Source organism: Leptospira yanagawae serovar Saopaulo str. Sao Paulo = ATCC 700523 (genome assembly GCF_000332475.2).
In the GTDB taxonomy this organism is placed as follows: domain Bacteria; phylum Spirochaetota; class Leptospiria; order Leptospirales; family Leptospiraceae; genus Leptospira_A; species Leptospira_A yanagawae.
The window spans coordinates 400,784-457,879 of record NZ_AOGX02000024.1; the positions used below are offsets into that span (position 1 = coordinate 400,784).

A 57,096-nucleotide genomic window follows, 5' to 3' on the forward strand; every position below is an offset into this window, starting at 1 on the left:
TATATGGTTTTCCCTCCACAAACATCACACCACTTGCCACAGGTGAACTGCCTTGGAAATGTGAGATATCATAACATTCGATGGTTCGAGGTAATGTGGGTAGGTTTAACTTCTCTTGCAATTCTTTCATGGCGACTGTTTGGTCGCGGAGTTTGGTTGCAAGGATTCGTTCTGTCAAACTGAGGTCTGCATTTTTTTCTGCTAAGCGGAGTAAGGATTTTTTCGGACCCATCTCAGGGAATTTGAGTTTGATGGAAGTTCCAAATTTTTCTAAGATGGCTTCTAAAAAAACATCATAATTTCCTTTGGCTGAAGTTGGTAAATACACCACACTTGGCAAAATGCTTACATTTAAATAATAATCGCGTAAAAAGGATGTAAACGCTTCTTCATCGTCGGAAAACGAAAGTCCAGAAAGAGGAAATGATTTTTTTCCTTCAAGCCTTCCCCCTCTTACCTCAAGGATCACAATTTGACCTTCGTCCTCCCGTTTACTAATTCCGAGAATGTCTTCATCTCCACCATCTAAACTAACGACAGTTTGTTTCTCTCGAATTTGGTTTATCTTTTCAATTCTTTGTTTGAGAAAACCTGCCCGTTCGTATTCCATTTTGGCCGACGCAGCAATCATTGCCGATTTTAAATCAGCAACTAAACGTTCCTTTTTTCCTTCCAAAAATCGTAAAATCTCATCCACTAACTCTGCATAGGTTTCTTTTGAAACATTGCCCTGGCAGGGACCCAAACATCGTCCCATATGGAAATTGAGGCAAGGCCTTTGTGGTTTTGCCAAAGGAAGTTTTAACTTGGTTTTACGAATGGGAAAGATCCTGTGTATCAGTTCTAAAGTATCCCTTGCGGCTTTCACATCAGTAAAGGGACCAAAAAATTTATCACCATTGTCTTTCACTTTGCGTGTTAAAAAAACCATTGGGTAGTCTTCACTAGTAGAAACACATAAAAAAGGATATTTTTTATCGTCTTTTAACCTAACATTGAACTTAGGATTGTATTTTTTGATGAGAGTGGCTTCAAGAAGTAATGCTTCCTTTTCAGTCCTTGTCGCGATCCAATCTAAATCATATAACTCAACAAAAAGTGCCCGAGTTTTTCTGTCCTTTTGGTTTGGATTGAGATAAGACCTAACTCGTGATTGGAGTTTGAGTGCTTTTCCTACATAGATCACTTGCCCCATTTGGTTTTTCCAAAGATAACACCCAGGTAAACTACCTAAATTTTTAATTTTTTCTTGGATGGTTTTGAGAACGAGTGTGTCTTTCATAAAGGGGTGGTTTTGGAATTTTACGTTTACAATTCTTAGACAATCTGTATCCCTACGGTATGGACATACGGAAAATGATCAAATTTATAATTTTTGGTATTGAAGGATTTAACTATCTCATTGGATTCCCATTATTACTATCTTACATCTATTTTTTCACACAATGGACACAAGAAGAATTTGAAATCATTCTAATTTCCACTGCCCTTATCGTCATTTTCCTACTTGTTTTTTGTGTCTCATTTTATTACGTCCGTTTTGCCCCTATCCTTCGCATTTACAATGGAACGGCAACCAGTAAGGTCAACCATAAGGCCTATTTCTGGTTGGACCACTTGGAAAAAGTTTCGATGATTGATGTTGTCACAAGGTATAGTATCGGGTATGTTTTTGTTTTGATCGCCTTACTTGTATTCCAAAAAACAAGAAACTTTGTCCTCTTAAGTGAACTTGCGATTGGCCTTGGTATGACTTTGGCTTTTACGATTTTATTCCAATCCATTTTCATTGGGTATGTCGAAACAAAGTTTAATACAAAAGGGATTTTGTTATCCATACGCATGGACAAAAACTCGAGGATCAATACAAGAAGGTTATCTCGCAATTTGGGATTCCAAACTGTATTATCCTTTCTCGCAGCCATATTACTTCTGTTTATCATCAATTACCGAATGAACTTCAAACAAGAGTTAGATCTTGTGAATACCTCGATGAAACAATCGGTTATGGATTCAGAATCATTGATGAGGCTCACTCTTGTTGATTTTAGGGATCGTTTGACCATATCCATATTCGCAGATAAGAAACTCAAAGACCAAATTGTGAAAAAAAATCTGAATGGAGTTCGTGCTGTTTTAAATGAAATTCAGTTACGAAGTACAAACCATGCTGTAGAAGCTTTGTTTTATTACAAACCAGAAGATGGGATATTTATCTCCACAAACGAATATGATAAATCCAAAACAGGTGGGATATTTTATATAGAAGACGGTGATTTGACTAGACAAGGGCCACTCCGCCATACAAGCATTCGTTCTCGAATTTCTGGCGATATAGTTTCCCCATACACCCTTCCCGTGTATGAAAATGACCAGTTCCAAGGGTATGTGGGAGGTTTCTTAAACATTGGAAAACTATCTAGTTTTATTTTAGGAAACTTAAAAATTGGGACCTCTGGCAAAGTTGGATTTTTTGATGGGGATGGCTCCATCGTGTATTATTCTGACAAAAAGGAAATTGGAAATAATGCCAAAGCCAAATTGGTATTTGATACCCCCTTCCAAACAAACGAAGCTTTAGGATTTTTAGATTCCGCAGAAGATGGCACACAAAAACGGATTTTCTTTGTCAAAAACCCTGAGTTCAATTACATCATCTTTTGTATTTTTGAAAATGCAGAACTCTATGAAAAAACATTGATGAGCCTTTTATTGACACTGGGAATTTCCATTTTTATTGTCATCGTGATTGGTGTTGTTACCGTACTTGTCATCGAATCCAAACTAAAACCATTAGAACGAATCAAAGTCCGTATCAGTGAGATGGTCAAAGGCAATCTTAAATCTGACTTTTATGACCCAAGCCGAGACGAAATTGGAAGTATGGCCAATGCAATGTTTGATTTCCAAACTAAATTACGCCAAATTGTCAACCAAACCCAAACGGTATCAAACGAACTTAAGAATACTAGTTCCGACATTTACGAATCAATGTTAACGCTTTCCGATGCGGCCCAAAACCAAGCGGCGAGCAGTGAAGAAATTTCAGCCTCTATTGAAGAAATTACAGCAGGGATTGAAAGTGTGGCCCAAAGGACAGAAACCCAATCTTTCACCTTAGCCTCACTCATGAAAAAAATGACGGAACTCAACCAAGCCGTTACAGAAATTGATAAAAAGTTTCAAGTAGCCGATACTCGTGTGGGAGAGATCACAAAAGATGCAAAAAAAGGGGAAATTTCTTTAGGGGAAATGAAACTCTCGATGGATAAAATTTACCAGTCTTCCTCAGAAATGACGAATGTGGTGGAAATCATCCATAATATTTCCGAACAGATCAACTTACTTGCGTTAAATGCTGCGATCGAGGCGGCAAGGGCTGGTGCGAGTGGAAGAGGATTTGCTGTGGTTGCCGATGAAATTTCAAAACTTGCTGACAAAACAGCAAAATCCATCGAAGATATCGAAGAACTCATCAAACAAAACGAAGGGGAAATTAGCCAAGGCCAAGAAAAAATTGACCAATCGATTTCCATCTTAAGTGAAACCATAACAGGTGTAAATTCGATCAACCAAATGACAAAAGAGATTCGGTCAGTAGTACAAAAACAAATTGAAACAAACGAAGAAGTAAACGAAGGTGTCACTCAAATCCGAGAACTTTCAGAGATGATCAGAGAAGCCACCGACGAACAAAAAACCGCGATGATGGAAATCTCACGTTCGATTGCAGAGATCAATCAGCATGCCCAAACCACAGCGATATCGAGTGATGGAACCAAGTCCAATTCACAAAACATGAACCAACTCACTGAAAGTTTACGTAAAGAGATCAATTATTTCCATGTCTAAACAAAAAAACAAAGTCCCTCTCAAAACAAAACTCATTGCCATCCTTTTGCCTATGGGCATCGGGTTGGTTTTTGCCCTCTTTGTGAAATACAAAATTTTGTTACCTGTCTCCATTTCCAATGGTTATATGGAACCTACCCTCAAACAAGGAGAGACAAAGTATTTTACGAAGTGGTTTCGAAAAGACAATTTAGGAATTGGAGATGTCGTGATAGCCGTTTCTCCAACAGATCCCAAATCTTATTTGATTGCAAGGATCATTGGCAAACCGGGGGACTCCATCTCAATCCAAAAACGGTTTGTCTTTCGAAATGGCACCATCCTTGACCCGGCACTTTTTCCAGAACCAAGTTCCCAAACCATTCCACTCATCCCTTCTGGAAAAACAGAACACGATGATATGAACCCTGTAACTGTCCCTGACAAAACATTTTTTTTACTTGCTGAAAACAGGGAAAATGGAGTGGATTCAAGAACTTTGGGACCGATCCAAGAATCACAAATTTTTGCGGTTTTATGGTAACATAACAAACATTAGTTGTTGATTTTAACTGGTAATCCAATTGTAAAAATGGTTTTGCCAGGTTTCGACGTAAATTGAATGGAACCTAAGTGCCGTTCTACGATCTTACGCGAGATATCCAAACCTAGTCCACTCCCTTCTCCCAACGGTTTCGTGGTAAAAAAAGGTTCAAAAATACGATTTTGAATTTCCAAAGGAATTCCTGGTCCTGAGTCCTCAACCGACACAAACACTGTATCCCCTTCTAATTTTGTTTGGATGGTAAGATTCCCTTGAAAGGACATGGCTTGTAATGCATTGTAAATCAAATTGGTCCAAAGGTGTAATAATTCTTCAGGATACCCTTCGATAAAAGGAACATCCCCAAACTCCTTTATCAGTTTTACATTTTTTTTGAATTGGTTTTGGTAAAGGGTTAAAACCGTTTCGATATTTTCTTTTAAATTCACTTGGATGGGATTTTTCGAAATCTCAAAACGTGCAAAGTTTTTTAAGGCAAAGGTCATTTTACTCGCTCTTTCCACGGCAAGTAACATGATATGAAGGGATTGGTACACGGTGATCTCTTCAACGAGCAATCGGAGAATCCGTTCCAATCGATCTCCACAAAGTAAGTCTTGGAACAATTCGAGAACATCCAAATCAAATCCTGCATCAATCAAGTGGAAAGCAAAGGTATCGGAGATTCCATTTGTTTGTAACCACACTTCTAATCGTTTTCTACGGTTCGTTCGATCCCGTCCGGAAATGATTTCGATCCTTGTTCTTAATATTTGGATGAGTTCTAAAAATCGTTTTTGTTTAGCGGTATCTGGTAATAATTCATTTAATTCTTTTTGGAAAATAGAAAGTTCGGATTCAAATAAAAACTCTTTTAGGTTTTCTGCAGAAGATTGGATGGCAGCAATTGGATTATTGATCTCATGAGCGATCCCTGCAACTAGTTGGCCAAGGCTTGCTAGTTTTTCGGATAACACCAATTGGTTTTGGGCTTTCTTTAAACTTGCGATTGTCATCTCCAATTCGTCATTTGATGTTTTTAATTTTTTTGTACGTTCTTCTACCAATCGTTCCAATGATTCATTGAGTTCTTTTAGTTCATTTTCTCTAGCGATCAGTTCATCATTGATTTTGTTTTTGCGTTGGTTACTGATGGTAAGAGAGATTTGGTCACCTAACTGGCTACAAAATATAATTTCATCTTCTAACCATTCAAGTTTTTTTCTTACATGTTCAAAACACAATGTACCAATGAGTTCTTCTCCCATTCGGATCACACCATCTAACATAGCTGTGATGCCATTGGGAATTAGGTAGGAATCGATAAATCCTTTGGTTCGCGGATCGGTATAAGGATCATTTGCATCCACAAACTTTTCATTTACGAGGTAATGGAATTCTTCTCGGAATTCATTTTCCTTGAGAATGGCGCCAGAACTGTGAATCCCCAAACTCCTTATATAGGTATCCACATTAACAAGTTCATTTTTGGAATCGTTAAAAAGCCATACTCCCACTCGTTCGATTTCCAAGCCTTCCGCAACAGACTTCGTGATGAGCCTTGCTATGGTTTGGATATCTCCCGACCGAGCACTTGGGTGAGAAGAGACTTGGGCCAAGATATTTTGTTGGATTCTGGCACGAGTGAGCTCTAATTTTAAGGAATCCATGGAAATCTTAGACATCCCAAACGCGAGAATTCATACATTCCAGACAAAGGGAATCTACGCTAATTTTTGCGAATTTCTCCGTAAGTGGATGCTCCTTCTCCCTTTAAAATGAGTGACATAGACCCCGAACTCGAAATTCTGTTATTAAAAAATCGTTTTATCTCTAGATACGAGCCTTTTAGGAGAAACTCATGGTAAAAATCGCAATTAATGGTTTTGGTCGCATCGGACGACTTGTGCTTCGTTCCGGAATCAAAGATCCCAATTTAGAATTTGTAGCAATTAACGACCTCGTCACCCCAGACAACCTTTCTTATCTTTTCAAATACGACTCAACCCATGGTCGATTCGACGGGGAAGTTTCTCACACAGACAACGAAATCATCATCGATGGCAAAAAAGTAAAAACCTTCTCAGAAAGAGACCCAGAAAAACTCCCATGGAAAGAACTGGGAGTGGACTTTGTGATCGAATCCACAGGGCTTTTCACGGACCGAGTGGGTGCGGAAAAACACATCAAAGCGGGTGCCAAAAAAGTGGTCATCTCAGCTCCTGCCAAAGACAAAGACATCCCTACCTTTGTGATGGGTGTGAACCATGAGAAATATGATGCTGGAAAAGACAATGTGGTCTCCAACGCATCCTGTACAACAAATTGTTTGGCTCCGATCACAAAAGTGGTCCTCGACAATTTTGGAATCGTGGAAGGTCTTATGACAACCATCCATGCAATGACAGCAACCCAACCAACCGTTGACGGTCCTTCTAAAAAAGACTTCCGTGGTGGTCGTGGGGCAGCTCAAAACATCATCCCTGCCTCCACTGGTGCTGCCAAAGCGGTAGGACTTTGTATCCCTGAAGTGAATGGAAAACTCACTGGTATGAGTTTCCGAGTTCCCACTCCAGATGTGTCGGTTGTGGATTTAACTGTTCGCACAGAAAAACCAACAAGCCTTGCCGAAATCAAAAAGAAAATGAAAGAAGCAAGTGAGGGTTCTATGAAAGGAATCCTTGGTTACACAGAAGATATGGTGGTTTCGAACGACTTCTTAGGTGACATTCGTTCTTCTATTTTTGATGCGGATGCTTGTATTGAACTAAGCCCTACTTTTTTCAAACTTGTATCTTGGTATGACAACGAAATGGGATACTCCAACCGAGTCCTCGACCTAGTACGTTACATGGCAAAAAAAGGCTAAGATGAAATTACCTCTTCTAGAAGAACAAAACCTAAAAGGAAAACGAGTTTTTGTTCGAGTGGACTTCAATGTCCCTGTGGAAAACGGAATTGCCACGGACAAAACTCGGATTGAAAAAACCCTCCCCACTTTGGAACTCCTCATCTCTAAAGGAGCCAAAATCATTTTGGGAAGCCATTTAGGCAGACCAAAAGGTGGACCGGAACCAAAGTTTTCCATGAAACCAGTGTTTGATGTCCTTGCCACACTTGTGAAAACCAAAGTCAGTTTTTCTGAATCCGTCATTGGTGCAGGTGTTGTGAAGTTATCCAATGAATTGGGTGAAGGTGAAATCCTACTTTTAGAAAACCTTCGTTTCCATAAGGAAGAAGAGGCGAATGATCCCAGTTTCTGTAAGGAACTGGCAAAACTCGCAGATGTCTATGTGAATGATGCGTTCGGGACGGCACACCGTGCACACGCTTCGACAGAAGGTGTGGCACACCTCCTCCCTGCATTTGCAGGACTTCTGATGCGAAAAGAAATTGAAGTACTCAGTGGACTCTTAGCACGGCCAGAGCGCCCTTTTGTGGCGATTGTGGGTGGGTCCAAAGTGAGTTCCAAATTTGCCATTTTAAAAAACCTACTCGAAAAGGTAGACCACCTCCTCATCGGGGGCGGTATGGCGTATACGTTCTTAAAATCAAGAGCGGTGCCAGTTGGAAAATCACTTGTGGAACCAGAATTTGAATCCCAAGCCTTCCAACTCATTGACCGAGCTGGGGTACAGGGAGTTGACCTACAAATTCCGATCGACCATATCATCGCTGACAATTTCGATCCCAATGCAAAAACGAAGTCTGTGGACAAAATGGGGATTATAGATGGTTGGATGGGAATGGACATTGGTCCGAAGACCATCGACAACTATGTGAAGGCCATAAAAGAAGCAAAAACCATTTTATGGAATGGCCCTATGGGTGTGTTTGAAATGGATAAGTTCTCTAAGGGAACCATTGAAATTGCCAAAGCCATCAGTAAATCCAAAGCCAAAACGGTTGTGGGTGGTGGGGATTCCATCGCCGCTGTGAATAAAGCAGGAGTGGCGGACAAAATCACACATATTTCTACAGGTGGAGGTGCTTCCTTAGAATTTTTGGAAGGACGCACTCTCCCTGGTGTACAATGTTTACTCCCAAAGGAAGAAAAATAACATGAGAAAGAAGATCATCGCAGGCAATTGGAAAATGAACCTCAGTTTGGCAGAAGCTAAATCAATCGCAAAAGGATTGTTAAGTGCCAGTGACTCATCTTCTTTCGAAGTTATGGTCTTTCCAAGTGCTCTCCATTTGGAAGCGGTTTCTTCCATTGCAAGTGGTTCCAAACTCATCGTTGGGGCCCAAAATGCCTACCAATCCGGGCTTACAGCAATGACTGGTGAAATTTCTCCTGTGCAACTTGCAGAACTTGGAATCAAAACCGTCCTTGTAGGACACTCCGAAAGGCGCCAATTCCTTGGTGAAACTTCCGAGTTTGACAATGCGAAAATCTCCTACTTTTTAAAAGCAGGACTTCGTGTTGTGTATTGTGTGGGAGAAACTTGGGCAGAACGTGAAAAAGGCCAAACTTTTTCCGTGTTAGAAGACCAAATTGGCAAAGGTTTGAAAGACATCACAAGTGACCTTTTTAAAAATCTTGTGATCGCTTATGAACCGGTTTGGGCCATTGGGACTGGAAAAGTAGCAACACCAGTGGAAGCAGAAGAAGCACATGCTTTCATTCGGAAAACAATTGGTTCTCTTTTTGTTGGTGCGGACACTGTGGCTGAAAACATACAAATTTTGTATGGTGGCTCAGTGAAACCTGACAATATCAAAGAACTTCTCGCCAAACCGAACATTGACGGTGGCCTTGTTGGTGGAGCCAGTCAAAAATTAGATTCATTTTTAGGACTTTTAAAATAAGGAAACTTTATGGGATTTTTTGCAGGAACCATTCTCACTCTATTTGTTCTACTCTCTCTTTTTCTCATCCTTCTTGTGATGATCCAAACGGGGAAAGGTGGTAGTGCAGGTATGCTCGGCGGATCTACCGCTAGCCAATCCGTGTTTGGTGCATCAACAGCAGATGTAATGACAAAAACAACTCGAGTCGCAGCGATACTATTCATTGTTTTATCACTTGCTCTCTCTTTTGTTTTTGCTAAGAAAGATGAAGTATTAGTTCCAGATTTGGAACCAAGTTTGGAAGCTCCGGTAGAAACTGATGGAACCACTCCCGAAGTACCGGCACCTAGCGCTCCTTAGTCTTCTTTTATTCAGTGTTAGTCTCTATTCAGAGACTGACATTACCGAAAAAGAAAATCGATTAGACAAGGAAATCCTTAGCCTTTACCGAGAGATCGCGAAGGCCAGGGAACTTTTGTCATATGAACAGGTTTCTTCTTTACCCGCGAATACAACGGTCCAATTCATTGGCACTTATCCTAACCGTACGGGGATACGAATTCGAAAATTCAAAGTAGATCCAGACCCACAAAACAAAAATCGAATCAAACACTCAGAAGAAAAATCAATTTTATTAGAATTCAACGGATCAGTTTTGTCCAAAGTGGAAATTTTAATCACAACCGAAGACACTGAGATTGAACAAAAAACAAAAACGAAAATTACAGACACAACTCCACTTGATGATTCCGTTAATGATATGATGATTTATTTTTCGGGGATTGATGGGACAGATAGTTTTCCCCTCTCTTCCCTCCGGAATGATTCTGTAAAACAAGAAAGGAACGATTTCAAAAAAGATTTTTATATCAAATTTTTATTGGACTTTCATAGCCAACTGACATCTATCACTGCCCTTCAAAAATCAAATGGTAACCAAAACCAAAAGAAAATGTTCAAACAACTGAACCAATCATTAGGGTATTAATTTGTCAGATTTGATGAACCAAGGTGATTCCCATTCGATTGACAATATCGAAAAAGTTGCAGAAAAAGCAAGGGAACTCGAAGCCATTTATGATGTTGTCCAAGATCCACTTGTTCTCATTGATTCCGATTTTAATATCCAAAGGGCAAATTTAGCAACCATCCTATTTGCCAAAAACAATAAATACGACGAACTTCTCGATAGGAAATGTTATGAGGTTTTATACCAACGAACAGACATTTGTCCTTATTGCCCCAAAATCAATGTAAAGTCAAAAGAAAAAAACCAAACAAATTCTACTCCAATTACTCGGGAAATTTTTTTCCGTTCTGAAGATAAAAAACAAACCCTACTCTTGGAATTTTACCCATACCCAAAACAAGAAGATTTGTTTTGGATGGTGGAAAAAATCTCTGACGTTACAAAACAAAGAGAAAAAGAAGAAGAATCCTTTAGAATGCGTAACCTTGCATCTCTTGGTATCTTAATTTCTGGTATTGCCCATGAATTGAATAACCCATTAACGGGGATTAGCTTAACGTTACAAAACTTAAAAGCCAACTGGCAAAACCAACCTCCTGAACAAATTGAAAAACGTTTGGATATGATACGAAATGATATTTCACGAGCAGCAATCATCGTTTCCGATATCATTTCGTTTGCCAAAACTGATAAAGTAAAAGTCACACTTGGTGACATCGTTGAAACCATCAATCGTGCAAAGGATACTGTGATTCGATTGTATCCTCACTTAAGTAAAAATATCAATTGGCGGATCACTTGTGACCACGAATACCAATTTCCTTTCCATCCCGGGAAAATGGAACGTCTCTTTATGAATTTATTTCGAAATTCGTTACAAGCCTTTGACTACAGACCCGGTGAAATCAATATTGAAATTCGTAAAACAAAAAATTGGCTTCATATCATCATTGAAGACAATGCTGGTGGAATCCCGGATGCCATCATCCAAAAGATATTTGATCCCTTTTTTACAAGCAACAAATCTGGAACAGGAACAGGTCTTGGTTTGTCCATTTGCCATTCCATTGTTAAAGAACACGATGGTAATATTTCAGTTAAATCAGTAGAACAAAAAACTAGATTCACTATTTCTTTTCCGCTCACTAATGATATCACGGAGCCAAACACATGAAACAATCCATTCTGATTGTCGAAGACATCCATTCCATTCGCGAAGCCATCATGGATTTGTTGAGTTCCAAATATAATGTTTTTGGAGCAGAACATTTTGAAGAAGCCGTTTGGTATCTCTCAAATGAAAAAATTGATTTAACCATCACAGACATACGATTGCCAGGCAAATCAGGAATAGATTTAGTAAAGCTCATTCAAAAAGAATTCCCTCATGTACTGTATGCTCTAATGACTGCATACAATATCAACGAATACATAAAGTTTGCAAAAGACCTTCAAATTTGGAACATCATTCCTAAATATAGTTTTTTAGACATTCACCTCATCGAGGTGATGGTAGAAAAATTATTATCAAATGATATCTTTGGAATTGAAAAATATTTCACAAAAGAATTCCAAGTATTTGATAAAAATATCAATAGCGAGTTCGAGGAAGCTCCTAGTAACGGAATTGTTTATAAACAAATCAAATCTGATCAAGATAGATCTATTTTATGTGGTAAAATATCAAAAAACTTAATCCAATTGGGTGCACCGAAAGCCATCCAACAAGTATTAGAGGAACTCACTTCCAATGCCATGATCCGTGCTCCGCGAACAAACGAAGGGGAATATAAATACCAATTTGAAATTCCTAGTCATGATATAGTAGTTCCATTAGATAATATCCAACTTATGCCAGAAGATTATTTTCTCATTGGATATGGTTCTACGGAAAGTACAATCTTTATCGTTGTACGAGACCAGTTTGGCTCACTTAGGAAAGAAGAAATTTTGCATCGATTGGATCGCCACATTAGCATTGATGAAACAACAGGATTTCCGAAAGGGTTAGAAGATAGCCATGGCCGAGGGCTTTACATATGCAGAGAAATCTCTGACCAATTGATCTTCAATATCAAACCAGGGGTATGCACTGAAACCATAGCCATGATCAACAGGGAAGGAAGGACTGGATTTAAATCCTTATCCATCTATGAAGTTGATGCCAAAGCTAATTTGATTTAAGAAACCTTTTTATAAATCCCAGGATTCTATTTAAGGATTCCCTTTGGTGATCTTTGGAATCGAGTTAACTTCACTCTGTTTTTTAAGATCAATGGAATTCCAAAAATTCCAAACCATATTCACAATTTTTGAAATTGGACCAGATCTGTTTTTGTTTCCATATAAAACACAGACTCTAACTTACCTGGGAAAAAACGAATGGGGAATTCTGTAGGAGAGATACGTTTCTTTCGAATGAGTTCTCCCCTTTCATTTAAAAAAAGAAGTTCCGAATCCACAAGGGCAACAAAAAAGGAATCAGCTGCGTAAATAGATTGGTACACTCCACCTTGTTTTGATTTATTTTTTTCCCAAACAAGTTTTCCTTCTTCATAAAATTCCAACGAATTTGGTGTTTGTATCAAAATTTGTCCTGCATTACCCGTTGCTATGTACAATTGGTGAGGAAAAAATTTGGGCAAAGAAAATTCCTCTTTTGGTTCACCCACTTCATCCAATAAGAGGATCCAGTCTTTATTTTCGATGGAAAAATGAACTGTAGTCAATTTCCCATCGGGAGAAAGGGAAACCGATTTAAAAAATGAGTTAGGTTTGTCTTTTGATAAATCAAAACCAAAGGACAAATTGCCCTTTTCATCCAAACGGTAAATTTCTCCACCGGAAAATAGTACGACAACACCTTTGTTTTTGGAATCAAATTGGTAGTCTGTTAAAAATCTTCCATTTAACTCTTGTTTACCAACTTGATTTCCACTTTCATCGAGTAAAAATACTGTATTATTGTCACCAGATAAATACAATACTGGTGAAGCAAAATATCCACTCCTTGGATAGGAATTGATTGGTTTTTTCCAATACAACTCACTGCTATCGGAATAAAAATTTACTTCGTCCCCAATTTTTTCATACAAAAGATAACCGTTACCAAGAAGAGGGAAATCTACCAAATACTTTGAATCAATTTCTGGTGAAGAATTTGTTTTAAATGAATAAAATTGTTTATTGAATTTGTAACCATTTATTGTTTTTAAAGGATCTTCTCCCACTTTAGGAGAAGTTGTTCCAAATCTTCCTTCTAAATTCCAAATCCAAGTTTCTCGGATGTTTGGAACAAAATTCAATTCCACATCCCAACTCAAAAAAAATAAAAGAAAAAAACCAATTGAATACAGAATGTTTTGAAACATAGTTTATACAGTCCTAAACTTTAATGATTGGTATACTAAAAATAATGCAGTGTTACTTGCATTCTCTCGAATTGCTTCCCGATTCCCTGGAAAAACGTATCGATGTACGGATATTTTTCCATTTGGTTCTTTTAATCCAAAACAAACAGTCCCAACAGGTTTATTGTCACTGCCACCATCTGGTCCTGCAATCCCAGTAATGGAAACACCAAAGTCGGTCCTTGTTTTCTGGTAAAGACCTTCCACCATGGCCTTTGCAACTTCGTCACTCACAGCACCATATGTTTCAATGGTATCCATAGGAACTTCAAGTAAATTTGTTTTGAACTCGTTTGCGTATGTGAGAAATCCACCTAGAAAATAAGCACTAGACCCAGGTTGTTCCGTAAGTTTTTTTCCAAGAAGGCCTCCCGTACAACTTTCGGCAACCGAAATCGTAAGTCCCTCTTTTAATAGCTGTTCGTGGACATATTGAAACACATCGTCGGAAATAATTTTTGGATATTGTGCCTCTAAGTGTTGTATGATCGTTTCCAGTAAAGGCTCATTTGTGGATTGGAAGATACATTTAATGTAACCTCTATTCGCTGTCACTCCCCACTCTGCTTCTTTGAAAAACTGATCCCGATTCGGTTCGATAAAATCATTTTGGAATAAAGACTCACCCATATTCCACAACCATTTGGTTTTTTGGACTAAGTTTTCACGAGGGTAAAGTTTTTTTAACTCAGGGACCAAACGGCGTTTGAACATCTCTGTCATCTCCGAGGGAACGCCAGGCATACAAACCAAATAGGAATGCTCACCTAATGATTCAACAAATCCTACGGCAATGCCAACAGAATTATCTAAAGTTTTGCATCCTTCCGGAACATGTGTTTGGCGAAAGACACTAGGAAGGATGTCTTTGTATTCTTTCCCTCGTGACTCATAAATTTTTGTTAAACGAAGTTTTGCTTTTTCGACAGAATAAGATTTTTTTCCTGTTAATTGCAAAACCGTTTGAAGTGTATAATCATCTTCTGTTGGTCCAAGCCCACCTGTCATTATGACTAACACTGGTTTTTCTTTGGCTAAAGATTGTAAGGTTTGTAATTCTGAAAGAATGAGAATTGGGTCATCGGGCAAAGTAATGAATTTTTTAACTTTCCAACCGAGTTCAAATAACTGGTTGGCAATCCAACCAGAGTTGGTGTCCACACTCCTTCCTGCTGTGAGCTCCGAACCTGTTGACAAAATGACAATATAAGGAGTCATTTTGGATCACTCTTCTTCTTTTGACATCTTCTTTGGAGCAGAGATACCCAAAAGTTCCAAACCCGATGCAATCGAACATTTTGTTAAGTATATGAGAAGTAACAAGTGATCCCTTTCATCACCTTGTTTTTCCTTAATGCGATTGTCTTTCTGAGAATAAAACTTTGTAAACGCTTTACTAAGTGATTGTAAATAATTGGTTAGGCGGTGCGGCTCTAAGTTCGAAGCCGTATCATAGACTTCTTCTTGGAAACGAGAAATCCAAAATAACAAACGAAGGCGTTCTTCAGATTGGAAATGGTTGGCATTTAGATCCTTTGGCCCCGCCCATCCTTCTAACGAAATCTGTAATTCTCGAAAGATGGAACAAACCCTTGCATGGGCATATTGGATATAAAATACTGGATTTTTATCTGATTCATCTTTTGCCAGATCCAAATCAAAATCAAGAGGTGCATCAGAACTTCTCATAAGGAAAAAATAACGCCCAACATCTTTTCCGTTTTTACCAAGGTAGGTTAACAGATCACGCATGGTTTGAAAAATACCCAAACGTTTACTCATCTTCACTTTTTCTTTGTTTTCTATGAGATTCACTTGTTGGGCTATGAGAACTAAAAAACTATCTCTTGGTTTTCCAAAGGATTCCACAGCTCCTTTCAAACGAGCAATGTAACCGTAATGATCGGGTCCCCATATATCGATAAGTTTGTTAAAACCACGTTTGTATTTATCATAATGGTAGGCAATGTCTGCCATTAGGTAAGTTGGCCTTCCATCTTCCCTACGAATCACTCGGTCTTTGTCATCGCCATACTGAGTGGATAAAAAATGAAGTTTACCATCAATGGTTGTCACATCTTGCGATTTTAGAATGGAAGGAACTTTTTCCACTTCACCTGCTTCGTGTAAGCTCCTTTCACTATAAAACAAGTCAAACTGAACACCAAAAAGTTTTAAGTCTTCTTTTTGTCGGCTTAAATTGTAATCCACTGCATACTTCGATAAAAACGGAACCAAATCTTCCCAATTTTTCTTTTGAATCCAATCATCCACTTGTTTTGATTTGGAAATGTCCAAAAGTAATTCTTTGGCGATATCTTTAATGTATTCCCCGCGGTAACTTTCTTTTGGCAAGATTCGTTTTTCTATTAGTGAAATTACAGAATCCTCAGTTTCCTCTTCTTGGAAAGAGATCGTTTCACCTTTTTCTTCAAAGATACGGATTAGAACCGCAACTCCAAGTAAATACACTTGGTTTCCATAATCATTTACATAAAACTCTCGTTTTACGGTATGACCAAGGCTGGACAGTAAATTTCCAAGAGCATCTCCATAAGCTGCCGAACGAGCCGAAACAATATTCATAGGTCCAGTTGGATTCGCAGAAACAAACTCAAGTAAAATGTTTTCAATATGATCCGAATGTGCAAAACTAACACTAGGGAACATGACCGAATTTGTATATTGGATTAGAAAGGAAGCGCGAATTCGAAAATTGATAAATCCTGGTGGAGAAAAAGTGACAAATTCGAAGAGGGAATCATTTTTGATTTCCGCAAGTAAACCTTCAGCGATATCTTTTGGATTTAATTTTAAAAGATTTTTGTTTTCCAAAGCAAAAGGCGAAGAATAATCTCCAAACTTTTCATCCCTTGAGTATTCAATTCGGATTTTAAAATCAGAAACTGGTAAGTCGATATTTTGTTTTAATAGATAGGATTTGACTGCTGTTTCAAGTTCAGTGAGGACAAGATTCTTTAATAATTGATTGGCTTTCATTTTTCTATTTTAAGTTCCATTTTTAATTGGTCTGCATTTTCCCATAGTTCAAAACTTTTGATTTTGAAACGTGTGACAAAATTAGGAATCGATTCCTTCGGCTCACGTAATATGGCTGGGAACATTTCTTTTTGGAGTTTGGAGATTTTGGGAAAGGATGTTGGTTTAAGGTTTTCCGATTTTAGCAATAATTGGAAAAGTGCAAGGAAAACGGAAAAGGTCATCACTAACAAAATGGTTTTTGTGATAAAATTCATAAATCCCCGATGGTTTTGTAAAATTCAAAATATGACTTTAACTCCCTTCCCAACAGGGAACGCAAAAACTGATTGAGAATCAGATCCCCTTCGGTATACTCCGTAACTTTTGGGAAGATGGCTAAGACATTTGAAAATTTCTTAGATAACATTGTATGAAAGAGTTTTAAAACAGGCAAATGATCTTTGGAGATAGGATGGCAATCAGAACATAAAAATTCACGTGAGTCCACAGAGAAATATGCCTTTTGTTTTGTTAAAACCTCTTCCCCGCAGGTATGGCAATAAAACTCACTGGGAAAATGCCCCATATGTGTGAGGGCTCGGAGTTTGAAAAAGGGAAGGATTTCCTTTCGAAACCCGTTGGCATTCGATGTTTCCAGACTGCCAGATAACAACTGGTATAAAAATGGGTGGCTTTCTCCATCAGGGTACAAATAGGAAGTGAGCTCAGTGATGTACAAAACAAAAAGAGTTCCTACATAGTCTGATTTCAGTTCGTCGTATCGTTTGATTAGGTGGATTTCCTTTGTCGACTTCCAATCCTTCTCGGCTTGGTCATAAAAATCCACTTCTACCATACAACCAAGTTCCGTTGAAATGATCGCCCTCCGTTTGGATTTCCGAATTCCTTTGCTAATAAAATTCATTCTTACATGGGACTCACCGGCTAAACTGATGAGTCTATCACTATCACCAATGTCCTTACTCTGGATAATGATCCCGGTTTCTTTTCGAATGGCCATTTATCTTAAAAAAACCAAATCCAAACATTCATCTTCCATCCTTCGCATAAGAAGGGCATCTTCCTCATTTGTTTCATGATCGAATCCAAAGAGATGGAGAATTCCGTGAACCAACAACCGATAAAATTCATCAATAAGACTATGTCCAATCTCAATCGCTTGTTTCCTACATGTATCCATCGAAATCACAACCTCTCCCAAAATCTGGACTGGGATCTGCGGAAATTCGGAATACAATGGAAAAGACAAAACATCAGTAGTTTTATCTTTCCCTCGCCTCTCCCCATTGATTGTTTTCATTTGCATATCATCGACTAGTAAAATAGAAAGATCTAATGCTTTTAAAAAACTTGGGCTTATGTATTGTAAAATTTTTTCACTATTCTTTAAAACCAAATCTGGAATGATTTCGGTTTGGTTTGTTTCATCATTCCAATGCGTGGAAACCAAAAGGGACGGATTCATCGTTTTGACTTTTTTGAATTCGCTGACTCTAGTGCCTTGGTATCTTCTGGTTTTGGGTACTTGGGCCTTTGGTGTAGGCTTGAAAGTAAAACTTCTTTGAAACTTGCTTTTATGATTTCTAAATCACCGATGGTTAAACCACTTTCATCCAATTGGTTTTCAGCAAGTTTAGAATTGATGATTTTACGGATCAAATCATCCAAACTTTCCGGGGATACTTCATCTAACGAACGCGAGGCAGCTTCCAATGAATCGGCAATCATCACGATGGCTGTTTCCTTACTTTGTGGTTTCGGACCTGGGTATTGGAAATCCTTTTTGTTGATATTTTTACGTGCACTACTCGATATCTCTTGTAAGGCTTTGTGGTAAAAGAATGCCATGGTGGAAGTTCCGTGATGTTCCGGAATAAAACTAATGATTTCTCTAGGTAACCTTGCTTTTTTGGCCATCTCAATTCCATCTAACACATGATCAATGACAGTTTTTGCAGCAAGGGCAGGGTTATTTTTATCTATATGTTCTGGTTTTGGAATCAAATGTTGGTTTTCCACAAAAAAACCGGCATTTGGAATTTTGCCTATGTCATGGAAATAAACACCCACTCGCACAAGCAGTCGATCCAAGTTTAGGTTCTGTGCTGCCCGCTCAGAAAGAGCTGCGACCATAAATGTGTGTGTGTAAGTAGAAGGTGCCTTCGTTAGAAGTTGTTGTAACAATGGATGCCCTGTATCAGCAAGTTCAATCAACTTAAACCGTGTGGGGATATTGAATATGTATTCGTAAAGAGGAAGCAATAACTGTACGGCCGTGGCACTTGCAAACCCATTCACAAAACACATCACTGTAATTCGAAATAAATTGGAATTGGTTAAATCTTTAAAAAAACCAGCACCACTAGATACATAAAATTCCCGTCCATCAAACAAATAGCCAGCGGTTGTTACAAGAATTTGCACAAAGGTAAGTAAAAAACCAGCTTTTAGGAAATCGATTCGTTTGAGTAACCTTCTCCCATATATGGAGCTCATCACTGCTACAGTAAAGGCTAACATAAAAGATGTGGGATTGTATCTGGAAGCAAAAAATACAGCGAAGGCTAAAAAGAAACCTATGGCGATCGAAAGTTGTTCGTCGTATACAAAACCAAGTAACAAACAGAGCATACCTACAGGGACAAACATTCCGAAATAGTATACTCCCGACAAATCACTGTCAGTTGCATAGAATACCTTCGACAATAAATAAATCGAAGCGATCACAATCCATAATGTAAAAAAGATAATGAGGTTACTGGAAAGGTCATTCAAACGGTTTGGCCGGTATCGGATCAAATAAAAACCGACAATGACAATAAGCACACATTGTGTGAGAAATATGGAAACGATAGAAGCAAGATTTGCTCTTGTCGCATACAAATTCATCATATCCAGTTTCAACTTCACTTCTGGAGTGATGACATCCCCCGCTCTTACAATGATTTCATTGGCTTGGATCCTGCTTTTTTGTACAGAAACGGCATTCGCTGCTTTTATTCTAGAATTTTCTGTTTCTTCAGGATTGTAATTGCATGCAGGATAAGAATACACGTAATAAAGACCAATCCTTGAAACGGCTTTTAGGAGTGATTCAGATACATTCGGTAATTTTTCAGAAGCTAACTTAGATAATACGGCAGTAACCGGTCCATCTTTGTAAATTTGAGAACGTGGGATGACTAAATTTCCATCGATGATCGTGGTATGGTCTTGGGTACCGATATTACGAATTTTCGCACCCGCTTTGTCCAATTCTTTGGCAAAAGATAAATCTTCTTTTACGATGCAGTATTTAGAAAAGATAAGATTCGTGTACTGTTGGATGAAATTTTTTAATTTTTCTTTTTTTGGATAATCTAATATTGCTTGGATTTCATCATTTGTGCGATTGCGCCACCTAGGAATTCGGTCCTTTACCGTTGTGGGATTTGATTTTCCTTCTTGGACCAAAATGCGTAAGATTTCTAAATCTTCCGATAAATTGGTATCAATTCCAGAAGCGAGCACACCAAAGTCTTTGTCAAAAGCATAGGGAACATTTGATTTCGCTTTTTGTTTTTCTAAATTGGTTTTATCACTATCTTCGTAGGAAAATTCTTTTACCGATTGGATGGTTTCAGGTGCAATTTTACCTTCAGAAAATAGTCCTTCTGGGTCTGTATCGACCTTGGATTGTCCAAAAAATGGAATCGAAAGTACGTACGTAACAAAAAGCAAAGTGAGGAATACCAAAATGATTTGGATGTTCCGAACGACAGAGACTGGCCTAACTTTCGTTAAAAAGTCAGTCACACTTGTCATAGAAGAATCAAAGATTGCTTTCATGGTTTTTTGTTAAATAAACTTTCGTTTTCTTCGAAACGTCGGACAATTGATTCTACAATCGGGTGACGAGTAATGTCTTCTCTTCCGAAAAAAATTGTCTCTATTCCATTCAAATTCTTAAGTGTGTAAACTGTTTTTTCAAGGCCTGAACGACCAAGGGCTAAATCAATCTGAGTTGCATCTCCTGAAATCGCCATTTTGGAATTTTTCCCAAAACGTGTGAGAAACATTTTTAATTGTGGCAGTGTACAGTTTTGTGCTTCATCCAAGATGATAAAGGAATGGGAAAGGGTTCTACCTCGCATAAAGGCAATGGGAGCAATTTCAATTTTTCCCACCTGTAAGTATTCACTCGTTTTTTCAAATCCGATACACTCGTGTAACGCATCATAGATGGGACGAAGGTAAGGGTTTACTTTTTGTGTTAAGTCACCAGGTAAAAAACCTAAGTTCTCCCCCGCTTCCACGGCTGGTCTTGTGAGGATGAGCCTGTCCACTTCTCCCGTTTGCATCATGCGACAAGCCGTTGCAATGGATAAAAACGTTTTCCCAGTACCAGCAGGTCCCATGGCAATGGTGATATAGTTTTTATGAAGGCTATCAACAAAACTTTCTTGGTTTTTTGTACGCGGGAAAATGGGTTTTCCTTTGAAGGTAACAAAAATTTTGTCTCTCGGAGTCCAAGTTTCTCCTTCCTTTTGGAAATCAGGAGATCCAGGTGTTGGCCAACCACCACTTGAATCCTTTACTTTGTTCACTAAGTAATCGATATCAAAAAAGGAATACTCGGATTTGTCTGGTCTACGTTTGAAATTTTCTTCTACCTTTTGGAAGGTATCAAGTGCCACTTGGACGTGGTCACTGCTCCCTTGGATGATCAGAGATTTTCCACGGGGAATGAGTTTTACATTCAGTCTGCTTTCCCATAACGGGAGTTTGCTGTCACCAATCCCACATACCGTTTGGTAGAGAGACTCTTCCTGGAATGTAAAACTTTCATCCATACTAAATTGTGACTACCCTGAGTTTGAGCTCTTCCAATTGTTTGCCTTCCACAGGACCCGGTGCTTCACTCATCATACAAGTTCCTTTTTGTGTTTTTGGGAAAGCAATGACATCACGGATGGAAGTTCCTCCTGTGAGTAACATCATAATCCGATCCACACCAAAGGCAATCCCCCCATGTGGAGGTGCTCCAAAGGAAAGTGCATCCAGTAAAAATCCAAATTTGGATTTGGCATCTTCTTCCCCAATCCCAATGGCTTCCAAAACAAGGCTTTGGATTTCTGGGTTGTGGATACGAATCGAACCACCACCAATTTCTGTTCCATTGAGAACCAAGTCATAAGCTTTAGCACCAATTGAGGATAGGTCAACTTCTTTCCCTGCTTTCCAATCTCTTAATTTTTGAAAGTCTTCTTCTTTCGGTGAAGTAAATGGATGGTGGAGGAAGGTCCATGATTTGGTTGTTTCATCCAATTCAAACATAGGAAAGTCAACCACCCAATGGAAACTATAAGGGACCTTAGGTGGATCATACTTTTCTGATAATTTCAAACGTAAGGCACCAAGAGAAGCATTTACAATTTTAGACGTATCTGCTCCGAAGAATACCATATCTCCTTCTTTGGATCCAACTGCTTTTGCGATGGCCTCGAGTGCTTCTGGTGAGAAACGTTTCGTAATGGTGGATTCAAGCCCATTTGCTCCATGTTTCATGTAAGCAAGGCCTTTGGCACGGAAGTCACGGGAAAGCCACGCGGTAAGGTCTTCGATTTCTTTTCTGGAAATTACGGAACCACCAGGAACACAAATGGCTTTTACAACTCCACCACTGGCAATCGCACCGGTAAAGACTTGAAAATCACAAGACTTAACATGTTCTGAAACGTTCACAAGTTTCATTCCAAAACGAATGTCTGGTTTGTCGGAACCATATTCTTCCATCGCCACATGGTATGGCATGGTCATGAAGGGTGCATTCACTTCTAATTGGAACACCTTCTTTAAGGCAAAGGCCCACATGGATTCAATTTCACGACGGATGTCTTCTTCCGTGACAAACGAAAACTCCATATCGAGTTGTGTGAATTCAGGTTGGCGGTCTGCACGTAAGTCCTCATCCCGAAAGCATTTTACGATTTGGAAGTATCGTTCCATCCCACCAATCATCAGGATTTGTTTAAAAAGTTGAGGGGATTGTGGGAGAGCATAAAACTCACCAGCATTCAAACGAGATGGTACTAAAAAGTCCCTTGCCCCTTCTGGAGTGGATTTATTTAAAATGGGAGTTTCAATTTCTAAAAAGGATTTGCTATCCAAATACTCTCGTAAAGCAAATGTTAGCTTGTGTCGTAATACCAATCGATCCCTAAGTTCTTCCCTACGCATATCAAGATAACGGTACTTCAATCGGATTTCTTCCCCAGATGGGTCAAATTCATCTAAAGTGAATGGAGGGGTTTTGGATGTGTTTAAAATTTCAACTGATTCCGCGATTAACTCGTATTTGCCGGTTTCCATTTTCGGATTTACAGAATCTGCATCTCTAAGTGACAGTTTTCCTTTCACTGCAATCACAAATTCAGAACGAATTTTTTCGACTTTGGAGAAATCATCGCCAAGGATTTCTTTTCTTGCAACGATTTGTAAAATTCCAGAGCGATCCCGAAGGTCGATGAAAATCACTCCTCCTTGGTCACGGTAACGGAATGCCCAACCGGAAAGGAATAAAGTTTTCCCGACAGATGCATCTGAGACATTTGTGGCGCTAATTCTATTTTTGTATTCTGATGTTACCCAGTGATTCAATTGAAAACCCCTTATAATGGAACGTTATCGAAACGACTGATTTTCGGATTGAACATCAATGGAAAATCGGCCGTTGCTCCCGCTCTGTTTTTGGCGATGATGATCTCAGCCATTCCCCTTTTGTTTGGGTCAAGCTCTTCGGGAGGTTTCACCATTTCTTCCCGATAAATAAAACATACAATGTCCGCATCCTGCTCAATGGCACCTGACTCCCGTAAGTCGGAAAGTTGTGGCCTTTGGTCTTTGGAGCGGTTTTCAATGGAACGGTTCATCTGCGATAATGCGATGATGGGGCAACCCACTTCCCGTGCCATTTGTTTGAGTCCTCTGGAAATATTGGCAACCTCTTGTTGCCTTCCACCCATGGCTGCTTTTGGGTCACTCATCAGCTGTAAATAGTCCACTATCACAAGTCCGATTTCTTCTGTGGTTCGAAGTTGCCTGAGTCTAGCTGAAAACTCTTGGATGGTCAGATAACCAGAATCATCTATGTACAAACTGGCAGAAGTGATATTTCCAATACTGTCCTTAAGTTGTGTCATTTGTGCAGATGTAAGAGTTCCCGCTTTTAATGCATAGGAATCAATCCTTGCATCGGCACTGATGAGTTTCAGAAGGAGTTCAATCCGACTCATCTCGAGCGAAAAGATAACAACCGTTTTACGTTCTTTCAAAGCAGCGTTGGCAGCAATGTTGAGGGCAAAGGTTGTTTTTCCGTTACCAGGACGCGCCGCAAGGATCATTAACTCGTGTGATTTAAGACCTGTTGTTGCCATATCAAGACCCGTAAAATGGGTTTTGAGTCCATTGATCCCACCTGTACCATTTTGGCTTGCTGCCACAACATTTTTGATGTAATCGATGAGGGCATTGGCATCATCTTTGACCTTCCGTAACCCTTTGGATCTCTCTTGGCGCGAGATATCCATAAGTGACTGTTCCACAAGACTGAAAACAGAATCGTTTTCACCGGGTTCAATTTTAACTTTATCAATGGCTTGGGTCAGCGCTTCGACATACTTACGTCTGTCTGAAACACGTTTCACACGACGAACGTAATAGTCTAACGGTTGAAAGGGGACAGTATCTTTGTAGAGAGATGTGATGTATTCCAAGTCACGGGATTCATCTTTAAAAAGACGTTTTTCCCGCATTTGGTTTGTGACCGTAACTAGGTCAATGTTTGTCCCTTCGTTGATAAGGTCTGTGACAGCTTCAAAGACCCTTCTATGGGTATCCATATAAAAGTCATCTGGGCTTAGACCTAAGTCTTCCTGCCCGGCTACCCCTCTCATGAGTAGGTAACCGATTAAGTTCTTCTCAGACTCTATCTCCTGAAGGGGGTTAGAATTCATCGAAAAAGCGTTAGTGTAAGACTATGCTTGGCCGACGACTTTAACTACGATTTGAGGTACAACACCTTCAGCCAAACGAACTTTGATTTTAAATTCACCAACTGATTTAATTGGCTCACCTAACTCAAGTTTACGTTTGTCGAGTTCTACTCCAGTGTTTTTAATTGCGAGAGCAATATCATTCGCTGTTACAGAACCAAAAAGTTTGTCGTTCTCACCCACTTTTACTTTCACTTCGTATGTTTTACCATCAATCGAAGAAGAAAGATCTTTCATCACTTTTACACGTTTTTCACGTTTGAGATCAGCAAGTCTTTTTTGGTGGATTGCAGCTTTGGTGTTACCATCGTTTGCACGTACAGCAAGTCTTCTTGGAATGAGGAAGTTACGTGCATAACCATCAGCAACTTCTTTTACATCCCCAGCATCACCAAGATTTAATACGTCTTTTTGTAATACAACTTTCATCCGTAACTCCTACAGAACTTTAAACGGCAATAAGCCGATGGATCTGGATTTTCTGATTTCACGTGCAAGGGCTCTTTGGTGTTTGCCACAAGTGCCAGTGATCCTTCTTGGAATGATTTTACCTCTGTTGGTTACAAATCTTTCTAAGATATCAACACGTTTGTAATCAAGACCTGCAAGTAAGGCTTTATCAGCACAGAACTTACACACTTTCTTTTTGTATTTTGCGTTTTTACGACCGAACTTACCTTCTCCGTCTTTACCACGGAAACCACCTTTTTCGTCGTCATCCATCCCGTCCATACTGTCACGGGAATCTATTCTTGTATCATCAATATTTGTCGTTTCACTCATTGTCATCACCTATCAAAAAGGAATGTCGTCATCACCGGCTGGATAATCATCATAACCACTACTTACGCCGGAATCATAAGAATTGGAACTGTCAGAACGGTCACCCGATCCACCACCTTGTCCTTGACCACCTAACAGTTGTGCGGTCTCGACATATACGCGGATTTTGGAGGCTTTTTTGCCTTCCGGGGTTTCCCATGACTGTTGTTGGAGTCTACCTTCGATTGCTACTTGTTTACCCTTGCCTGCATATTGTTTTAAAATGTCAGCAAGTCGGCCCCATGCAACGCAGTCGAAATAATGAGTTTCCTCTTTTTTTTCGCCGTTCGTCACATAAACTCTGTTATTCGCAATTGAAAAATTGACAACAGAACTTCCGTTCACCGATTTAAATTCCGGATCACGAGTCATACGACCGATGAGTAGTACTTTGTTTAGATCGTTAGCCATTTGCCCTAATTACGAGGGTTTTTAGGATGTTTGCATTGAGTTTGAACTCATGTTCAATCTTTGCAACTTCGGAAGGAGATCCAGAACACTTAATCAGTGTAAAATGGCCTTGTTCGTCTTGTCCAACGGGATGCCAGAGTCTTTTAGAACCCCAATCCTCTTCGCCTTGGATCGTGAAGTTGTATTTGGAGAGAAGTTCCTTAACGGCAGACTTCGTCTCTTCTACATTCCCTTCACGAAGAATATTCGTGATTTCGTAGTTTCTCATATTTCTCCTATGGGTATACCTACATAGAAACACTTGTAGGTAGAAGAATTTGTTAGTTTCCACTAGGGTTTTGCCATTGGGGCCTAGGGTCAATGGAATTTCTTCTTGGAGCCCTGAAACCTATCTAATTCTATGGAATTTCTAACATTTTTATGGGTGAAAAATCAAATTTTCCAGAAGTTTGGGGCCTGGGTCTTGGTCTATTTTTAGCGCTGTATGCTGGTTTTTTAAACCATATCACTCCCAAAGAACCCGCTCTCGACAACCACTCTGGGTTTGAATCCACCCTGCTCGGCCTTGAGATGGCAGAAACTCCAAAACATGTGCAAGACCTGATTGGAATTCCCGATACCATCGATTTTTTCCACCTCTCCACTGAATACCGTCGGGTACATTACTTTGATTTCGGATTTATCTTTTGTTATCTCGCGTTTTTGACATACACTGGCCATTATGCAGGCCGAAAGGTTCGGCCGATTTTTCTAAAAATCTTTATGGGAATGATCCTACTCCTTGTGATCGCTGGATTTGCCGATTTAATCGAAAACATTCTCATCCTCAATATCCTCGATGCCAAAACGGCCGAAGAAATGACACCTTCTTTGGAATATCTAAAGCCCACTTCACAACTCAAATGGTTTTGTTTGTTTTCGTATGTAGCCATTGTTTCCGTCTACTTTTGGTTATACGAAAAAGGTTGGATCCTAAGAACGGCAGCGATTCTTTTTTTCACTGGATTTTTTTTACAGATGTTTTCGATCATCCGCACCAATTTACTCGAACTCAGTTTCCCATTTTTTTTTGTGGGACTTGTCTGCAGTTGGTTCCACTATGGTTTTAGTTTGGCTTTCAGTTCCTTATCAAAAAAAACGTAACCCCTTCCCCCAGAGATCACAAGTTCAGTCCCAAGTTGTTTGCAAAGGATTGCATATTCTTTTAAAAAACTTTCCGCTTCTTTCGGTCCAAGTGGGAAAAAATAATGGTCTCCTGGTAGGCTTTGGTGTTTTCCAAATACGGGAATCACTTCCACAAAGAGAAGTTTGTCGCCATCAAAATGTGTGACGACTGAAATATTGTGTTTTAAGTATTGGTTTTTAGATCCAAAGAAAAAATTCCCGAGGGAATAGACAACGATCCCTTTAGGAAACACTTCAATCCCTTGTGGAACATGTGGGTGGTGTCCAATGATAACCTTATAACCTGCGTTAATTAAATATTTTGCCGCATTTCGTTCCGTATCCATTGGTGTAGGGTTGTATTCCACTCCCCAATGTACGGAAAGTACATTCACTTGGTTTGGTTTTGTTTTTTTGATGAGCTTTTCTGCAGTGGCAACCCGGAAATAAGCTGCTCCAGGAGAATTTGGTCCCGAAAAAAGCCGAGTTTCGCCCGTATCTGAAAACGAAAACAATCGAAATTCCGTATTTCCTTTTTTTACCAATATAGGATGCAAAGCAAGGTCTGTGTTTTTTCCAGCACCTGTATGGGAAATCTGGAACTCATCTAACAGACTTAAGGTTTCAAAAAGTCCATGATCACCAAAGTCCATGGTGTGATTATTACCAAGGAAAACTCCGTTTATTCCTAGGGCTTTCAAAACGGTTAAATCCCTTCGTTCTCCATAAAATACATAGGATTTCCTTTGGTCGGCAGTTGGGGTTTTATGTAAAACGGGAGTTTCTAAATTGATAAATCGAAAGTCAAACTGGTTTAGGAAGTGGAAAAAACTACGAAAGGGAAAAAAAACATCCTCTGTACGCATCGCATCCCGAACCCCCCAATTGAACATCACATCCCCACCAAACCAGAGTTTAGTGGTACTTGGATATTGAATGGGATCTCCCGTCTCTGTATGAAACTGGTACAAAAACGGTTTTGGTAATTCAAGAGGATCTTCTGGAGATTCTGGTAGATCCAAAGCAAATACGAGGATCGGAATTAGAAATACCAAAAAGAAAAAACGAAGTTTCATCTTTTAGAATCGAAATACTTGTGGAGATACTTCTGTAATTTGTGATTTTTTCAGTTTGATTTGGATGAGGACATTCTCCTTTTCTGTATCTAAGCTAACCACTTTCGTTGTGATTTCTTTCGGCGGGTGGACTTGGAATCCTAAAGTTTTCACAATGGCTATGGCTTTTAATCCTCGTTTCCCACTGGTCAATTCCAATCGGTCCAGATTACCTTCTTTGAAAAAATATTCATACTCGCCATCGGGTTTGGTAACATACACACGCGAATCATTTGTGTTAAACCTGGCTTTTTGGTTTTGGATTTCGTTTATATAATTTCCTGTTAAGTAAGAATAAATCACAGGAAAAGGAATTGTGTATTTTTTGCCTGAGTTTGGATCTTGGATGAGAATATCACCCATTGGTAAGGTTTGGATTTCTTTTGTACTTGTGGGTTTGATTTGGATTTGTTCTTCACCTGCAACAAGTTCAGTAAAAATCATACCGAAGAATTGGTCCATCAACTGGATTTTAACTTGTTTTGTATCTTTGGAAACATATACCTTTCCATCTAAGTACACATTGTCTTTTTTGGGCACAAAGGTTTGGATTTGCATGGAAAAATCAGATTTGAAACTAGGAAAGTTCGGATTTTTATCCAATACTTCTTTTAAAAATGTTTTTGCTGCAGTATCCTTTGCTGGTAAATACTTCCCGTCTGCCTTTCCTATAAAATTTGGATCTTCTACTTCTGTAGATTGGCATGCAACAAATTGTAAAATCAAAATAAAAACGAATAACCGAATCATCATTGTGAAATTTCCTTTTCCACTCGTTTGATTTTGGACACCAAATCTTTGTTAGTAGATTGTTTGTCCCGAGCAAGTGAAAGTTTATAAAATTGTATGGCATTTACAGGATCCTTTTTTGCCAAATACACATCCCCTAAATGTTCATAAATTACAGGGTCTTCAAACCCTCTTTCTAAAGCGAGAGAGGCTGCAAAATTAAGGTGTAATAAAGCCAAATTGAATTCTTTTTTTCGGTAATACACCCATCCCAAACTATCTTGGTAGGCCGGGTTGTCAGGTTCTAGAGATATTGCTCTGTTTAAAAGAGAATTTGCTTCTTCTGGATGTTTGTCTTTTTCAGCATACAAATATCCCAAATAATTCATGGCATTGGATGCATTGGGGTTAAGAGAGATGGTTTTTTTTAAATCCGATTCTGTTTCTTCAAATTGTTTTAATTTGTCGTACGCACTCGCTCGGTAAAAATAAAAATTGGGATTGTTTGGATCCATTTGGATTGCTTGCGAATAATCTTTCACACTTTCTTGGTATTTGCCGAGTTGAAAATATGACAATCCTCGTAGATAAAAATGAGTAGGATTTGGATTTTCTTGTAAAGTGTTCGACAAAATACCAACAGAGGTTTCTTCTTTTTTTAAATTCCCTTGCAAGTAAAGATACGCCAAACGGAATCGCATTTTTAAATTTTTGTCTAAGTCAGTGGAAAGGGAAAGGGCTTCTTTCATCGAAAGGATGGAATGGTTCCACTGCCCTAACATCTCTTGGCAGGCAGAAATTTTTTCTAAGTATGCAACTCTTAGTTCTGTTTCTCCAGACATTGGATCTAATTTTTGGTATCCCTTTTTTAGAATCGTAAGTGCTAAAACATACTGGCGATATTCGTATGCATACTGTGCCGTCTCTGCATTGAACTGGTGGTAACTTGGAGAATTATTTTTTTCGGCCAATTCCAAAAGGGCAACCCTTGGAGTTAATCTCGCTGGATTTGCATTGATAAAGTTTTTTAGTTTTTCCTCAAGTCCGACTGGGGATCCATTCACCAATTGGTATAAAAGTGTGATGAGTCCATCTTTTGGAATTTTTTTTTCTCTACTTAATGTATGGAAAAATTGAGAAGCTACATCGCGTGCATTCAAAAAATATATTTCGGCCAACATATGGGAGGCATCAATATCACGTGGATTCTTTTCACGAATTTGTTCCAAATAGAATTTGGACAATTTAAAATCACCTAACACAAAATAAATTTGTGCCAAACGAAATAAAACTTCCATATCGTTTTTATACACGGAATTGTATTCATTAAAATGTTTGATGGAGATCTTTGGGTAATCCAGTTTATAATTGAGATCACCAAGAGCTTTGGCTGTGATGTATTTGTATTTGGAAGAAGTATCTCGCCTTTCTATGACAAAAGATAGTGCGGTATAATACAAAAGTGATTGGTTCCACATTTTCCTTTCAAAGTACAAATTCCCAAGTAAGTACAGAAAATCCGGATCATTGGGAAAATGAACCAAATCCTTTTCTAAAACTTCTGTTGCCTTTACCAAGTTTTGTTCCCGTAAACGCACCCGCATTTGTAAAATCACAATTTCCTTTGTAATTTCGGTGGCTTCGGTTTTTGCGATTTCTGACCATTCCCAAGCCTTGGTTGTATCACCTAACTCTAAGTAGTTTTGGGCTTGGAGTTCTGCAGAAAGGGAACTCGGTTTTTTACCCTTTTCCTTTTGGCAGAGGTGGTAATTGTCGAGTAAGGAAATCGATGCCTCAAACGACTCTTTTGCAACGTCCATTTTTTTGGCATTATTGGCTTTGTAGGCAGTGATTTGTTCTTTTATAGCACGAGAAAGCAGATACTCACTCGGAACCCCTGGATCCAGAAGGGAACAATCTTTCTTTGGTATCGGATCTGCAGAGAGCTGCAAAATAGAAAGAAAACAAAAGAAAACAAAGGGGAAAAGGTGGTTTAAAGTTTTAATTGCTTGAAACATCAGTAGATTCCGGCAAAGATCGGGTACAGGGACAATCCTTGAACCAAATCTTCCGAGAAAATTTAAAATACATTCTGGCTGTTCTCCTCGTGTGGGCAATCACTTTCCCATGGATTCTGAGAAACAGGGACACCATCCTCGCCAAACTCACCCTCACCTATAATTCGTTTTTTGGTTACCCCAATCCTAGGATTGCTCACCAACTCATTGCCAAAGGGGATGCAGTCCTCGAAGGCCGAAAAGAAGGTGGGTCCAATTTCCTGCAAAACATTACTCAATTTTTCAGTTCCGAAGAAAACACAAAAGGGACTGTTTTGCCTTTGGACCTAGCTCTGATGGAAAAGTCCTGTTTGTATTTTCGTAGCAAAGAACATGTGGAAGAACATTTTTTAGAACTGACATGGAGGGAAAAAGCAAGCGAATGGGGCTCCCCTCTCTTCCAAAGGATGGCACCCCAAGGTGAATTACTCCTTGGCCCAAACCCCAAAGATTATTGGAACTCCCACATTGAAGCTGTTCTTACCGCACTTGATTATTACAAACGAGCTTTACGATTTTCTGGCCCAGAACTCATTGCTCCTAAAAAAATTGAATCGGTAGCTTGGGCAAGTTGTAGGCCAAGTGAAATCTTACTCGCATACAAAACCCATATGTTGGAAACAGAATCCTATGTATTACAAAAGTTAACTGACTTAGAAAAAGTTCCGAGTGGACTGAGCGCTGTACAAAAACGAAGTGTAGTACTATCGAGCATCAAACGAAGTGATTTCAGTGAAGTCTCGGCCAATGATTATTTAGAATCTTTGCTTCGGCAAATCCTACTCACTGGTATGAAACAATTTTCCCCAAGAGAAATGGATGATATCTATGAAAGGATTTTGTATTTTGTTGGATCCGATGAAAGAGAATACCTAAAGTTTAAATTCCGGCGAGCAGAGTTGTATTTCCAATTAGGAAAAGAAGAAAACTCATATTACCAAAAAGCAACAATAGAATTTAAAGAATCTTCCAATATCCAAATTGCATCGGAACTCGAAGACATCAACCTTCCTGCCCTCTTAGTCCACGAATTTGAAGCGAAATTAAAACAAGCAGAAAGTTTGCACAAACTTAAGGAAAACAATAAAAGTTTGGTTATCTTAGATTCATTAAAATCAAAACTTCGTAATGTAGATGAACGAAGTGTCGGTGGAAAAAAAGATGAAATTTTAAAAGCATACCATAATTTAAACCGATCCGTTCTACGTAAGCTCGGACGTTACGAAGAAGCAGATGAAATCCCATTTAACGAATGACATAAAGTATTTTGACTATAATGCAACCCACCCTCCTTACACAGAGATTTTAAAATCGTGTTTGGAGGAATACTTACAAAACTATTATAATCCCTCGGGAATCACCCGTTACTCCCTTCAAAACCAAGGAAAAATTGAACAAACCCGAAAGTACCTTGCAAAAATCACTCACGGAATTGAAAAACAATTTGTATTTTCTTCTACTGGAACAGAAGCAAATCATTTACTCATCCAAAGTTTGCGAGTCAAATACCCTAACCTTCGATCTGTGATAGTTTCTCCTTTTGAACATTCTAGTATGTACTCTGCATTAGAACTGTTCGGTTTCCAAGCAGAGATCATACAACCCAATCCCAGTGGAACCATCAATCTAAACCATTTAGAATTTTTATTAAAACAAGAACCAAGGCCTGTTATTTGTTTGTATGCAGGGAATGAAACCGGGGTCATCCAACCTGCCGAAGAGATTCAAACACTCACCAAACAACATGGACAATTGTTTTACAGTGATCTTATGCAAGCATTCTGTAAAATAGAAGTTCCCTTTTCTCTTTTTGATGGGTATAGTTTTTCAGGCCATAAAATTGGAGCTGGTATGGGCGCCGCTGTTACCTATCTACCGGAAAGTAATCCTCATTTTCGGTTGTTTGGTGGTGGGAATCAAGAAAATGAACACAGAGCTGGAACCGAAAATACCTTTGCCATTTCCACATTACAAAAAGTAACAGAAATTCAACTGGAAGGACTGCACAACAAAATCAATCGACTTCAAAATTTCCAATCCAAACTCGAATCGGAATTAGAATCTTTTGGTTGTGAAATCATTGCAAAAAACGAAAGAAGGTTACCGAATACAAGTTTTTTTATTTTACCCATCCACACAGTTGACTTTTTTTTATTGGGTTTAGAAGAAAAAGGAATCATCGTATCCACAGGTAGTTCCTGTAAATCAAGGGCCAGGGAAGCATCAAAATCCTTACTTTATATGGGATATGCAGAAGAACAGGCATTACGGGCAATTCGAATTTCTACTGGAAGTTTTACTACATTAGAAGATATTGAAATTCTTATAACGCAAATCAAAGAATTGATCCAAAAATTCCAGTGAAACCAAAATGAAAATCCGTATTTTATCAAAGTATTCTAACCCAGGGATTTCAGACGGCGAATGTATATGGGAAGAGAAACAAAATCAGTTTGGCAGTGTAGAAAAAACCACCTCCTTTTCAGGCGAGTTACTGTTTGAATTCCAAAAAGATTGGTCACTCTTTGTGGAACGAGTCCTTTCCCAAAATCCCAAAAAAACAGAGTTTTTTGATAAACTTAGTAAAAAATCAGATAATTTAGAACAAATCGTTTTTGGCAAAGCCACACCTGTTTGGAGGAAACCTGGGTTTCATGGAAACATCCAAATCTTAGTGGATCCTGAGTTTTCGCCTATCCCATGGGAAATTTTAAAAACCCACCAAGGTTATTTATTCCAAGATGAAACATTCAAACGGGGAATTCGGATCGAACAAACAGAAAAAGAAATTCTAAAAAAATCAAACACTGCTCTTATCATTTGTAATCCAGTGAAATCAAATTTACAAAACACGGTCAAAGAAGAATGTGCGATTCTTTTCCCCATTTTGGAAAAAAAATTTCCCTTACGAATTTTAAAACAAGACCACCTAACAAAAATACGATTCATTGAAGAAATGAATGCAGTGAGATACCTTCATTATGCAGGTCATACGGAAAAAAATGGAATTCCCATGGTAGAAAATCAATTTTTATCCATGAACGAAATTTCATCCAGATCCTTTTCCCATTTGGATTTGGTATTCTTTAATAGCTGTTATTCCTCCTTTGATTCCAAAAGCCAATCGGGTCTTACCACTAGTTTTTTAAAAGCCGGTGCAAAAACAGTGATTGGTTTTTTATACCCTGTCGAAACCAAATTAGCTAAAGAAATAGGAATTTCTTTTTGGAAGTATTTTTTGGAATCCAAAAATGCGGAAAAAAGTTTAAACAAAATCAGAAACCAACTTTTCAAAGGATCTGGCCGAGAGATCATCACTGCCATCAGTTTGGTCCAATTTTCCACTTCCTCCAAAGTCCAAAATTCAAAACGAATCGTAAGCCTAGTCTCCGGAATTTTGGCCGTTCTGTTTTTTTTGATCCTTTCGAATGCAACAAAAGACAAATCGGAAATGCAAACGATTGGAGAACTTGAGACCCAATCGGAAATGGGACAAGTGATCCCAAATAAACAAATTCCGAGAGAACCGAAGGTTATGTTGTCCAAAAACGATCCCTTACTTTTAAAAATCAAAAGTTTGTCTCATGTTGAATTTAAAAAACAGGCAATTTTGTTTTTAGAATCAAAACATGCATTACTTGACGAATCCCATAAAAGAGAAATCTTAGAATCCATTTTGTCAGAAGAAACTTCGGAAGAAAAAATGTTTTACGAATTCAAAACAAGGAGTGGTTTCTGATCCGTTTTTTTTACTCTTTGTATTTTCTGTATTCTTGAGTGCACCACTTCATTCCCAATGGTTTGGAAAAGAAACTTCCTTTGAAACTATATGGAACGAGTTTCAAAAAGAACCTAGTTTGCATTCCATTGCATTCAAAAAAGAAACCTATCCAATCCTTAGGGAAATAGAAACGAAGCAGGAAGAAGAATTTCAATATTACCAAAATCTTTGCAAATCAAATGAAATCCGTGATCTGTCTGATATTTTAAAACAAATTTCTTTTTATGATGCCTTATTGCATATAAGACGATGTGCGGAAGGAAAAAAAGAGGACCTGCTCCCAATCGAAAAGGATTCAAAAAAAAGAATTTTTGATTTAATCCTCTTTCCGAAATTAGAAATCCTTCCCAATGAAATTACAAATGATGAAATCTATTCTTTGGTTCGCGAACTCTTAAGGGAATGGGAAAAAACAGTGTACCTCTTTTCTAATTTTTACAAACCTCATGAGGTTTTATTTTTAGGAAAAGAAAGGGAATATTCCCTAACAATGAATAGAATATTATATTCAGAAATGCCCGAATCAAAACGAAAAACATTATTACTTCGTTTATTACAGGATATCAAATCCCATCAGAAGTCCACCTACCAATTGTTTTATTATTCCAATCAAAATCCATGGAATCTCAAAACATTAAAATTAGAAAATGAAAAATCAAAATCCATTTTTTTAGAAATTTTGAAACTGTGGAAACTTGATCCCATTTTTTCCAATACACAACGTTCCCAACTGAACGATCTAGAAATCTGTTTAGCAAAAATCCCATCTGACCAAACGAAAATTCGAATATTCGGTTTTTTTGGATTTTTTCATGATTATGGAAGGTTTGGATATGAAAACCAAATTGGTGCGTTAGGTTCTAACCAAACAAGGCTTCAGTACATACACCAAACTTTATTCCAATCCCATCATTTCCAAAAAAGATTAGAAAATGTAATGATCTCTTGCAAAAATTCCGTCGAATCACAGAAAGAACTATGAGTGATGAGATTAGGACTTTGATTGATGACTGCCTGCTTGGGAAAAGAGAAGCTTGGCAAACCCTCATCCAGAAATTCCACAGGCTCATCATTGGAACCTGTGCCCACTATGTACCAAAGGAAGAAGTGGTAGACACTTCCCAACTCGTTTACCTCAAACTCACCGAAAATGATTACCAATTGTTACGAAAGTTCAAAGGAGAAAGTTTCCCGGCCTTTATCATCTATTTAAATGAAATCGCAAAAAACATCAGCATGTCCCACACTCGGAGTATAAGAAGAACGGAATACAGAGAGGGCCTCTCTCTTGACCTAAGCATTGATATCTTAGATGAAAGGCAAACCCAAGAAGATGTGTACTTTGAATGGGAAGAAAAACAGGAGTTTTACGATCTCATAGATGCATTGGATGAACCACACAAAGAAATCCTCATCCTTCGACTAAAAGGATATAAATTCAAAGAAATTGCGGAGATTTTAGATGTTCCCATAGGGACAGTACTAGCAAGGGCCAACAGAGCCAAAGAAAAGATAAAAAAATTACAAACAAAGGAAATAAAGCCGTAACGGTGGGAAATTAATGTATGGAGACAAAAGATCCTAATCCATTTATGAACCGACTCAAACTCAAAGAAGCTCTCTACCTCATGTCCCAAGGGGAAGAAGTGGATCAGGTGACTCTCCAAAGGATCTTAGAATCCGTTGTTCCTGGTCCTGATTCCAAAATCCGCATTTACCTCCAATTCATGAACGAATCCTTAAAGGTTTTGATGAGCGACTGGGAAAATACCACCTTACATACCGCACAAATGGCACTGAGAGGGCAAGGGAATGGAGGTGCATTCCGAGTGCACAGGCAGGTAGCAGGAAGGGATTTGGACTTTGTGTTCCAACCCAATGCCGATAAAAACCAGGTGTTTTTGTCAGTGGAAGCTTCCAATGCGGACAAACTCTCCGCAAAACTTTTTTTGGATGGGACACCTGTGGAAACCTTACCGAAATTAGGCAGCCAGTCCATGTTTGACTCACCCATCACTCTCGATTCCAGTCCGGAACTTGCCATCTTTGAATCTGGCAAAGAAATTGGGCGTTATCATTTCATGTTACAATCGTAACTTTTTTTATGATTTTTGCAATAAAAGAGGTGGGACTAGGCATTGATACTTTGAGAAGAGGCCCCTATCTATAGGATCCTACTATCTTTTTCCAAACTAGTTCACTTGAGAAACATCCCGACGTTAAATCGGGATTTTTTTTATGCATTCACTCGGAAATAAATCACATCTCCGTCTTGGACGATGTATTCTTTCCCTTCCACTCGCAGTTTCCCTTCTTCTTTGACTTTGGCTTGGTCCCCAGTGCGGTCTAAGTCTTCATACCGCATGACTTCTGCTCGGATGTATCCTTTTTCAAAATCAGAGTGGATGACACTTGCTGCCACGGGTCCAGAACTCCCTAGTTTTGTGGTCCAAGCTCTCACTTCTTCCACACCAGCAGTGAAAAACGTAATGAGGCCGAGCAGTTGGTAAGAAGCCCGGATCATCCGAGAAAGACCTGATTCTTTTTCCCCAATCTCTTCTAAAAATGCCAATTGGTCTTCTTTTTCAAGTCCTGAAATTTCTTCTTCAAATCGCCCACATAAAACTACAACAGGAGCTGATTCTTGATTTGCATATTCAGTGATGGATTTAACAAGAGGGTTCTCAGTAGACTTTACATCTGAATCCAAGATATTTGCCACATATAACACGGGCTTAATGGTGATTAGGTTGAATTTTTTTGCGATTTTAACTTCTTCTTCTGATAATGTTACAGTGGAGGCTCTGTTCCCTTTTTTTAAGGCATCCAGAATTTTATCCATTACAGCCAAAATTTCTGCCGCTTCTTTGTTCCCAGTTTTTGCCGTTTTGGATACTCTTTGTTGTTGTTTTTCCAAACTATCTAGATCGGCAAGAATCAATTCATAATTGATTACAGTGATATCTTCTATTGGGTCCACCTTTCCGTGAACATGTGTTATATTTTCGTCCTGAAAAGCGCGGACAACATGGCAGATGGCATCCACTTCTCGGATATGAGATAAAAATTGATTTCCTAATCCTTCCCCTTGGCTTGCCCCTTTTACGAGGCCTGCAATGTCCACAAACTCAATCATCGTCGGAACAGTGCGTTTTGGTTTGTAAATTTCAGAAAGGCGTTGTAACCTTTCGTCAGGGACTTCCACAACACCAGTATTGGGTTCAATGGTACAAAACGGGTAATTCGCAGCTTGTGCACCTGCTTTTGTGAGAGCGTTAAAAATAGTCGACTTACCGACGTTTGGAAGACCTACAATGCCACAATTCAAAGCCATACGGATAGGTTTTTCGAAGGAAGTGCGAGGACAAGGAAAATTGTTGTCTTAGTTTTGAAATCCCGTTTCTAAATACACGGATAAAAGAAAAGTAACCGAAACCAAAATGACAAATAAGTAAAATCCTAAGTAGAGTTTTCCAATCCGTTTCCAAGGAAAACGTTCCCTAAGTTGTAAGGTTTGGATGATCCATTCAGGATTTGGATCAGGAGGTAGTTCTTCTTCCCTGCCAGACTTACTCCATACAAATTGTTTTTCTTCCTGTTTCAAATTGTAAAATGGAGCCTTATCTCCCTCTTCCAAAATACTGAGTAAAAGGGAAGGGATTTCAAAATATTTAAAACGAATCAGGCCAGAAAAACCAGTGAATATCGCCAAATAATTGATGACAACAATTAAGGGACTTGCCGTATAACGAGAGCTAAAGAGTAAGTATAAATAAATGACTAAAAAACTAATCGAAATCAATTTAGAAATGGAGGTAAGTTTTTTATAAACTTTTTGTTCTTTTAAAAAATTTGAATACACTTCCGTTTTCATATCATTATTTCGTTTGCAAAGAATTTGGAATTTGTTATGGAAGGCAACCGCTTCAACCAATCACCAGGAATTTCCGTTTTTACCATATGGTTTTGGCCATTGAAGTCAGTAAAGGAAAATCGAAATGCATGCAGGTACATTCGGCTCTCCCTATTCTCTTTTTTCCCATACACTTGGTCCCCTACAATTGGAAAACCCAAAGCAGAAAGCATAACACGAATTTGATGCCTCCTTCCTGTTAGAATTTTTGCAGTTCCGAAGGAAAGGTTATTTTTTTGTTCAGAAACGAAGATGGTAAATTCTGTAATCGCTTTTTTACCTCCACTTCTCACAATGTTCACTTGTTTGTTTCCATCCTTAATAAAACATTCCATCCGATGTTCTTTCCAATTAGGGACCCCTTCACAAATAAAAACATATGTTTTTTCGGCTTCTTTTAGTAAAAGATCCAATTCCAGATTTTTGGTTTTATTTTTCCCAAGTAAAACCAAACCACTCGTTCCTAAATCGAGCCGGTTGATCGTACGAAGTTCAGGAAGTTGCAAATGATTGGCAAGCAGTCGAGTAAAGTCCAAACGGTTTGGGTCTTTGGTTTCGTGGACGGGAATACCAGCCGGTTTGTCGGCTAACAAAAAATCATCATTCTCAAAATAGATCCGAGTGGTAAAGTTACCTTTTAGTTGGATGAGTTTAGGTTGAGAACTCAATGTAGAGACCACCCAAACTTCGAATATTGATCACCCCATTTTCAAATAATAAATATTGCCCTTTGATCCCAACAAGAGTGTCAGAAATCGGAGTGTCTTTTGTGAGTTTTAAGGATTTCACTTTGGAAGGATAAGTCAAAATTGGGTATTGGATTTCCTGGATCTCAGATAAAGTGATCCTTCTCCAAACTAACTTTTGTTTGGTTTCCAAAGGTGAAACAAATTCATTTTTTTCCAAATGGTTTAAAAATTTATCTGCTTCTTTTTTTAAATCGATGTAGTTTGGATCACCTGAAACCATTTTTTGCCAAGAGGTTTTATCTGGTAAAAATTGGCTTAAAAAATGTTCCAAAATGCCAGCATCCCTTCTCGAATCCACTTCTAAGATTGGAATCCCAAACCTTGCCCCCTGGTCCACCCAACGATTGGAAATTGGATTTTCTTTTGTGATTCCCACTTTGAGTCCGCTGGAATTGGCAAAGTAAACCACATGTTTTTTAAAACAATTTGTATTCCCCCAATTGGCATCACGGCAAGTGCCTCTGTGATGGTGGCAAGTTTCTGGCCGCAAAATACACATATCATTTTCAGCCAAACTGGAAAAACAGGTAAAACAATAACCTTGGTTAAATGACTTTTTTGTTTTTTTACCACAATGCATACAACGAATTTCATCGTTAGTATAAAGGTTAATTTTTTTACCAAGGAATGTCTCCATCGCAACATCTGATTGGTGTTCTGCGACTCGGATCTCTTTTTGTTTTTTATCTTCTGTGTATGTGGCATATTCCCAAGTATACGAAACAGGGGTCGTTCCTTTATGGGACATCTTCCTCACAAAACCTTGAAAACTTGGCATAAATTAAAAAGTATATTCCTTCACTTCTTCTGGAAAGTAATCACGATTCACTTTCACAAAGTATAAATGTGAGAGTTGTGGATTTTCAAGTGATGGTTTCCATACAAAAATCACTATGGTATTTTGGAAGAGGTAATGTGAGATCTGGCCTTTGGGGTGGTAAAACAAAGAGAGTTTCGATTCCCCTTCTCCGAGGAGTATTACGTTACCATTTAGATTTCTAGATTTTTCTTTCGAAATTTTGAACCGTATGTTTCCACTAGGGTTTATGTCTTCCGGATCACGTCCTTCTGCAAACTCACCATCACTGATTTCTGATTGAACATTCACTTGGTCAGTTGTCCCAGTGAAATCTAAAAAATTACAAGGGAAATCTCCTGGCATACTTGGAAATTCATCCGAACAAGTTTGATAGATTGTTTCTTTTTCTTCTAATCGGGAATAGGTTCCCATCACTGTGCTTCGAATGGTAGCATAGGCGACCGACTTTAATACCTTGGCAGTTTTTTGTTTGGGAATCAATTTGAGCTTTGCGTCAGAAGCAAAAAGATTTCCGACGATGATTGCACAAAAAAAAGTAAAAACAAATAAAAATTTCATTTTGGAATCCTTAGTACAATAAGTACGGTTTAATCCGTTTCCTTTCATTTTCTTCTTCACTGGCATAGGAATTGTGAAATTCTGAATACGATTTTCCTTCATTTATAGAAGTTCGAAAGTGGTCATTGCCCCATAATTGGTCAATCCAATGGTTTGTTGATCCCTTACTCCATTTAAAGTCATTTGGATAGGTTTCTTTCATCAAGCGGATGAGTTCATAGGCTAGTAACATGGGGTCATAATCTGGCCGAACCAAATTCATTCGAAGACCAGAACAAATTTTTCCTTTGTGAGGACCAAAGGTAGGTTTGAAGTATACTGTTGAGAAGTAATAAGATTTATCGCCAATGGACGATAGTTTATTGGCAAGTTCTTCAGGATTTGTCATCCACGGAGCACCAAAATAAACAAACGGAGCTTGTGTCCCTCTTCCGACGGAAACATTCACACCTTCCAGTAGTACAAGCGATAAATAATTCCTTGCAGAATCCACCATAGGTAAGTTAGGTGAGGGAGTCGTCCACGGGATTCCTGTATCTTCAAAGTACATTCCCCTTTTGTATCCTTCTACCGGAATTACATTCAAATCCACCGATTCCTTTAGGAATTCTTTGTTATAAAAAATAGCTGCTTCTCCTGTCGTCATACCTGTGATGAGAAGTGAGGGAAATTCTCCAGCAAAATTCAGATGCCTTGGATTCATCTTTTCCCCCATAGGAGGAAGGTGCATCGCTACATGGATGTGATCAAGGACAATGAGTTTTGTTTTTGTATTCTTTAGAGCATCCATCAAACGTTTTAGAACACTTAAGTATGTATAACAGCGCATTCCTACGTCTTGTACATCAAACAAAACATAATCAACGTCACGAACTAGTTCTCTCAGTTCCACATCTTTGATTCGGTAGATGTGATACAAAGGACGATTGAATGTAGAATCCATCGTGACAGGAGTTTGGCTGAATTCTTCTTCCAAACCTAAGAAACCATGTTCGAGTCCAATCAAATGTTCTAATGTGATTTTGTGTTTCTCAAAGGAGGAGATGATTTTTTTAGGACTCGTTCCTATTCCTGATGGATTTGTTGCAAGCATCAGTTTTTTTCCCGCCATTGTAGGTAGGATTTTTTCGTAAAAAATGTCCTGAGACAAACGAAGTTTGGAATCAGAAGGGTGGACACGAAATTGCGGAACCGTGTTCCCTTGGCAAGCAAGGACAAGAAAGCAGAGAGAAAACCGAAAAAAGTAATTGGTCATGTAAGTATATGTTTCTATAATATAGCAAATCTTCAAGGAGAAATGTCCTTCATGTTTCACCGACTTCGAATTGCTCCCTTTACTGGGATTTTAGTCCTCTCCATTTTGGCATGTGCCGGTTCCAATTCCGCGCAAAAAAACCCATCACTCCCAGACAATGTGGTCACAGCCATGGGTGAGGCCCCGATTTACCAAGGAGACTTGGCTCTTGCTCGGAATAAAGCACTCAAAGATGCAAAACTCAATGCCATCCGTAAATTGGTAGGGGAACAAATCACAGAAAAATCGGGAGTCTCCGATGGACAATCCCTTGGGTCCAAACTCTACGGTAAAACTGACAGTTTCGTGAAAAAATACGACATCATCAGTGAAGAACAGTGGAAACTCGACACACAAGACATGATCCGATTGAATGTTCGTTGTGAAGTGGAAGCCACAAAACTTTCGACTGCCGTCGATGCACTCCTTGATGATGTAGGAAATCCCCGAATTGCAGTCCTTGTGCAAACAGTTGTGAATGGAAAATCCTTTCCCATTGGATCAGCCACTAACATTGCAGAAGCGGAACTCATTGAAAAACTCCGGGCCAAAGGGAATAAAGTGGTCGATAGTTCCCAACTCACTGCCCTTCTCAAAAAAAATCCGAGCCTTGCCAAACTAGACCTCACTTCAGTGGAAGAAGGTAGCCCTCTTCTCACACTCGCACAAGATTCAGGTGCAGAAGTGTTGATTGTGGCAAAGGTCAACACCACGGACCAAAAACCTGTGGTCCTTCCTGGTGGGAAAAAAACTGATTTTTTAAGTTCAGCTGCGACTGGGCCTTACCGCATCATCCAGTTATGGGGTGACGGAAAAATCTTTGGTTCTGGAAGTTTGGAAGGACGTGGTGCCGACATCACCCAAGAAGTATCCAGAGAACAAGCTGTCAAAGATTGGGCGAACTTAGTGTCTGTGAAAGTGGGAAAACAAATCAAAGATGAATGGTTCAAACTCACAGAACAAAACACAGTCATTTTAAAATTCAAAGGATTAGCTTTGGAAGACGCCATCAATTTCAAAAACGATTTGATGGAATATACATCCGTCAAACAAGTGAATGATCGCAAAACAGAAATGAACGGATCGGAATGGGAACTGACTTACCCAGGAAAAGAATCTATGTTTGCTGAAGAATTGATGTATAAAAAAGATTCCAGTTTCCGATTTTTAAGCAGTAAAACCTTAAATATCAATAGTTCAAAACGCGGAGTTGTGGAAATCGAATTTAAAAACAAGTAGTAAAATGAACACTATGAACCCGCAGAGAAAAACGTTCTTATCTCTGCTGGGTCAAGTGGTTTAGCAAAATAACGTGATACCTGTTTTTTTGCGATTGCTTCTTCCATTTCTTTCGTTAGATCATAACCAGTTAACAAGCAGTAAACGACATCTGGCCTTTCCGATTTAGCCTTTGTGATGAGCTCTAAACCATCCATTCCCGGCATTCTCATATCACTGATTACATACTGGATTTCTTCTGTTTCCAAAATTTCTTCTAAGGCTTCCTCACCAGATTTAGCAACGAGTACATCAAAATCATTTCGAAACAAATCCCGAAACAGATGTAAATTCATGATTTCATCATCAACATAAAGTAGTTTTGGTTTTTTCACATGGATTCTCCCATCCATCTCGGTAAGTGGATCGTGATCCTTGTCCCCAATCCCCACTCTGATTTGACTTCCAGGGAACCCGAATGTTCCTTGAGAATTTTTGAAGCGATGGATAACCCAAGGCCCACACCCTTGCCAGGTTCCTTTGTGGTAAAAAATGGAATCGCAATTTGTGATAGGTGTTCCTTTTGAATCCCGGTTCCCGTATCTTCGATATGGATGGAAATGGTTTCATCCAATGTAGAAGTGATGATGGAAAGTTCCCCTCCATTTTTTTCCATGGATTGGATGGCATTCGTAAAAATATTGAGAAACACTTGGTGGATTTTTCCCGAATTCCCTCGAATGAAAAGGTCTCCCTCGGAAAAATCTTTTTTCACAATGATTTTATCTCGTAAGGAATGCGAGAGGATGACGAGACAGTTTTCCAACATCTCTTCAACAGAAATGGTTTCATCAAGGGAATCACCACTCCTTGTGTATTGGTTTAGTCCCTTTACAATTTTTGTAGTGCGTTCCACCCCCACTTTAATTGCATCTAAATACAATTTTATCTTCTCTTGCGAAATCCCAGAAGACTGGACAACTTCGAGTAATCCATAATACCCACCTGTGATAAAATTGAGAGGGTTGTTAATTTCGTGAGCGATTCCGGCTGATAACAAACCAAGACTTGCCAGTTTTTCTGATTCAATCAATTGGTTTTGTCTTTCGCTTAACTCACGTAAGGTTTGTTCTAATTTCGAGGTTCTTTCTTTTACTTGTAGTTCTAATTCTTGGTTAGAAACTTCCAGTTTTCGTTCATAATCCAAACGTTCTAATTCAGCAGCGATCCTTCCTGAAAAAATTTGAAACAAAGTTAAAATTTGATCTTTTTCAGTGATTTCTTTTTCATACAATCCTACAATTAAACCAATATTTTCCTTTTTAGAATTGTACAAAGGAGATCCTATGTAGCCTTCTATATTCATTTCTGCCAACAAATGATCATTGGGAAATAATTTTTGAACTTGGTTTGGATAATAACAAATTGTTGTCTCGAGTACATTGGCACAAGGCGTACCGTCTAATGAATATTCGATATTGTTCACAATTTTACCATGTAAACATAATGATACAGTTTTGGATTCATATTTACTCTTATCAAATAGTGCGATAAAAACACTATCCGCACCAATGACAGAACTCAGTTTCTCCGTTAGTCGATTGAGAAATTCATTTCCATAGGTATTGGAAACTGCTTCAATGATGTCTGATAACAACTCACCTTGTAACATCTGGTATTGTTTTACGGCTCAAACAAGAATCAATGTTTTTAAAAAACGAAGATCATTTGGATGTTGGATCCGTTTCTTTGGGTTCGCTGACTAAAGGCAATTTGGTTTGGTTTACATCAAGTAGTGGTCCCAGTTCATAGATATTGTTATATCCATAAGCTTTCAGTGAGTTGTAAGTTGATAGGTTTAGGGATGCCGCTGGACTTTTAGCAGCAAACGCTTGTTCGTTTCCTTCAAAATTATTATTACAATAAATCAATATTTTTGATTTCGGTTCAGGGATCACTGATGCCAAACTATCTTTTGTGAATTCAGTAAATGGTAGGTTCACTGCTCCTTTGATATGCAACAATCGGAATCTGTTTTCACTCCGTGCATCCAAAACCACGACCCCATCTTCTGCCATCATTTGCAAAAATTGTTCTTCTGTTAATCGGTGGGTTTCACGCTCCGTTTCCGAACGGTTGACAATTTTTTTGAATTGTCCGTAATCGATAAGTCGATTGGGAATCGGTTCTACTTTTGGTTTTTTGGTTTGTTTTTGATTTGGTTTTGCCACCAAAGAAAAAACAAACGGAATTAGAACTAGTACGAGAACTCGTTTCATGGTGATCCCCTTATCAGAAAAACAATGCAAGTATACCAAGGAAAATGTCAGGAACTCAAATCTTTTTTCGGCTTGCCAGGGGATTTATCAAGAATTGAGTGAAAGGAATGAGTACATTACGCGCTGTTATCAAAACAAATAAAGGAGAAATCCGAATCGATCTCACTCCTGACAAAACTCCAAACACTGTTGCCAATTTTGTCAACTTAGCCCAGAGGAAATTTTACGATGGATTGAAATTCCACCGTGTCATCGCAGATTTTATGATCCAAGGTGGTTGCCCCCAAGGTACGGGAACCGGTGGACCTGGTTACAAATTCCGAGATGAATTTGATTCTAGTTTGAAACACAACAAACCTGGGGTCCTTTCGATGGCAAATGCAGGGCCTGGAACCAATGGCAGTCAATTTTTTATCACCCACGTTCCCACCCCATGGCTTGACGGAAAACATTCCGTGTTTGGTTCTGTTGTGGATACTTCTGACCAAGAGATTGTGAATTCCATTAGACAAGGAGATTTGATTGAATCCATCACAATCGATGGAGATGTGGCAAGTGTATTTGCTGTTGCAAAACCCTATCTGGATGAATGGAACGCGGTCTTAGACTCTAAAAAATAAAACTTGCTCTTTTTTGGCCTCTTGGTCTTAGTCTAATCACTATGAAAGAGGTCAAAAAACAAAAACCAATCACCCAAATGAAATTGGCTTCACGGACAATCTTCTCCTTGAAACCAACCAAAATCAAACCGTCCAAAAAAATCTATTCCCGAAAAGGTAAAAACGACCATTCGGGAATCTTTTTTCATTCTGTTTTCCGAAGCGTTTCCCCTAAAAACACAGTTTCTCTTTCTCATTTACAATTTTAGCAAAAAATAAACGTTAGCGTTCCATTTCACTCCAACTGTCTTTTTCCAATTCCTCTTCCTTTCCTAAATCAACAAACATCAATCGTTCTAATTCCGTATTCCTTTGTTTGGCTAAACTTATGTATTGCACTCGATCTTTCCGTAAGGCAAATAATTCCTGGAAGGTTTCATCATCATGGGCCAAAAAAATATTTTTAGCACGTTCCGCTGCATAGGACCGAGTACCTAATAGTTTTAATACATCTCCGCCGAGTTTGACAGCGGTTTCTCTCGTTTCTCTATAAATATATTCCAAACCCATTTCTTTTAAGTCGTAAGCCTCTTCTCTATCACCGGCCCTTGCTACAATTTGAATGTTTGGATAGTGGTGTTTCACGTTCCGAATGAGCTCTTGTTGTTTTTCAGGATGATCAAGTGCAGCAATTAAAATTTTAGCATGTTCTAATCCTGCGTTTTCCAATAATTCCATTCGAGTGGCATCACCAAAAAAAACTTTAAATCCAAATCGACCAAGCATTTCGACTCGGTCCGCATCATAATCTAAAATTGTGATTCCAACTCCATGCGATTTTAAAAATCGACCAACCATATTTCCAAATCGTCCAAATCCACAAATAATGATGGGATTTTCTTCTTTCTCAATTGAGCCTTTGGTTTCTTTTTTCGGTGCCTTGGATTGTAATAATTCAAAAAATGTTTTTTCGTATAACAACAATAAAATGGGAGTAGCTGCCATACTCAAGGCAACACAGGCGACAAGAATTACAGTAGTTTCTTTATCAAAAATCCCAAGACCTTCTGAATAACCAAACAATACAAATGAAAATTCACCTACTTGTGATAGAGCAAGGGACATGTATAAATTTTGGTCTAAAGGAAGTTTGAATAAAAATCCAAGTAGTAACAATACAATTGCTTTGGTAAAAATGATCCCAAAAACGATACCCAAAATGGTCATTGGGTGTTCCAACACTACGGGTAGATCCATCGAGGCACCTACACTTAAAAAAAATAAACCAAGTAGTAATCCTTTAAATGGTTCGATATTACTCTCTAATTCATGCCGAAATTCACTACTGGCAAGCACCACTCCGGCAAGGAAGGTTCCAAGGGCAGCTGAAACCCCAACGGCCCCCATAAGAACGGAAATCGCAATGACAAGTAATAAACTAGCACCCGTAAATATCTCACGACTCCCGGATTTTGCAATCAATCGAAAAAGTGGACTGAGTAAATACCGCCCAATTAAAATAATTCCCAAAACAACCAAAAGAACAACTAACGTTTTTTGGTAAGCAGGTAAATGGTCAACTAAAGAGTGACTATGTTCAGAAACACCACCTGATTCTTCACTTAACATGGGAAAGATGGCTAGAATCGGAATGACAGCCATATCTTGGAATAACAAAATCGAAAAGGAAGCCTGTCCTGACACCGATTTCATCAAACCTTTTTCTTTTAAAGTTTGTAAAACGATAGCTGTTGAGGATAACGATAAAATTAACCCCAATGCCAAAGAAGACTTCCATGAGAATTGAAAGTATAATGAGAAAACAAATACAAAAACGGTTGTAAGTAGTAGTTGTAAACCACCAAGGCCAAGTAACCAAAATTTCAAGCGCCACAGTAAATTTAATTCCAATTCCAAACCGATTGCAAATAACATCATCACCACACCGAACTCGGCAAAGTGTAATAAGTCTTTTCCTTCTGTGCCCACAAATCCAAACACAAATGGGCCAATGACAATACCTGCAACTAAGTAACCGAGAACAGAACCAAGCCCAAACCGGTTGGCAATGGGAACCATAATAATGGCACTCGTTAAATAGATCATGGCTTGAATGAAAAAATTAACTTCACCCATGGTTGGCCTCTAAATTTTCTAAAATAAAATTTTTGTACCGAATGGATTCTTTTTGGAATTCATCTTCTTTTAAGTGGAATGTACCTTGCACTAAAAATGGTTTTTTGTATTCCATTTTGCAAAGTTCTGCAGTCCTTTGGAAAGGCAGAAGGAATTCTTCTATCGAATGTCCGTGAAAACCTTCCTTTGTATATGCAGATGATGATCCACCTGTCGTGATCGCTTGAATCCATTTTTTGCCCTTTAAAAAATTTCCATTTTTACCATAAGCCCAGCCATCTTCTAATACAGAATCAATCCATTGTTTCAAAAGTGGTGGGCAACTGTACCAATAAAAAGGGTGTTGGAATAAAATCACATCATGACTCTGCAAATAGGATTGTTCTTCTTTAACGTTGATCGTAAAATGAGGGTATAGTTCGTATAAATCTCGTAATGTGATATCTTCCGAAATAGGGATCGAATCCAATAACATTTGATTTGCTTTGGAACGTTCCAAAAATGGATGGGCCAATAAAATTAAAATCTTTGCCATAAAGGTTAAAGGAAAAAGGCATTTCCAAGGAAGCAAACCATTAATTCCTGATTTCTATTGACCATTTCTAAAAAAATACTAAATTCGTCTTCTGTGGGAAATTTTTTTCTAATTTTGTTTTTATCTAGCTTTGTTTCCGAAGACATCACCTGTATCACTGCGGGAATCCTAGCCAATCAAAAAAAGCTCAGTTTATTCTTTGCGATTCTATTTACAGGATTTGGTATTTTCATTGGTGATTTGGGATTGTATGTGGTCGGATATTACTTCAAATCCATTTTCCAAAAAAGGAAATCAATTCATAACTTAAAAAATGCATTAACTAAAAATTCGTTTTTCCTTCAATGGAAACATCATTTTGTTTGGTCAATTTTTGTTTCCCGATTCGTTCCAGGGACTCGATTGCCTTTATACCTACTCAGTGGGTATTTCCGTATGCCTTTTTTTGTATTTACAAGTATCAGTTTTTTGGCAGTTGCACTTTGGACATCTGCTATTGTTTCGTTGGTTTATTTTTATGGCAAATTGGTTTCTAAGGATTTCCTTCACCAATCATTTATTTTGTGGGCCTTTGTTGTTGGACTTAGTTTTTATTTAAGTTTCAAAATCTTACAGATACTAATTTTTCCAGAAAAACGGAAGAACGTACATTTACTCTTTTTAAAATATTCAAAATTAGAATTTTGGCCGAGTTTTCTTTTTTATCTTCCACTCATTCCCTATCTCATCTATCTCAGTTTGCGGTACCGTGGAATTCGTTTTCTAACTACTGTTAATCCAGGAATCTATGTATCGGGAATTGCAGGAGAATCCAAATCAGATATACTAAACTTGATTCCAAAACCATTTGTTGCAAAATACTTACTTTTAAAGGATCACGAAGATGAAAAAGAAAAAAAAATCCAAAATTGGATGAAAAAAAATCAAATACGTTTTCCAATCATCGCAAAACCAGATGTAGGTGAAAGAGGTTTTCTGGTTCAAAAAATCCATAACCAAAAAGAGTTTTCAAAATTATTCCAAACTTATCCCATCGATTGGTTATTACAAGAGTATGTAAAGGGTCCTTTTGAAGTTGGAGTCTTTTACTTCCGCCATCCGAATGCGGAAAAAGGAAACCTATTTTCAATCACAGATAAAGTTTTCCCAAAACTCACAGGGGACGGTAACTCAACCATTGAAACACTCATTCGGAATCACCCGAGGTACCGGTTTCAATTCGAAACCCACAAAAAACACAACCAATTCCATTTACAAAAAGTTGTCCCAAAAGGGAAAACAATCCCAATTGGATCGATTGGGAATCATATCCAAGGTTGCCTCTTCCAAGATGGTGAATCGTATCGAACCAGAATCCTAGAAGAGCAAATCATAAAGATAGGAGACTCCACAAAGGGATTTTATTTTGGAAGATTTGATATTCGTTTTTCCAATCAAACTGATTTTCAAAAAGGGAAAAATTTTAAGATCATTGAACTCAATGGTGTGACAAGTGAGTCAACCAATCTCTATGATCCCAAATTTTCCATACTGCAAAGTTATTCCATTTTATTCAAACAATGGAAACTCATTTATGAAATTGGTTCTGTTAACTTTCGAAACGGAAACAAATTAACATCCTATCATAAATTGTTCCAAATATTAAAAGAACATAAAAATTATAGGAAAAATTTGAGTATTACTGAAAAAAATCCTTAAGATATGGTATTTTTTTTCGTTCAGAATAAGTAAGGTATAAGGAAAGGATAAAAACAAAGACAGCCAAACTAAATAAAAGTCCGCCATCTCCCATCACCACAATTCCTAAAAAAACAAAATGGGAAAGTATGGCACCTAACATCAAATTAAATGCTAACAATGCTCCAAGCCAAACAAACTGGGGAACGAGTAATAAAATAACACAAATCGTTTCCATTACAGCAAGTCCAATTCTCCCCCAAGGTTCCATCGCAAGTGTGGTAAAAATATAAACTGATTCTTCTGAACCTGTATACTTAAAATACAAAGTTTGTCCAATGATGAGAATCACCAAAATTCTGATTAAGTGGAACAATGTGGGGTGGAATAAAATTGATTTCATAAACTTTCCTCATTCACAATAATCGTTTTGATTTCTGTAAACCTTGTCCAAGGGATAAAATGACTTCCATCTTTCATTAGATAGGTTTTTTGTTTTCCCTGATACATAAGATCAAGGAAATAATTTGTATGTTCGATAGGAACAATTCCGTCAGATTCCCCATGTATGATGATCACAGGAATATTTGCGGTCATTACATCTCTTTTTAAAATCTCTAATTCTGATTTCAAAGGAAACATTTCTTCATTACTCCGAATCCATGAATCTGGTAAAACCAATTGGACCATGGAATGTTTCGCCAAATGGTTATAAAACTTGAGTTCTTCCCATTTTGGATCCATTGGTGCAGAAAGTAAAACCACTTTTAGTTTCGCTTTCCATTGAACTTGCAAAATGAGTCCCAATTTATAGGCAACGGGCCCGCCATACGAATGCCCAAGGATTGTGATTTCTTGGAAAAACAATTCATTCTTTTTCAAAAAAGTAAGGACCATATCTGCCAAACTTTCTGATTGCAATTTCAAGTTTGCTTGGAATGGATTTTGGATGGACTTTCCAAATCCTAATCGATCCGGAGCTAAAATGCAGTGTTCCTTTTGTAAGGACTCATCTTCCAAAAAGAAACGAAAATCCGATCCCTTGCCAGGGGAACCATGAATGAATACCAAAAGTTTTGTTTTTTTTCTACAGTCATTACTCCAAAAGAATATGTTCCCATGTTTGGTTGGAACAAAATCAGATTGTATGATTTCTTTCCCGTCATTGGGAAAAAATACGCAAGAAATGAGAAAGGAAGAAAACACAAAACATAATAGAAAAAACCAAATGATATACTGATTGGAACTGAGTTTTCTAGGAATGGGAACCACTTGGCATCCTAATAAAACAAAGCACCCGTTTTGTACATCCTTTGGAACAATTCATTGGGTTTTTTCGGATCTACGGCGTGCATATACTCAGGTAAAAATCCTTTTACAAGGAACATTTCGATATCTGCTTTATTTTTGATGGAAACAAATCCTCTTGGCTCACATTCAAAAACTTTTTTCACTTCTTCATATACATCACGAGAGATATTCACTTCACCAACAACTCCACTGCTTTCCAAACGACTGGCAGTGTTGACTGTATCCCCCCAAACGTCATAAGCAAACTTATCCGTTCCAACTACTCCAGCGACAAGTGGACCAATATGGATTCCCAAACGAATTTCCCAAAACTCCCTTCCTTGAATCGAATGGATTTCTTTTTGTTCTGCCATATACGATTGAAAGCCAAGACCACATAACACAGCATCAATGGCATTGGATTCGTTTTCTTTTGGAATTCCACCAACCGCCATATAAGCATCCCCAATGGTTTTGATTTTTTCCATTCGAAATTCTTTACAAATGTAATCGAAAGCTCGGAAAATTTGATCCAGTTCATGTACTAAATCTTCCGCATTCATTTTTTCTGCAATTTTGGTAAAACCAACCATATCACAAAACAATACCGAGGCGGCCTCGTAACGTTTTGGGATTACCCTTGCTTCTTTTTTTAACTCATCCGCAATTGGTTCTGGTAAAATATTGAGGAGAAGAGCATCTGATTTTTTCCTTTCAATGTTTAAATTTCGACTTAAGATAAAAATCAAAATACCTGTCAAAATTTGTACAAAAAGATAATTCCCACCAGCATCTAAGTAACGATCCATTTCATTGGCATACCCAGTCACCCATTCTCTATTGTAGTATTCCACAATGTACAATAGAGCAGAAACAGTGATATAAATAGAATAAACAAAGAAAACATTATGGTTTCTAATCAGAATGAGAGCGATGACCAGGGAAGGAATCAAATAATAATGGTTTCCTCCAATGGACCCTCCATTAAAGAACCACATGGAAGCCAAATAAAATAAAATCGTTAAATTGAAAGGCCAATACAAAATGAAATAAATACTTTTCACTCGGCTGAGGTAGTACATCGCAAGCATAAGGATCCCTGATCCCACATTCAAACAAATGAGGATGAGATAATTTTCTAGGTACAATACTCCAAAAACACCGAATAAATTGAGTAACCCATTCACAAGCGAAACTGTATTAAACAGTCGATGTTCCAGGGAATGTTTTTTGGGATCACCTAAAAAGAAATAAATCCATGCCATTGTAACTGTGAATTATCCTTCCTAAAATCGAAAGGATTCAAGTATTTTTCTTTGGTTTCCAAAGGTTATCACGAATTGACAATCGGTAATTATCCATTAGAATGGGATGTGATGCAAGTGGATGGCAAAAAAGCACTTCAAGTATTGGACCAAGCAAACGATGCAAAGGCGAAGGGTTCCATTGAATCTGCCTTATCGTTATATAAGGAATACCTTTCTATGGTCGATCCTTCCTTCACCCATGGTGTATGGCTATCAATGGCCGAAATTCTTTTCCAAACAAACCAATTGCAGGAAGCGCTGGTCCATTGCGACAAAGGGTTAGAGATCATGAAAGACTTTCTCCCTTGCCTCGAGCTTAAAAAAGAGATTCTAAGCTCAATGGAAAGAGTAGAAGAAGTAAAAAAGGTTGAGATTGTGATCAACCGATTGCAACAAGAAGAAAAAGCAAAATGGGATGATCCCAACCATTATTATCATTATCAGTAGAAGGATTGATCGGATCCCTTTTTTTAGTTTTTAAACTGACCATTCACCTTCATCTTGAAGTGAATGACGAGGATAAATCCATACTCCCAATTAAATTTTCTTAAATACCAATCGCGCTCACTGGTTCTAAATCACAGGCATCCGCTTGTAAAGAAGATGTAAGTGCCGGATTCCAAACCGAACTCCGTAAAGCGGAATTCGGTTTGTTACAATTTGCCACCTCAACCAATTGGCTTGTAAAAAAACTGGCATATTGGATTTCGATTAAAGCAAAACTGGTAATCTCTTTTTTGCATTTGTTAAAAGATTCCATTGTGTAGTATGTGCGATCTCCAATCCTCGTGATCCCTTCAAATAAAAAAGGAGCATTAAAAAGACCTGAAACAGAATCAAGAGTTGCCAAACTTGCGGTTTCAATGCTGTATTGTTTCAAACGAATGTAGGCTGTTTCCGAACAACGAATTGCCAAACACTGGCCTGAGTCGACTGTCATAAACGATCCAATGGATGAACCAATACTCAAACCCGATAAATCCGTTGTCCCACATGCACCAGCACTTGCGGTATAATAACATATGGCGTTAGAAGAAGTATTCTGTGTTTTTAAGATTTTACCAGTGAACCTAAGGGAACCACTTGTTTGGTTTGACCGGAAATACTGAGTCCCACCAGACGTAACCATTAAATCGACATAGTCTGTAACCGAAGGCAAATTGAAATTTGCGCCAGTAGTGGGCGTTGCAAAAGAAACGATAGCGGATGATTCGCTTTGGCAAGTGTAATTTGCATTTGAACTGGAGGTGGTACTAAATGAAGCAGACAAGATTCCCAAAAAACTCACTAAACTTAAATTGTTCCTATGTTCTTCTAATTGTTTTTTTGCTTCCTCGCCTCTAATTCCAAACGGAGAAAAAAAATTGGTGCAATTCGTAAAAAAGAGAAAAATAAAAATAGAAAACAGAATTTTTAACATAGATTATCTTCGACTTTCAGGTGTTAATCTGTCAAACATTTCTCGTTAGGTGAAACAAAACATATCCATATTTATATAAAAATATTCGATCAGTCTAAAGTGATTGTTTTAGGATCTTGGTGAAAGAAAAAAGCCCCTTCCCAAAGTTTCCTTCGAGAAGAGGCAACCGTCTTAAGGCAACTCTTGCCTTTTACGACTTAAGTGTTATTCAAAAGTCGTAATACAGAATTTGGTCTAAGGCTGGCTTGCGCTAGCATTGCCGTACCGCTTTGCACGAGAATTTGTTTCGTCGTGAGCGCTACCATTTCCTCAGCCATATCTGCGTCCCTAATCCTTGATTCGGATGCTTGCATATTTTCGTATGCACCCATGAGGCCTTTTGCAGTACTTTCGAGCCTATTTTGGTAAGCTCCCATATCTGCCCTCTGCTTCATGATCTTGTTCAAGGCGAAGTCCGCTTTGGCAATCGCTTCATCAGCTTTTCCAGGTGTAGAAAGTGCAATTTTAATCGCCCCTTCTGACATCTTTAAAGCTTTCGAAGTCATCGTTCCAATGTAGAAACGCTCTCTTTGCCTTGCGTTTGCTCCCATGTGAAACCACATCGATGCCTTTGTTGACTTTCGAGCGAAGTCTCCTTCAAACAGTTTCATTTTATTGAACTCTGCTTGAGAAGCAATTCGATCGATCTCATCCACCAGCGCAGATACTTCTACCTGCACGAGTTGCCTGTCCTCAGGTGTGTAGATTCCGTTCGATGTCTGGATCGCTAAGGTCCGGATTCGTTGGATGATTTCAGCCGACTGGTCGAGAAAACCCTCCGCAGTCTGGATGAAACTCAATCCATCTTCCGTATTCCTTTCCGCCTGACGTAAACCACGAATTTGTGTTCGTAGTTTTTCCGAAACAGCAAGACCAGAAGCATCATCACCGGCAAGGTTGATCCTTTGCCCAGTGGAGAGGTTCCTCATGGTCTTATCTACATCCCATTGTGTAAACTTGAGAGCACGATGTGATTGGATCGCACTCATGTTGTGATTGATAATCATTGGCCTACACTCCTTTGTGTATTACCAAGAACGGTCTGTATTTCGTTCTTAGCCGGACAATCCCTGTCCGGTGTCAAGGATGAGCTTTCATTTTGCCACCTGGCAGGGGAAAGCCGGCTGATTATCTAATTACAACTCTTCAGTTACACTAACCACTCACTTCATTAACGTTTGTTAACGAAGGAGAGAAAGAACTCCTTGTGGACGAACATTCGCCTGAGCTAACATAGCAGTTCCAGATTGAACTAAAATCTGGTTCTTTGTGAAAGCCACAGTTTCTTCTGCCATATCCGCATCACGGATCCTAGACTCGGAAGCTTGGGTATTCTCATAAGCGTTCATGAGCCCTTTTGCAGTATGCTCAAGACGGTTAAAGTAGGCACCTAAGTTTGCTCTTTGTTTGCTAATACGTGTTAACGCAGCATCCAAAGTTCCGATCGCATCATTTGACTTGTCAGCAGTAGATAAAGACAAGAGTTCTCCACTTTGACCTTTAAGATTAAGTGCACGTGCAGTCATTGTTGCAATGAACACTCTTTCTCTTTGGTGCATGTTTGGTCCCAAATGAAACCACATAGAGGTTGCTCTTGATCCACGTGCAAAATCACCTAGAAGCAAATTCATTTTATTGAATTCTGCTTGGGAAGCAATTCTGTCCACTTCGTCGATAAGTTGTGATACTTCGACTTGGATCATTTGTCTGTCTTCTTCAGTATAAATACCGTTAGACGATTGGATTGCAAGGGTACGAATTCTTTGAATGATATCATTCGATTCTTGCAAAAACCCTTCCGTTGTTTGGATGAGGCTCATACCGTCTTCGGTATTTCTTTCTGCTTGTCTAAGACCATTCACTTGCGTTCTCATTTTTTCCGAAACGGCAAGGCCAGATGCATCATCACCTGCTCGGTTGATGCGCATACCTGAGGAGAGTTTTTCCATATTTTTGGAGACTTCCTCGTTTTGGAACTTGAGTACGCGATGTGAGTTGATCGCGGCTAAATTGTGGTTTATGATCATGGGTTTCCTCCTTGAAACTTGATCTGGCAAACGAGAGAATCCCTTCTCTCGCTTTTTTTTGTGTCTGGCTTTCAGGCCCCATTGGTGCCTAAAATCTCTATTTATTCCCTTAGTATGTCGGTGATTGGAGATAGGAAATTAATTCGAAGGAATTGATATGTTTTTGGAAGATTTTGGCATTTTTTGCCAAATTTTGAAGGATTTTGCTGACTTTAGCGTTTTATTTTTTTTAAAAAAAATTCTATTTTTCCCCATACGATCATCGGTATTTCTCCATTTTCCATAAGCAAAATTTGAAAAATGGAGAAAAAACGCGGGGAATCCCCAAAATTAGCGGGTGGCGAGTGGTGAGAGGGAATTCCATTGGTACACTGGATTCAAGTTTCCAGAAAATTTATGTTCAATGGTTTTGATGTCTTTAAAATTTTCAAAAAGGCTTGCATTTAACGCCTGTAAGGTTTGATCCATCGCTTGGATCCTACGTTTATTCAAAACTTCTTCCGATTCCTTAGGACCGGTATCTGTTCCACCGGTATAATAGGTGATGGTATCTACTGGTGCATTTGGATTC

At 38.6% G+C, this 57,096-nt stretch carries 57 protein-coding genes (2 of these 57 only partly in view); 20 read left to right on the top strand and 37 right to left on the bottom strand.

All coding sequences use genetic code 11. The features are described 5' to 3' along the window. Positions 1 to 1,282 carry the 5' portion of an excinuclease ABC subunit UvrC gene (uvrC, locus tag LEP1GSC202_RS13590; protein WP_015678277.1) on the bottom strand. It extends 566 nt beyond the left edge of the window, so 1,282 of the gene's 1,848 nt are visible here — the first part of the coding sequence; it begins with the start codon at positions 1,280 to 1,282; its stop codon lies beyond the left edge, outside the window. 74 nt (positions 1,283 to 1,356) lie between these two features. Here uvrC and LEP1GSC202_RS13595 point away from each other — a divergent pair, with 74 nt between their 5' ends. Together LEP1GSC202_RS13595 and lepB are read left to right on the top strand one after the other, a co-directional pair. Next, a complete protein-coding gene (locus LEP1GSC202_RS13595; protein ID WP_015678120.1) occupies positions 1,357 to 3,852 on the top strand; it encodes a methyl-accepting chemotaxis protein in 2,496 nt (831 codons plus the stop codon). Further along, positions 3,845 to 4,375 (top strand): signal peptidase I, encoded by a 531-nt coding sequence (gene lepB / locus LEP1GSC202_RS13600; protein ID WP_015678237.1) that lies wholly within the window; start codon positions 3,845 to 3,847, stop codon positions 4,373 to 4,375. The genes LEP1GSC202_RS13595 and lepB overlap by 8 nt, the downstream gene beginning before the upstream one ends. A gap of 11 nt (positions 4,376 to 4,386) precedes the next feature. Here lepB and LEP1GSC202_RS13605 read toward each other — a convergent pair whose 3' ends face one another. Then, positions 4,387 to 6,045 (bottom strand): GAF domain-containing sensor histidine kinase, encoded by a 1,659-nt coding sequence (locus LEP1GSC202_RS13605; RefSeq protein ID WP_015678165.1) that lies wholly within the window; start codon positions 6,043 to 6,045, stop codon positions 4,387 to 4,389. A gap of 191 nt (positions 6,046 to 6,236) precedes the next feature. Here LEP1GSC202_RS13605 and gap point away from each other — a divergent pair, with 191 nt between their 5' ends. The 7 genes from gap to LEP1GSC202_RS13640 are packed head-to-tail and all read left to right on the top strand — an operon-like array spanning position 6,237 to position 12,323. Further along, complete coding sequence (gene gap, locus LEP1GSC202_RS13610; RefSeq protein WP_015678258.1) at positions 6,237 to 7,244, top strand: type I glyceraldehyde-3-phosphate dehydrogenase; 1,008 nt, start codon at positions 6,237 to 6,239, stop codon at positions 7,242 to 7,244. Position 7,245: 1 nt separating this feature from the next. After that, positions 7,246 to 8,436, top strand: coding sequence for a phosphoglycerate kinase (locus tag LEP1GSC202_RS13615; RefSeq protein WP_015677970.1), 1,191 nt, complete (start codon positions 7,246 to 7,248; stop codon positions 8,434 to 8,436). A 1-nt stretch (position 8,437) separates the two neighbouring features. Then, positions 8,438 to 9,187 carry a triose-phosphate isomerase gene (gene tpiA, locus LEP1GSC202_RS13620; RefSeq protein WP_015677982.1) on the top strand — a complete coding sequence of 250 codons (750 nt, stop codon included), beginning with the start codon at positions 8,438 to 8,440 and terminating at the stop codon, positions 9,185 to 9,187. 9 nt (positions 9,188 to 9,196) lie between these two features. Next, on the top strand, positions 9,197 to 9,529 hold the full coding sequence (gene secG, locus LEP1GSC202_RS13625) for a preprotein translocase subunit SecG (protein WP_015678104.1): 333 nt from the start codon (positions 9,197 to 9,199) through the stop codon (positions 9,527 to 9,529). After that, the gene (locus tag LEP1GSC202_RS13630; protein ID WP_015678271.1) at positions 9,489 to 10,157 is read left to right on the top strand and encodes an LIC_12096 family protein; all 669 of its coding nucleotides are present in this window, start codon (positions 9,489 to 9,491) and stop codon (positions 10,155 to 10,157) included. Before secG ends, LEP1GSC202_RS13630 begins: the two co-directional genes overlap by 41 nt. A 13-nt stretch (positions 10,158 to 10,170) precedes the next feature. After that, positions 10,171 to 11,313: an LIC_12097 family sensor histidine kinase gene (locus tag LEP1GSC202_RS13635; RefSeq protein ID WP_051125366.1), complete on the top strand. Its 1,143-nt coding sequence runs from the start codon at positions 10,171 to 10,173 to the stop codon at positions 11,311 to 11,313. Continuing rightward, positions 11,310 to 12,323: a response regulator transcription factor gene (locus tag LEP1GSC202_RS13640; protein WP_015678252.1), complete on the top strand. Its 1,014-nt coding sequence runs from the start codon at positions 11,310 to 11,312 to the stop codon at positions 12,321 to 12,323. The genes LEP1GSC202_RS13635 and LEP1GSC202_RS13640 overlap by 4 nt, the downstream gene beginning before the upstream one ends. 119 nt (positions 12,324 to 12,442) lie before the next feature. On the opposite strand, the gene LEP1GSC202_RS13645 is transcribed toward LEP1GSC202_RS13640, so the two are convergent. The 14 genes from LEP1GSC202_RS13645 to rpsF form a co-directional block, all read right to left on the bottom strand. Continuing rightward, the gene (locus LEP1GSC202_RS13645; protein WP_015678384.1) at positions 12,443 to 13,510 is read right to left on the bottom strand and encodes a hypothetical protein; all 1,068 of its coding nucleotides are present in this window, start codon (positions 13,508 to 13,510) and stop codon (positions 12,443 to 12,445) included. A gap of 3 nt (positions 13,511 to 13,513) precedes the next feature. Next, entirely contained in the window at positions 13,514 to 14,767 is a 1,254-nt protein-coding gene (locus tag LEP1GSC202_RS13650; RefSeq protein WP_015678019.1) for a nicotinamide-nucleotide amidohydrolase family protein, read from the bottom strand. A 6-nt stretch (positions 14,768 to 14,773) separates the two neighbouring features. Further along, the gene (argS, locus tag LEP1GSC202_RS13655; protein ID WP_015677969.1) at positions 14,774 to 16,549 is read right to left on the bottom strand and encodes an arginine--tRNA ligase; all 1,776 of its coding nucleotides are present in this window, start codon (positions 16,547 to 16,549) and stop codon (positions 14,774 to 14,776) included. Beyond that, on the bottom strand, positions 16,546 to 16,806 hold the full coding sequence (locus LEP1GSC202_RS13660) for a hypothetical protein (protein WP_015678395.1): 261 nt from the start codon (positions 16,804 to 16,806) through the stop codon (positions 16,546 to 16,548). The genes argS and LEP1GSC202_RS13660 overlap by 4 nt, the downstream gene beginning before the upstream one ends. Next, on the bottom strand, positions 16,803 to 17,552 hold the full coding sequence (gene recO, locus LEP1GSC202_RS13665) for a DNA repair protein RecO (RefSeq protein ID WP_015678214.1): 750 nt from the start codon (positions 17,550 to 17,552) through the stop codon (positions 16,803 to 16,805). Before recO ends, LEP1GSC202_RS13660 begins: the two co-directional genes overlap by 4 nt. After that, positions 17,553 to 18,017 (bottom strand): rRNA maturation RNase YbeY, encoded by a 465-nt coding sequence (ybeY, locus tag LEP1GSC202_RS13670; protein ID WP_015678238.1) that lies wholly within the window; start codon positions 18,015 to 18,017, stop codon positions 17,553 to 17,555. Beyond that, entirely contained in the window at positions 18,014 to 20,380 is a 2,367-nt protein-coding gene (locus tag LEP1GSC202_RS13675; RefSeq protein ID WP_015678085.1) for an HD family phosphohydrolase, read from the bottom strand. Before LEP1GSC202_RS13675 ends, ybeY begins: the two co-directional genes overlap by 4 nt. Beyond that, the gene (locus LEP1GSC202_RS13680) at positions 20,377 to 21,384 is read right to left on the bottom strand and encodes a PhoH family protein (RefSeq protein WP_015678099.1); all 1,008 of its coding nucleotides are present in this window, start codon (positions 21,382 to 21,384) and stop codon (positions 20,377 to 20,379) included. Before LEP1GSC202_RS13680 ends, LEP1GSC202_RS13675 begins: the two co-directional genes overlap by 4 nt. 1 nt (position 21,385) lies before the next feature. Then, positions 21,386 to 23,191: an aspartate--tRNA ligase gene (aspS, locus tag LEP1GSC202_RS13685; RefSeq protein WP_015678218.1), complete on the bottom strand. Its 1,806-nt coding sequence runs from the start codon at positions 23,189 to 23,191 to the stop codon at positions 21,386 to 21,388. An 11-nt stretch (positions 23,192 to 23,202) separates the two neighbouring features. After that, complete coding sequence (gene dnaB, locus LEP1GSC202_RS13690; RefSeq protein ID WP_039929014.1) at positions 23,203 to 24,546, bottom strand: replicative DNA helicase; 1,344 nt, start codon at positions 24,544 to 24,546, stop codon at positions 23,203 to 23,205. A gap of 21 nt (positions 24,547 to 24,567) precedes the next feature. Next, positions 24,568 to 25,014 carry a 50S ribosomal protein L9 gene (gene rplI / locus LEP1GSC202_RS13695; protein WP_015678360.1) on the bottom strand — a complete coding sequence of 149 codons (447 nt, stop codon included), beginning with the start codon at positions 25,012 to 25,014 and terminating at the stop codon, positions 24,568 to 24,570. A 9-nt stretch (positions 25,015 to 25,023) separates the two neighbouring features. Further along, entirely contained in the window at positions 25,024 to 25,308 is a 285-nt protein-coding gene (gene rpsR / locus LEP1GSC202_RS13700) for a 30S ribosomal protein S18 (protein ID WP_174705011.1), read from the bottom strand. A gap of 72 nt (positions 25,309 to 25,380) precedes the next feature. After that, the gene (locus LEP1GSC202_RS13705; protein WP_015678373.1) at positions 25,381 to 25,818 is read right to left on the bottom strand and encodes a single-stranded DNA-binding protein; all 438 of its coding nucleotides are present in this window, start codon (positions 25,816 to 25,818) and stop codon (positions 25,381 to 25,383) included. Next, positions 25,811 to 26,086: a 30S ribosomal protein S6 gene (gene rpsF / locus LEP1GSC202_RS13710; RefSeq protein WP_015678074.1), complete on the bottom strand. Its 276-nt coding sequence runs from the start codon at positions 26,084 to 26,086 to the stop codon at positions 25,811 to 25,813. Before rpsF ends, LEP1GSC202_RS13705 begins: the two co-directional genes overlap by 8 nt. A gap of 152 nt (positions 26,087 to 26,238) precedes the next feature. On the opposite strand from rpsF, the gene LEP1GSC202_RS13715 reads away from it, so the two are divergent. Beyond that, a complete protein-coding gene (locus LEP1GSC202_RS13715) occupies positions 26,239 to 26,961 on the top strand; it encodes a hypothetical protein (RefSeq protein ID WP_015678036.1) in 723 nt (240 codons plus the stop codon). Here the strand turns inward: LEP1GSC202_RS13715 and LEP1GSC202_RS13720 are convergent. From LEP1GSC202_RS13720 to LEP1GSC202_RS13730, 3 genes are read right to left on the bottom strand one after another with little or no spacing between them, the layout of a single operon-like run. Next, positions 26,916 to 28,058 (bottom strand): CapA family protein, encoded by a 1,143-nt coding sequence (locus tag LEP1GSC202_RS13720; protein ID WP_015678145.1) that lies wholly within the window; start codon positions 28,056 to 28,058, stop codon positions 26,916 to 26,918. The genes LEP1GSC202_RS13715 and LEP1GSC202_RS13720 overlap by 46 nt on opposite strands. A gap of 3 nt (positions 28,059 to 28,061) precedes the next feature. Beyond that, complete coding sequence (locus LEP1GSC202_RS13725; protein WP_015678412.1) at positions 28,062 to 28,850, bottom strand: hypothetical protein; 789 nt, start codon at positions 28,848 to 28,850, stop codon at positions 28,062 to 28,064. Beyond that, positions 28,847 to 30,844, bottom strand: a complete 1,998-nt coding sequence (locus LEP1GSC202_RS13730; protein WP_015678300.1) for a tetratricopeptide repeat protein — start codon at positions 30,842 to 30,844, stop codon at positions 28,847 to 28,849. Before LEP1GSC202_RS13730 ends, LEP1GSC202_RS13725 begins: the two co-directional genes overlap by 4 nt. A gap of 38 nt (positions 30,845 to 30,882) precedes the next feature. On the opposite strand from LEP1GSC202_RS13730, the gene LEP1GSC202_RS13735 reads away from it, so the two are divergent. The 6 genes from LEP1GSC202_RS13735 to LEP1GSC202_RS13760 are packed head-to-tail and all read left to right on the top strand — an operon-like array spanning position 30,883 to position 36,760. After that, entirely contained in the window at positions 30,883 to 32,139 is a 1,257-nt protein-coding gene (locus tag LEP1GSC202_RS13735; protein WP_015678189.1) for a hypothetical protein, read from the top strand. Next, positions 32,117 to 33,247 (top strand): cysteine desulfurase family protein, encoded by a 1,131-nt coding sequence (locus LEP1GSC202_RS13740; RefSeq protein ID WP_015678182.1) that lies wholly within the window; start codon positions 32,117 to 32,119, stop codon positions 33,245 to 33,247. Before LEP1GSC202_RS13735 ends, LEP1GSC202_RS13740 begins: the two co-directional genes overlap by 23 nt. Before the next feature lie 7 nt (positions 33,248 to 33,254). Then, positions 33,255 to 34,622, top strand: coding sequence for a CHAT domain-containing protein (locus LEP1GSC202_RS13745; protein ID WP_015677998.1), 1,368 nt, complete (start codon positions 33,255 to 33,257; stop codon positions 34,620 to 34,622). After that, positions 34,612 to 35,646, top strand: a complete 1,035-nt coding sequence (locus LEP1GSC202_RS13750) for a hypothetical protein (RefSeq protein ID WP_015678332.1) — start codon at positions 34,612 to 34,614, stop codon at positions 35,644 to 35,646. Before LEP1GSC202_RS13745 ends, LEP1GSC202_RS13750 begins: the two co-directional genes overlap by 11 nt. Continuing rightward, positions 35,643 to 36,212 carry an RNA polymerase sigma factor gene (locus LEP1GSC202_RS13755; protein ID WP_015678273.1) on the top strand — a complete coding sequence of 190 codons (570 nt, stop codon included), beginning with the start codon at positions 35,643 to 35,645 and terminating at the stop codon, positions 36,210 to 36,212. The genes LEP1GSC202_RS13750 and LEP1GSC202_RS13755 overlap by 4 nt, the downstream gene beginning before the upstream one ends. Positions 36,213 to 36,229: 17 nt before the next feature. Continuing rightward, positions 36,230 to 36,760: a hypothetical protein gene (locus tag LEP1GSC202_RS13760; protein ID WP_015678236.1), complete on the top strand. Its 531-nt coding sequence runs from the start codon at positions 36,230 to 36,232 to the stop codon at positions 36,758 to 36,760. 140 nt (positions 36,761 to 36,900) lie between these two features. Here the strand turns inward: LEP1GSC202_RS13760 and ychF are convergent, their stop codons facing one another. The 6 genes from ychF to LEP1GSC202_RS13790 are packed head-to-tail and all read right to left on the bottom strand — an operon-like array spanning position 36,901 to position 41,959. Further along, the gene (gene ychF / locus LEP1GSC202_RS13765; protein ID WP_015678033.1) at positions 36,901 to 37,998 is read right to left on the bottom strand and encodes a redox-regulated ATPase YchF; all 1,098 of its coding nucleotides are present in this window, start codon (positions 37,996 to 37,998) and stop codon (positions 36,901 to 36,903) included. A gap of 48 nt (positions 37,999 to 38,046) precedes the next feature. After that, complete coding sequence (locus tag LEP1GSC202_RS13770; RefSeq protein ID WP_015678175.1) at positions 38,047 to 38,538, bottom strand: hypothetical protein; 492 nt, start codon at positions 38,536 to 38,538, stop codon at positions 38,047 to 38,049. Then, complete coding sequence (locus LEP1GSC202_RS13775) at positions 38,535 to 39,245, bottom strand: RluA family pseudouridine synthase (RefSeq protein WP_015678039.1); 711 nt, start codon at positions 39,243 to 39,245, stop codon at positions 38,535 to 38,537. Before LEP1GSC202_RS13775 ends, LEP1GSC202_RS13770 begins: the two co-directional genes overlap by 4 nt. After that, on the bottom strand, positions 39,229 to 40,104 hold the full coding sequence (locus LEP1GSC202_RS13780; RefSeq protein ID WP_015678411.1) for a DUF2797 domain-containing protein: 876 nt from the start codon (positions 40,102 to 40,104) through the stop codon (positions 39,229 to 39,231). Before LEP1GSC202_RS13780 ends, LEP1GSC202_RS13775 begins: the two co-directional genes overlap by 17 nt. Positions 40,105 to 40,107: 3 nt before the next feature. Beyond that, positions 40,108 to 40,704, bottom strand: a complete 597-nt coding sequence (locus LEP1GSC202_RS13785; RefSeq protein ID WP_015678278.1) for an LIC_11883 family protein — start codon at positions 40,702 to 40,704, stop codon at positions 40,108 to 40,110. Positions 40,705 to 40,714: 10 nt separating this feature from the next. Then, positions 40,715 to 41,959: an exo-beta-N-acetylmuramidase NamZ family protein gene (locus LEP1GSC202_RS13790; protein ID WP_015678221.1), complete on the bottom strand. Its 1,245-nt coding sequence runs from the start codon at positions 41,957 to 41,959 to the stop codon at positions 40,715 to 40,717. A gap of 51 nt (positions 41,960 to 42,010) precedes the next feature. On the opposite strand from LEP1GSC202_RS13790, the gene LEP1GSC202_RS13795 reads away from it, so the two are divergent. Beyond that, the gene (locus LEP1GSC202_RS13795) at positions 42,011 to 43,237 is read left to right on the top strand and encodes a lipoprotein LipL46 (protein WP_015678351.1); all 1,227 of its coding nucleotides are present in this window, start codon (positions 42,011 to 42,013) and stop codon (positions 43,235 to 43,237) included. Between the two features lie 11 nt (positions 43,238 to 43,248). Here LEP1GSC202_RS13795 and LEP1GSC202_RS13800 read toward each other — a convergent pair whose 3' ends face one another. The 3 genes from LEP1GSC202_RS13800 to LEP1GSC202_RS13810 are packed head-to-tail and all read right to left on the bottom strand — an operon-like array spanning position 43,249 to position 45,495. Beyond that, positions 43,249 to 43,611: a response regulator gene (locus LEP1GSC202_RS13800; protein ID WP_015677972.1), complete on the bottom strand. Its 363-nt coding sequence runs from the start codon at positions 43,609 to 43,611 to the stop codon at positions 43,249 to 43,251. Continuing rightward, positions 43,608 to 44,888: a GAF domain-containing sensor histidine kinase gene (locus tag LEP1GSC202_RS13805; protein WP_015678148.1), complete on the bottom strand. Its 1,281-nt coding sequence runs from the start codon at positions 44,886 to 44,888 to the stop codon at positions 43,608 to 43,610. The genes LEP1GSC202_RS13800 and LEP1GSC202_RS13805 overlap by 4 nt, the downstream gene beginning before the upstream one ends. Before the next feature lie 52 nt (positions 44,889 to 44,940). Then, complete coding sequence (locus LEP1GSC202_RS13810; RefSeq protein WP_039929016.1) at positions 44,941 to 45,495, bottom strand: rhodanese-like domain-containing protein; 555 nt, start codon at positions 45,493 to 45,495, stop codon at positions 44,941 to 44,943. 107 nt (positions 45,496 to 45,602) lie between these two features. On the opposite strand from LEP1GSC202_RS13810, the gene LEP1GSC202_RS13815 reads away from it, so the two are divergent. Then, entirely contained in the window at positions 45,603 to 46,115 is a 513-nt protein-coding gene (locus LEP1GSC202_RS13815; RefSeq protein WP_039929066.1) for a peptidylprolyl isomerase, read from the top strand. A 261-nt stretch (positions 46,116 to 46,376) separates the two neighbouring features. On the opposite strand, the gene LEP1GSC202_RS13825 is transcribed toward LEP1GSC202_RS13815, so the two are convergent. Further along, entirely contained in the window at positions 46,377 to 48,230 is a 1,854-nt protein-coding gene (locus LEP1GSC202_RS13825; protein WP_039929017.1) for a monovalent cation:proton antiporter-2 (CPA2) family protein, read from the bottom strand. Beyond that, positions 48,223 to 48,765, bottom strand: a complete 543-nt coding sequence (locus LEP1GSC202_RS13830) for an NAD(P)H-dependent oxidoreductase (RefSeq protein WP_039929018.1) — start codon at positions 48,763 to 48,765, stop codon at positions 48,223 to 48,225. Before LEP1GSC202_RS13830 ends, LEP1GSC202_RS13825 begins: the two co-directional genes overlap by 8 nt. A 114-nt stretch (positions 48,766 to 48,879) precedes the next feature. On the opposite strand from LEP1GSC202_RS13830, the gene LEP1GSC202_RS13835 reads away from it, so the two are divergent. Then, positions 48,880 to 50,463 carry a DedA family protein gene (locus LEP1GSC202_RS13835; protein ID WP_244147727.1) on the top strand — a complete coding sequence of 528 codons (1,584 nt, stop codon included), beginning with the start codon at positions 48,880 to 48,882 and terminating at the stop codon, positions 50,461 to 50,463. On the opposite strand, the gene LEP1GSC202_RS13840 is transcribed toward LEP1GSC202_RS13835, so the two are convergent. From LEP1GSC202_RS13840 to LEP1GSC202_RS13850, 3 genes are read right to left on the bottom strand one after another with little or no spacing between them, the layout of a single operon-like run. Then, positions 50,444 to 50,845, bottom strand: coding sequence for a hypothetical protein (locus LEP1GSC202_RS13840; protein WP_015678011.1), 402 nt, complete (start codon positions 50,843 to 50,845; stop codon positions 50,444 to 50,446). The genes LEP1GSC202_RS13835 and LEP1GSC202_RS13840 overlap by 20 nt on opposite strands. Continuing rightward, positions 50,842 to 51,714: an alpha/beta fold hydrolase gene (locus LEP1GSC202_RS13845; RefSeq protein WP_015678405.1), complete on the bottom strand. Its 873-nt coding sequence runs from the start codon at positions 51,712 to 51,714 to the stop codon at positions 50,842 to 50,844. The genes LEP1GSC202_RS13840 and LEP1GSC202_RS13845 overlap by 4 nt, the downstream gene beginning before the upstream one ends. An 8-nt stretch (positions 51,715 to 51,722) precedes the next feature. Next, positions 51,723 to 52,997, bottom strand: coding sequence for an adenylate/guanylate cyclase domain-containing protein (locus LEP1GSC202_RS13850; RefSeq protein ID WP_015678330.1), 1,275 nt, complete (start codon positions 52,995 to 52,997; stop codon positions 51,723 to 51,725). A gap of 75 nt (positions 52,998 to 53,072) precedes the next feature. Between LEP1GSC202_RS13850 and LEP1GSC202_RS13855 the strand changes: the two genes are divergently transcribed. Further along, positions 53,073 to 53,486 (top strand): tetratricopeptide repeat protein, encoded by a 414-nt coding sequence (locus LEP1GSC202_RS13855; protein ID WP_244147728.1) that lies wholly within the window; start codon positions 53,073 to 53,075, stop codon positions 53,484 to 53,486. A 100-nt stretch (positions 53,487 to 53,586) separates the two neighbouring features. Here the strand turns inward: LEP1GSC202_RS13855 and LEP1GSC202_RS13860 are convergent, their stop codons facing one another. From LEP1GSC202_RS13860 to LEP1GSC202_RS13875, 4 genes are all read right to left on the bottom strand, one after another. After that, complete coding sequence (locus LEP1GSC202_RS13860) at positions 53,587 to 54,459, bottom strand: hypothetical protein (protein WP_015678176.1); 873 nt, start codon at positions 54,457 to 54,459, stop codon at positions 53,587 to 53,589. A 197-nt stretch (positions 54,460 to 54,656) separates the two neighbouring features. Continuing rightward, complete coding sequence (locus tag LEP1GSC202_RS13865; protein ID WP_015678044.1) at positions 54,657 to 55,505, bottom strand: flagellin N-terminal helical domain-containing protein; 849 nt, start codon at positions 55,503 to 55,505, stop codon at positions 54,657 to 54,659. Between the two features lie 174 nt (positions 55,506 to 55,679). Continuing rightward, positions 55,680 to 56,525 (bottom strand): flagellin N-terminal helical domain-containing protein, encoded by an 846-nt coding sequence (locus LEP1GSC202_RS13870; protein WP_039929019.1) that lies wholly within the window; start codon positions 56,523 to 56,525, stop codon positions 55,680 to 55,682. A 330-nt stretch (positions 56,526 to 56,855) separates the two neighbouring features. Continuing rightward, positions 56,856 to 57,096, bottom strand: the 3' portion of a protein-coding gene (locus LEP1GSC202_RS13875; protein ID WP_015678156.1) for an LIC_10740 family protein. Its footprint extends 587 nt past the window's final position; the window shows 241 of its 828 coding nt (coding positions 588-828); its start codon lies beyond the right edge, outside the window; it ends in the stop codon at positions 56,856 to 56,858.

Excerpts from the sequence above, each read along its gene's own strand:
- LEP1GSC202_RS13870 (WP_039929019.1), bottom strand. The coding sequence starts at position 56,525 with ATGATCATAAACCACAATTTAGCCGCGATCAACTCACATCGCGTACTC.
- LEP1GSC202_RS13815 (WP_039929066.1), top strand. The coding sequence starts at position 45,603 with ATGAGTACATTACGCGCTGTTATCAAAACAAATAAAGGAGAAATCCGA.
- LEP1GSC202_RS13790 (WP_015678221.1), bottom strand. The coding sequence starts at position 41,959 with ATGACCAATTACTTTTTTCGGTTTTCTCTCTGCTTTCTTGTCCTTGCT.
- LEP1GSC202_RS13660 (WP_015678395.1), bottom strand. The coding sequence starts at position 16,806 with ATGAATTTTATCACAAAAACCATTTTGTTAGTGATGACCTTTTCCGTT.
- argS (WP_015677969.1), bottom strand. The coding sequence starts at position 16,549 with ATGAAAGCCAATCAATTATTAAAGAATCTTGTCCTCACTGAACTTGAA.
- LEP1GSC202_RS13780 (WP_015678411.1), bottom strand. The coding sequence starts at position 40,104 with ATGCCAAGTTTTCAAGGTTTTGTGAGGAAGATGTCCCATAAAGGAACG.
- LEP1GSC202_RS13705 (WP_015678373.1), bottom strand. The coding sequence starts at position 25,818 with ATGGCTAACGATCTAAACAAAGTACTACTCATCGGTCGTATGACTCGT.
- LEP1GSC202_RS13760 (WP_015678236.1), top strand. The coding sequence starts at position 36,230 with ATGGAGACAAAAGATCCTAATCCATTTATGAACCGACTCAAACTCAAA.
- tpiA (WP_015677982.1), top strand. The coding sequence starts at position 8,438 with ATGAGAAAGAAGATCATCGCAGGCAATTGGAAAATGAACCTCAGTTTG.
- LEP1GSC202_RS13645 (WP_015678384.1), bottom strand. The coding sequence starts at position 13,510 with ATGTTTCAAAACATTCTGTATTCAATTGGTTTTTTTCTTTTATTTTTT.
- LEP1GSC202_RS13830 (WP_039929018.1), bottom strand. The coding sequence starts at position 48,765 with ATGGCAAAGATTTTAATTTTATTGGCCCATCCATTTTTGGAACGTTCC.
- LEP1GSC202_RS13730 (WP_015678300.1), bottom strand. The coding sequence starts at position 30,844 with ATGTTTCAAGCAATTAAAACTTTAAACCACCTTTTCCCCTTTGTTTTC.
- LEP1GSC202_RS13745 (WP_015677998.1), top strand. The coding sequence starts at position 33,255 with ATGAAAATCCGTATTTTATCAAAGTATTCTAACCCAGGGATTTCAGAC.
- recO (WP_015678214.1), bottom strand. The coding sequence starts at position 17,552 with ATGGCCATTCGAAAAGAAACCGGGATCATTATCCAGAGTAAGGACATT.
- LEP1GSC202_RS13680 (WP_015678099.1), bottom strand. The coding sequence starts at position 21,384 with ATGGATGAAAGTTTTACATTCCAGGAAGAGTCTCTCTACCAAACGGTA.
- dnaB (WP_039929014.1), bottom strand. The coding sequence starts at position 24,546 with ATGAATTCTAACCCCCTTCAGGAGATAGAGTCTGAGAAGAACTTAATC.
- secG (WP_015678104.1), top strand. The coding sequence starts at position 9,197 with ATGGGATTTTTTGCAGGAACCATTCTCACTCTATTTGTTCTACTCTCT.
- LEP1GSC202_RS13630 (WP_015678271.1), top strand. The coding sequence starts at position 9,489 with ATGGAACCACTCCCGAAGTACCGGCACCTAGCGCTCCTTAGTCTTCTT.
- LEP1GSC202_RS13740 (WP_015678182.1), top strand. The coding sequence starts at position 32,117 with ATGAAATCCCATTTAACGAATGACATAAAGTATTTTGACTATAATGCA.
- LEP1GSC202_RS13865 (WP_015678044.1), bottom strand. The coding sequence starts at position 55,505 with ATGATTATCAATCACAACATGAGTGCGATCCAATCACATCGTGCTCTC.
- lepB (WP_015678237.1), top strand. The coding sequence starts at position 3,845 with ATGTCTAAACAAAAAAACAAAGTCCCTCTCAAAACAAAACTCATTGCC.
- LEP1GSC202_RS13595 (WP_015678120.1), top strand. The coding sequence starts at position 1,357 with ATGATCAAATTTATAATTTTTGGTATTGAAGGATTTAACTATCTCATT.
- LEP1GSC202_RS13675 (WP_015678085.1), bottom strand. The coding sequence starts at position 20,380 with ATGAAAGCAATCTTTGATTCTTCTATGACAAGTGTGACTGACTTTTTA.
- LEP1GSC202_RS13770 (WP_015678175.1), bottom strand. The coding sequence starts at position 38,538 with ATGAAAACGGAAGTGTATTCAAATTTTTTAAAAGAACAAAAAGTTTAT.
- LEP1GSC202_RS13605 (WP_015678165.1), bottom strand. The coding sequence starts at position 6,045 with ATGGATTCCTTAAAATTAGAGCTCACTCGTGCCAGAATCCAACAAAAT.
- LEP1GSC202_RS13715 (WP_015678036.1), top strand. The coding sequence starts at position 26,239 with ATGGGTGAAAAATCAAATTTTCCAGAAGTTTGGGGCCTGGGTCTTGGT.
- LEP1GSC202_RS13860 (WP_015678176.1), bottom strand. The coding sequence starts at position 54,459 with ATGTTAAAAATTCTGTTTTCTATTTTTATTTTTCTCTTTTTTACGAAT.
- LEP1GSC202_RS13755 (WP_015678273.1), top strand. The coding sequence starts at position 35,643 with ATGAGTGATGAGATTAGGACTTTGATTGATGACTGCCTGCTTGGGAAA.
- LEP1GSC202_RS13615 (WP_015677970.1), top strand. The coding sequence starts at position 7,246 with ATGAAATTACCTCTTCTAGAAGAACAAAACCTAAAAGGAAAACGAGTT.
- rplI (WP_015678360.1), bottom strand. The coding sequence starts at position 25,014 with ATGAAAGTTGTATTACAAAAAGACGTATTAAATCTTGGTGATGCTGGG.
- rpsR (WP_174705011.1), bottom strand. The coding sequence starts at position 25,308 with ATGGATGACGACGAAAAAGGTGGTTTCCGTGGTAAAGACGGAGAAGGT.
- LEP1GSC202_RS13650 (WP_015678019.1), bottom strand. The coding sequence starts at position 14,767 with ATGACTCCTTATATTGTCATTTTGTCAACAGGTTCGGAGCTCACAGCA.
- LEP1GSC202_RS13850 (WP_015678330.1), bottom strand. The coding sequence starts at position 52,997 with ATGGCATGGATTTATTTCTTTTTAGGTGATCCCAAAAAACATTCCCTG.
- LEP1GSC202_RS13785 (WP_015678278.1), bottom strand. The coding sequence starts at position 40,704 with ATGAAATTTTTATTTGTTTTTACTTTTTTTTGTGCAATCATCGTCGGA.
- gap (WP_015678258.1), top strand. The coding sequence starts at position 6,237 with ATGGTAAAAATCGCAATTAATGGTTTTGGTCGCATCGGACGACTTGTG.
- LEP1GSC202_RS13640 (WP_015678252.1), top strand. The coding sequence starts at position 11,310 with ATGAAACAATCCATTCTGATTGTCGAAGACATCCATTCCATTCGCGAA.
- LEP1GSC202_RS13795 (WP_015678351.1), top strand. The coding sequence starts at position 42,011 with ATGTTTCACCGACTTCGAATTGCTCCCTTTACTGGGATTTTAGTCCTC.
- LEP1GSC202_RS13810 (WP_039929016.1), bottom strand. The coding sequence starts at position 45,495 with ATGAAACGAGTTCTCGTACTAGTTCTAATTCCGTTTGTTTTTTCTTTG.
- LEP1GSC202_RS13840 (WP_015678011.1), bottom strand. The coding sequence starts at position 50,845 with ATGAAATCAATTTTATTCCACCCCACATTGTTCCACTTAATCAGAATT.
- ychF (WP_015678033.1), bottom strand. The coding sequence starts at position 37,998 with ATGGCTTTGAATTGTGGCATTGTAGGTCTTCCAAACGTCGGTAAGTCG.
- LEP1GSC202_RS13635 (WP_051125366.1), top strand. The coding sequence starts at position 10,171 with ATGAACCAAGGTGATTCCCATTCGATTGACAATATCGAAAAAGTTGCA.
- LEP1GSC202_RS13805 (WP_015678148.1), bottom strand. The coding sequence starts at position 44,888 with ATGTTACAAGGTGAGTTGTTATCAGACATCATTGAAGCAGTTTCCAAT.
- LEP1GSC202_RS13725 (WP_015678412.1), bottom strand. The coding sequence starts at position 28,850 with ATGATGATTCGGTTATTCGTTTTTATTTTGATTTTACAATTTGTTGCA.
- ybeY (WP_015678238.1), bottom strand. The coding sequence starts at position 18,017 with ATGAATCCGTCCCTTTTGGTTTCCACGCATTGGAATGATGAAACAAAC.
- LEP1GSC202_RS13825 (WP_039929017.1), bottom strand. The coding sequence starts at position 48,230 with ATGGGTGAAGTTAATTTTTTCATTCAAGCCATGATCTATTTAACGAGT.
- rpsF (WP_015678074.1), bottom strand. The coding sequence starts at position 26,086 with ATGAGAAACTACGAAATCACGAATATTCTTCGTGAAGGGAATGTAGAA.
- LEP1GSC202_RS13720 (WP_015678145.1), bottom strand. The coding sequence starts at position 28,058 with ATGAAACTTCGTTTTTTCTTTTTGGTATTTCTAATTCCGATCCTCGTA.